The sequence below is a fragment of the Vibrio cionasavignyae genome (assembly GCF_050337155.1).
Lineage (GTDB): Bacteria > Pseudomonadota > Gammaproteobacteria > Enterobacterales > Vibrionaceae > Vibrio > Vibrio nomapromontoriensis.
The window spans coordinates 1-54,785 of record NZ_JAKJSR010000035.1; the positions used below are offsets into that span (position 1 = coordinate 1).

At 44.8% G+C, this 54,785-nt stretch carries 54 protein-coding genes, 1 tRNA gene and 2 rRNA genes; 23 read left to right on the top strand and 34 right to left on the bottom strand.

Going from position 1 to position 54,785, the window contains the following annotated elements; translation table 11 throughout:
- On the top strand, nucleotides 1-201 hold a 201-nt coding region (locus tag L4D74_RS23325; RefSeq protein ID WP_428754810.1), incomplete at its 5' end, for a hypothetical protein.
- Here L4D74_RS23325 and birA read toward each other — a convergent pair.
- Together birA and murB are read right to left on the bottom strand one after the other, a co-directional pair.
- Complete coding sequence (gene birA, locus L4D74_RS23330; protein ID WP_428754811.1) at nucleotides 164-1,123, bottom strand: bifunctional biotin--[acetyl-CoA-carboxylase] ligase/biotin operon repressor BirA; 960 nt, start codon at nucleotides 1,121-1,123, stop codon at nucleotides 164-166. The two genes, L4D74_RS23325 and birA, sit on opposite strands and share 38 nt — an antisense overlap.
- Nucleotides 1,123-2,154, bottom strand: coding sequence for a UDP-N-acetylmuramate dehydrogenase (gene murB, locus L4D74_RS23335; RefSeq protein WP_428754812.1), 1,032 nt, complete (start codon nucleotides 2,152-2,154; stop codon nucleotides 1,123-1,125). The genes birA and murB overlap by 1 nt, the downstream gene beginning before the upstream one ends.
- Before the next feature lie 59 nt (nucleotides 2,155-2,213).
- Between murB and L4D74_RS23340 the strand changes: the two genes are divergently transcribed.
- Both L4D74_RS23340 and pssA read left to right on the top strand, forming a co-directional pair.
- Complete coding sequence (locus tag L4D74_RS23340; RefSeq protein WP_428754813.1) at nucleotides 2,214-2,645, top strand: GNAT family N-acetyltransferase; 432 nt, start codon at nucleotides 2,214-2,216, stop codon at nucleotides 2,643-2,645.
- Nucleotides 2,646-2,736: 91 nt separating this feature from the next.
- Nucleotides 2,737-4,077, top strand: coding sequence for a CDP-diacylglycerol--serine O-phosphatidyltransferase (gene pssA, locus L4D74_RS23345; RefSeq protein WP_428754814.1), 1,341 nt, complete (start codon nucleotides 2,737-2,739; stop codon nucleotides 4,075-4,077).
- Between the two features lie 96 nt (nucleotides 4,078-4,173).
- Here the strand turns inward: pssA and typA are convergent, their stop codons facing one another.
- Nucleotides 4,174-6,006, bottom strand: coding sequence for a translational GTPase TypA (gene typA / locus L4D74_RS23350; protein ID WP_265676984.1), 1,833 nt, complete (start codon nucleotides 6,004-6,006; stop codon nucleotides 4,174-4,176).
- Nucleotides 6,007-6,502: 496 nt separating this feature from the next.
- Here typA and glnA point away from each other — a divergent pair, with 496 nt between their 5' ends.
- From glnA to L4D74_RS23375, 5 genes are all read left to right on the top strand, one after another.
- Entirely contained in the window at nucleotides 6,503-7,912 is a 1,410-nt protein-coding gene (gene glnA / locus L4D74_RS23355) for a glutamate--ammonia ligase (RefSeq protein ID WP_428754815.1), read from the top strand.
- 148 nt (nucleotides 7,913-8,060) lie between these two features.
- Nucleotides 8,061-8,597, top strand: coding sequence for a DUF4124 domain-containing protein (locus L4D74_RS23360; RefSeq protein ID WP_428754816.1), 537 nt, complete (start codon nucleotides 8,061-8,063; stop codon nucleotides 8,595-8,597).
- A 134-nt stretch (nucleotides 8,598-8,731) separates the two neighbouring features.
- The gene (gene glnL / locus L4D74_RS23365; protein WP_428754817.1) at nucleotides 8,732-9,781 is read left to right on the top strand and encodes a nitrogen regulation protein NR(II); all 1,050 of its coding nucleotides are present in this window, start codon (nucleotides 8,732-8,734) and stop codon (nucleotides 9,779-9,781) included.
- Nucleotides 9,782-9,816: 35 nt separating this feature from the next.
- Nucleotides 9,817-11,220 (top strand): nitrogen regulation protein NR(I), encoded by a 1,404-nt coding sequence (glnG, locus tag L4D74_RS23370; RefSeq protein WP_428754818.1) that lies wholly within the window; start codon nucleotides 9,817-9,819, stop codon nucleotides 11,218-11,220.
- A 169-nt stretch (nucleotides 11,221-11,389) separates the two neighbouring features.
- A complete protein-coding gene (locus L4D74_RS23375; RefSeq protein WP_428754819.1) occupies nucleotides 11,390-13,924 on the top strand; it encodes a bifunctional diguanylate cyclase/phosphodiesterase in 2,535 nt (844 codons plus the stop codon).
- Between the two features lie 52 nt (nucleotides 13,925-13,976).
- Here the strand turns inward: L4D74_RS23375 and hemN are convergent, their stop codons facing one another.
- From hemN to lexA, 5 genes are all read right to left on the bottom strand, one after another.
- Nucleotides 13,977-15,368, bottom strand: a complete 1,392-nt coding sequence (hemN, locus tag L4D74_RS23380; RefSeq protein ID WP_428754820.1) for an oxygen-independent coproporphyrinogen III oxidase — start codon at nucleotides 15,366-15,368, stop codon at nucleotides 13,977-13,979.
- 168 nt (nucleotides 15,369-15,536) lie between these two features.
- A complete protein-coding gene (locus tag L4D74_RS23385; RefSeq protein ID WP_428754821.1) occupies nucleotides 15,537-16,031 on the bottom strand; it encodes a DUF2489 domain-containing protein in 495 nt (164 codons plus the stop codon).
- 15 nt (nucleotides 16,032-16,046) lie between these two features.
- On the bottom strand, nucleotides 16,047-16,607 hold the full coding sequence (yihI, locus tag L4D74_RS23390; RefSeq protein ID WP_428754822.1) for a Der GTPase-activating protein YihI: 561 nt from the start codon (nucleotides 16,605-16,607) through the stop codon (nucleotides 16,047-16,049).
- On the bottom strand, nucleotides 16,607-17,245 hold the full coding sequence (locus tag L4D74_RS23395; RefSeq protein WP_428754823.1) for a class I SAM-dependent methyltransferase: 639 nt from the start codon (nucleotides 17,243-17,245) through the stop codon (nucleotides 16,607-16,609). The genes yihI and L4D74_RS23395 overlap by 1 nt, the downstream gene beginning before the upstream one ends.
- A gap of 147 nt (nucleotides 17,246-17,392) precedes the next feature.
- Nucleotides 17,393-18,016 (bottom strand): transcriptional repressor LexA, encoded by a 624-nt coding sequence (gene lexA / locus L4D74_RS23400; RefSeq protein WP_428754824.1) that lies wholly within the window; start codon nucleotides 18,014-18,016, stop codon nucleotides 17,393-17,395.
- A 283-nt stretch (nucleotides 18,017-18,299) separates the two neighbouring features.
- Between lexA and plsB the strand changes: the two genes are divergently transcribed.
- Nucleotides 18,300-20,765, top strand: a complete 2,466-nt coding sequence (gene plsB / locus L4D74_RS23405) for a glycerol-3-phosphate 1-O-acyltransferase PlsB (RefSeq protein ID WP_428754825.1) — start codon at nucleotides 18,300-18,302, stop codon at nucleotides 20,763-20,765.
- A 145-nt stretch (nucleotides 20,766-20,910) separates the two neighbouring features.
- Here the strand turns inward: plsB and ubiA are convergent, their stop codons facing one another.
- Both ubiA and L4D74_RS23415 read right to left on the bottom strand, forming a co-directional pair.
- Nucleotides 20,911-21,765, bottom strand: coding sequence for a 4-hydroxybenzoate octaprenyltransferase (ubiA, locus tag L4D74_RS23410; RefSeq protein WP_428754826.1), 855 nt, complete (start codon nucleotides 21,763-21,765; stop codon nucleotides 20,911-20,913).
- Nucleotides 21,765-22,304, bottom strand: coding sequence for a chorismate lyase (locus L4D74_RS23415; RefSeq protein ID WP_428754827.1), 540 nt, complete (start codon nucleotides 22,302-22,304; stop codon nucleotides 21,765-21,767). The genes ubiA and L4D74_RS23415 overlap by 1 nt, the downstream gene beginning before the upstream one ends.
- 160 nt (nucleotides 22,305-22,464) lie before the next feature.
- On the opposite strand from L4D74_RS23415, the gene L4D74_RS23420 reads away from it, so the two are divergent.
- The gene (locus L4D74_RS23420) at nucleotides 22,465-22,872 is read left to right on the top strand and encodes a flagellar basal body-associated protein FliL (protein ID WP_428754828.1); all 408 of its coding nucleotides are present in this window, start codon (nucleotides 22,465-22,467) and stop codon (nucleotides 22,870-22,872) included.
- Between the two features lie 77 nt (nucleotides 22,873-22,949).
- On the opposite strand, the gene glpG is transcribed toward L4D74_RS23420, so the two are convergent.
- From glpG to ftsY, 6 genes are all read right to left on the bottom strand, one after another.
- On the bottom strand, nucleotides 22,950-23,783 hold the full coding sequence (gene glpG / locus L4D74_RS23425; RefSeq protein WP_428754829.1) for a rhomboid family intramembrane serine protease GlpG: 834 nt from the start codon (nucleotides 23,781-23,783) through the stop codon (nucleotides 22,950-22,952).
- Nucleotides 23,780-24,106: a thiosulfate sulfurtransferase GlpE gene (glpE, locus tag L4D74_RS23430; RefSeq protein ID WP_428754830.1), complete on the bottom strand. Its 327-nt coding sequence runs from the start codon at nucleotides 24,104-24,106 to the stop codon at nucleotides 23,780-23,782. The genes glpG and glpE overlap by 4 nt, the downstream gene beginning before the upstream one ends.
- A gap of 441 nt (nucleotides 24,107-24,547) precedes the next feature.
- Entirely contained in the window at nucleotides 24,548-25,405 is an 858-nt protein-coding gene (rpoH, locus tag L4D74_RS23435) for an RNA polymerase sigma factor RpoH (protein ID WP_250619600.1), read from the bottom strand.
- A 264-nt stretch (nucleotides 25,406-25,669) separates the two neighbouring features.
- Nucleotides 25,670-26,629: a permease-like cell division protein FtsX gene (gene ftsX, locus L4D74_RS23440; RefSeq protein WP_428754831.1), complete on the bottom strand. Its 960-nt coding sequence runs from the start codon at nucleotides 26,627-26,629 to the stop codon at nucleotides 25,670-25,672.
- Nucleotides 26,619-27,290: a cell division ATP-binding protein FtsE gene (gene ftsE / locus L4D74_RS23445; RefSeq protein WP_428754832.1), complete on the bottom strand. Its 672-nt coding sequence runs from the start codon at nucleotides 27,288-27,290 to the stop codon at nucleotides 26,619-26,621. The genes ftsX and ftsE overlap by 11 nt, the downstream gene beginning before the upstream one ends.
- A gap of 109 nt (nucleotides 27,291-27,399) precedes the next feature.
- Complete coding sequence (gene ftsY, locus L4D74_RS23450; protein WP_428754833.1) at nucleotides 27,400-28,674, bottom strand: signal recognition particle-docking protein FtsY; 1,275 nt, start codon at nucleotides 28,672-28,674, stop codon at nucleotides 27,400-27,402.
- Between the two features lie 211 nt (nucleotides 28,675-28,885).
- On the opposite strand from ftsY, the gene rsmD reads away from it, so the two are divergent.
- Together rsmD and L4D74_RS23460 are read left to right on the top strand one after the other, a co-directional pair.
- A complete protein-coding gene (rsmD, locus tag L4D74_RS23455; RefSeq protein ID WP_428754834.1) occupies nucleotides 28,886-29,485 on the top strand; it encodes a 16S rRNA (guanine(966)-N(2))-methyltransferase RsmD in 600 nt (199 codons plus the stop codon).
- Nucleotides 29,482-29,760, top strand: coding sequence for a DUF1145 domain-containing protein (locus tag L4D74_RS23460; protein ID WP_428754835.1), 279 nt, complete (start codon nucleotides 29,482-29,484; stop codon nucleotides 29,758-29,760). Before rsmD ends, L4D74_RS23460 begins: the two co-directional genes overlap by 4 nt.
- A 97-nt stretch (nucleotides 29,761-29,857) precedes the next feature.
- Here L4D74_RS23460 and L4D74_RS23465 read toward each other — a convergent pair whose 3' ends face one another.
- The 4 genes from L4D74_RS23465 to L4D74_RS23480 all read right to left on the bottom strand — a co-directional run bounded on the left by L4D74_RS23465 (nucleotide 29,858) and on the right by L4D74_RS23480 (nucleotide 32,725).
- On the bottom strand, nucleotides 29,858-30,442 hold the full coding sequence (locus tag L4D74_RS23465; RefSeq protein WP_428754836.1) for a YhgN family NAAT transporter: 585 nt from the start codon (nucleotides 30,440-30,442) through the stop codon (nucleotides 29,858-29,860).
- 59 nt (nucleotides 30,443-30,501) lie between these two features.
- Nucleotides 30,502-30,738 carry a YecH family metal-binding protein gene (locus L4D74_RS23470; protein ID WP_428754837.1) on the bottom strand — a complete coding sequence of 79 codons (237 nt, stop codon included), beginning with the start codon at nucleotides 30,736-30,738 and terminating at the stop codon, nucleotides 30,502-30,504.
- Nucleotides 30,739-30,826: 88 nt separating this feature from the next.
- A complete protein-coding gene (locus L4D74_RS23475; protein ID WP_428754838.1) occupies nucleotides 30,827-31,456 on the bottom strand; it encodes a lysoplasmalogenase in 630 nt (209 codons plus the stop codon).
- Between the two features lie 897 nt (nucleotides 31,457-32,353).
- Complete coding sequence (locus tag L4D74_RS23480; RefSeq protein ID WP_250619609.1) at nucleotides 32,354-32,725, bottom strand: DUF4145 domain-containing protein; 372 nt, start codon at nucleotides 32,723-32,725, stop codon at nucleotides 32,354-32,356.
- 260 nt (nucleotides 32,726-32,985) lie between these two features.
- Here L4D74_RS23480 and L4D74_RS23485 point away from each other — a divergent pair, with 260 nt between their 5' ends.
- Both L4D74_RS23485 and L4D74_RS23490 read left to right on the top strand, forming a co-directional pair.
- Nucleotides 32,986-33,306, top strand: coding sequence for a DUF2500 domain-containing protein (locus L4D74_RS23485; RefSeq protein WP_428754839.1), 321 nt, complete (start codon nucleotides 32,986-32,988; stop codon nucleotides 33,304-33,306).
- Nucleotides 33,307-33,375: 69 nt separating this feature from the next.
- Nucleotides 33,376-34,401, top strand: coding sequence for an amidohydrolase family protein (locus L4D74_RS23490; RefSeq protein ID WP_428754840.1), 1,026 nt, complete (start codon nucleotides 33,376-33,378; stop codon nucleotides 34,399-34,401).
- A 31-nt stretch (nucleotides 34,402-34,432) separates the two neighbouring features.
- On the opposite strand, the gene L4D74_RS23495 is transcribed toward L4D74_RS23490, so the two are convergent.
- Together L4D74_RS23495 and rhtB are read right to left on the bottom strand one after the other, a co-directional pair.
- The gene (locus L4D74_RS23495; RefSeq protein WP_428754859.1) at nucleotides 34,433-35,659 is read right to left on the bottom strand and encodes an EAL and HDOD domain-containing protein; all 1,227 of its coding nucleotides are present in this window, start codon (nucleotides 35,657-35,659) and stop codon (nucleotides 34,433-34,435) included.
- Nucleotides 35,660-35,677: 18 nt separating this feature from the next.
- Nucleotides 35,678-36,295, bottom strand: coding sequence for a homoserine/homoserine lactone efflux protein (gene rhtB / locus L4D74_RS23500; protein WP_428754841.1), 618 nt, complete (start codon nucleotides 36,293-36,295; stop codon nucleotides 35,678-35,680).
- 113 nt (nucleotides 36,296-36,408) lie between these two features.
- On the opposite strand from rhtB, the gene L4D74_RS23505 reads away from it, so the two are divergent.
- Nucleotides 36,409-37,398, top strand: coding sequence for an alpha/beta fold hydrolase (locus L4D74_RS23505; protein ID WP_428754842.1), 990 nt, complete (start codon nucleotides 36,409-36,411; stop codon nucleotides 37,396-37,398).
- A 163-nt stretch (nucleotides 37,399-37,561) separates the two neighbouring features.
- Nucleotides 37,562-38,392 carry a Cof-type HAD-IIB family hydrolase gene (locus L4D74_RS23510; RefSeq protein WP_428754843.1) on the top strand — a complete coding sequence of 277 codons (831 nt, stop codon included), beginning with the start codon at nucleotides 37,562-37,564 and terminating at the stop codon, nucleotides 38,390-38,392.
- A 178-nt stretch (nucleotides 38,393-38,570) separates the two neighbouring features.
- Here the strand turns inward: L4D74_RS23510 and L4D74_RS23515 are convergent, their stop codons facing one another.
- A complete protein-coding gene (locus tag L4D74_RS23515; protein WP_428754844.1) occupies nucleotides 38,571-39,029 on the bottom strand; it encodes an EVE domain-containing protein in 459 nt (152 codons plus the stop codon).
- A 41-nt stretch (nucleotides 39,030-39,070) separates the two neighbouring features.
- On the opposite strand from L4D74_RS23515, the gene L4D74_RS23520 reads away from it, so the two are divergent.
- Together L4D74_RS23520 and L4D74_RS23525 are read left to right on the top strand one after the other, a co-directional pair.
- Nucleotides 39,071-40,099 (top strand): COG3650 family protein, encoded by a 1,029-nt coding sequence (locus L4D74_RS23520; RefSeq protein WP_428754845.1) that lies wholly within the window; start codon nucleotides 39,071-39,073, stop codon nucleotides 40,097-40,099.
- Between the two features lie 2 nt (nucleotides 40,100-40,101).
- Nucleotides 40,102-40,731, top strand: coding sequence for a tRNA-uridine aminocarboxypropyltransferase (locus L4D74_RS23525; RefSeq protein ID WP_428754846.1), 630 nt, complete (start codon nucleotides 40,102-40,104; stop codon nucleotides 40,729-40,731).
- 124 nt (nucleotides 40,732-40,855) lie between these two features.
- Here L4D74_RS23525 and yigB read toward each other — a convergent pair whose 3' ends face one another.
- The 6 genes from yigB to lptM form a co-directional block, all read right to left on the bottom strand.
- A complete protein-coding gene (gene yigB / locus L4D74_RS23530) occupies nucleotides 40,856-41,572 on the bottom strand; it encodes a 5-amino-6-(5-phospho-D-ribitylamino)uracil phosphatase YigB (protein ID WP_428754860.1) in 717 nt (238 codons plus the stop codon).
- 10 nt (nucleotides 41,573-41,582) lie between these two features.
- Nucleotides 41,583-42,500: a tyrosine recombinase XerC gene (gene xerC, locus L4D74_RS23535; RefSeq protein ID WP_428754847.1), complete on the bottom strand. Its 918-nt coding sequence runs from the start codon at nucleotides 42,498-42,500 to the stop codon at nucleotides 41,583-41,585.
- A complete protein-coding gene (locus L4D74_RS23540; protein WP_428754848.1) occupies nucleotides 42,478-43,179 on the bottom strand; it encodes a DUF484 family protein in 702 nt (233 codons plus the stop codon). The genes xerC and L4D74_RS23540 overlap by 23 nt, the downstream gene beginning before the upstream one ends.
- A 122-nt stretch (nucleotides 43,180-43,301) precedes the next feature.
- A complete protein-coding gene (gene dapF, locus L4D74_RS23545; protein WP_428754849.1) occupies nucleotides 43,302-44,132 on the bottom strand; it encodes a diaminopimelate epimerase in 831 nt (276 codons plus the stop codon).
- Between the two features lie 10 nt (nucleotides 44,133-44,142).
- Entirely contained in the window at nucleotides 44,143-45,396 is a 1,254-nt protein-coding gene (gene lysA, locus L4D74_RS23550) for a diaminopimelate decarboxylase (protein ID WP_428754850.1), read from the bottom strand.
- Between the two features lie 30 nt (nucleotides 45,397-45,426).
- Nucleotides 45,427-45,546: an LPS translocon maturation chaperone LptM gene (lptM, locus tag L4D74_RS23555; RefSeq protein ID WP_428754851.1), complete on the bottom strand. Its 120-nt coding sequence runs from the start codon at nucleotides 45,544-45,546 to the stop codon at nucleotides 45,427-45,429.
- 74 nt (nucleotides 45,547-45,620) lie between these two features.
- Between lptM and cyaY the strand changes: the two genes are divergently transcribed.
- Entirely contained in the window at nucleotides 45,621-45,935 is a 315-nt protein-coding gene (cyaY, locus tag L4D74_RS23560; protein WP_428754852.1) for an iron donor protein CyaY, read from the top strand.
- Here cyaY and L4D74_RS23565 read toward each other — a convergent pair.
- A complete protein-coding gene (locus L4D74_RS23565; RefSeq protein ID WP_428754853.1) occupies nucleotides 45,932-48,463 on the bottom strand; it encodes a class I adenylate cyclase in 2,532 nt (843 codons plus the stop codon). The two genes, cyaY and L4D74_RS23565, sit on opposite strands and share 4 nt — an antisense overlap.
- A 343-nt stretch (nucleotides 48,464-48,806) precedes the next feature.
- On the opposite strand from L4D74_RS23565, the gene hemC reads away from it, so the two are divergent.
- From hemC to L4D74_RS23585, 4 genes are read left to right on the top strand one after another with little or no spacing between them, the layout of a single operon-like run.
- The gene (gene hemC / locus L4D74_RS23570) at nucleotides 48,807-49,745 is read left to right on the top strand and encodes a hydroxymethylbilane synthase (RefSeq protein ID WP_428754854.1); all 939 of its coding nucleotides are present in this window, start codon (nucleotides 48,807-48,809) and stop codon (nucleotides 49,743-49,745) included.
- 6 nt (nucleotides 49,746-49,751) lie between these two features.
- Complete coding sequence (locus L4D74_RS23575) at nucleotides 49,752-50,510, top strand: uroporphyrinogen-III synthase (RefSeq protein WP_428754855.1); 759 nt, start codon at nucleotides 49,752-49,754, stop codon at nucleotides 50,508-50,510.
- Entirely contained in the window at nucleotides 50,494-51,681 is a 1,188-nt protein-coding gene (locus L4D74_RS23580) for a uroporphyrinogen-III C-methyltransferase (RefSeq protein WP_428754856.1), read from the top strand. Before L4D74_RS23575 ends, L4D74_RS23580 begins: the two co-directional genes overlap by 17 nt.
- Nucleotides 51,681-52,859: a heme biosynthesis protein HemY gene (locus L4D74_RS23585; protein WP_428754857.1), complete on the top strand. Its 1,179-nt coding sequence runs from the start codon at nucleotides 51,681-51,683 to the stop codon at nucleotides 52,857-52,859. Before L4D74_RS23580 ends, L4D74_RS23585 begins: the two co-directional genes overlap by 1 nt.
- A 76-nt stretch (nucleotides 52,860-52,935) precedes the next feature.
- Here L4D74_RS23585 and L4D74_RS23590 read toward each other — a convergent pair whose 3' ends face one another.
- The 4 genes from L4D74_RS23590 to L4D74_RS23605 all read right to left on the bottom strand — a co-directional run.
- On the bottom strand, nucleotides 52,936-53,931 hold the full coding sequence (locus L4D74_RS23590; protein WP_428754858.1) for a phosphotransferase: 996 nt from the start codon (nucleotides 53,929-53,931) through the stop codon (nucleotides 52,936-52,938).
- 177 nt (nucleotides 53,932-54,108) lie between these two features.
- Nucleotides 54,109-54,199, bottom strand: a tRNA-Ser gene (locus tag L4D74_RS23595).
- A gap of 58 nt (nucleotides 54,200-54,257) precedes the next feature.
- Nucleotides 54,258-54,373 (bottom strand): 5S ribosomal RNA (rrf, locus tag L4D74_RS23600).
- A gap of 131 nt (nucleotides 54,374-54,504) precedes the next feature.
- Nucleotides 54,505-54,785, bottom strand: a 23S ribosomal RNA gene (locus L4D74_RS23605); the annotation flags it as partial.

A 54,785-nucleotide genomic window follows, 5' to 3' on the forward strand; every position in this document is an offset into this window, starting at 1 on the left:
GTTCTATGGTTCTATGGTTCTATGGTTCTATGGTTCTATGGTTCTATGGTTCTATGGTTCTATGGTTCTATGGTTCTATGGTTCTATGGTTCTATGGTTCTAGCATTATTGGCAGGGCTGAATCAACGTCAAGCCCTGCTCGACAAACGAACCACAAAGAAGCTTACTCTGCTTGTCTTAGTGAGATTTCACCACCAATAAAAGGTTCGATACCATTAGCGGTTTCCAATAACACCGCACCGGTAGGGTCGATTCCTCGTACCTTACCTTTAATTTCTCTGCTCCCCATGATGAGTTTAACCTCTCTGCCCATGAAGTTGTCATGCCGATTCCAACGCTCGACAAAGCCTTGCATTCCTTTCAACTCATAGTCTTCTAATGCTTGCTGCCATGCTTTAACAAACGCGACTACGAGGTCGTTGCGACTAAACGGCGTTGACACGACATCGCTAAGTGACGTCCAAGGCTGGCCGATCCCTTCTGTTTGATGACTCATTCTTAGGTTCATGCCCATGCCAATAACTAGATTCGCCGCCCCCCCAGCCTGACCTGACATTTCAACTAAGATTCCAGCCAGTTTGCGATCGTTATGGTAGAGATCATTTGGCCATTTTAGCTTAACACCCTCGATCCCTAGGCTTTCTAGCGCTTCGACAATGGCGACACCAACGACAAGACTCAGCCCCATCGCCGCAGCTATGCCCGCTTCGAGTCGCCAATACATCGATAAATAAAGATTGGCCCCAAAAGGAGACACCCACTCTCGCCCACGACGACCACGCCCTTTCGCTTGATACTCAGAGATACAAACTTGCCCGGACGACAACGCTTGCTGTTTATCCAGCAAATACTGGTTGGTTGAGTCAATTATTGGGATAAGCTCAAAGGGGCTGGTTAAGGTCTGTCTTAATCGCGCTTCGTTCAATAACTCCATCGGTTGAGCCAGTTGGTAGCCCTTGCCTTGTAGGCGAAAAATATCCACGCCCCACTGCTGAATACCCTGAATATGTTTGCTAATTGCCGCTCGAGAAACACCAAGTGACTCACCAAGGGTTTCACCTGAGTGGAACCCTCCTTCAGACAATTGTTGTAGAATCGCAAGCTTTACCTGATGCTCTTTCATCACAAATCCTTGAGAGTGATTTCATGTGTTCGACCCATAAAGCGAACTTCATGCTCTAACTCAACCGAAAATTTATCGATCACTCGCTGTCGAACCATGGCTGCTAACGACGTGACGTCTTGAGCAGTTGCGCACTTAGCATTCACCAACACTAGAGCCTGATTTGGATGGACCATTGCCCCTCCTACGCTACAGCCTTTTAAGCCACACTGATCAATCAACCACCCTGCTGCCAACTTCATCTGCCCCTCAAAAGGATAAGCCACAAGATCTGGGTGCTGCTGTTTAATATGTTGATACTTTTCAACGCAAACAACAGGGTTTTTGAAGAAGCTACCAGCGTTGCCGACTTTTGATGGATCCGGTAATTTGTCTTGGCGAACTTGCACCACAATATCAAACACCTCACGCGGGGTGCAGGTCTTAGGGTCAAGGCGCTGCAACGGCCCATATGACAAGTTTGGTTGCCAACGCTTTTCCAACTTTAGACCAACCGCCACAACGATCGCTTTATTGTGCAACGCCTTTTTGAAAATGGAATCTCGGTAACCAAATTCACAGTCACTTTTCTGTAAACGCTTCACTTTAAAACTGTCTAAGCAAAGATAATCGACATACTCACAAACATCTTTAAATTCAAGTCCATAAGCACCAATATTTTGGATTGGCGCACTGCCTGCACATCCAGGAATTAACGCTAAGTTCTCTAATCCGGCATAACCTTGCTCCACACACCAAGCCACCAGCTTTGGCCAATCTTCACCACCGGCGATATGCAAACGATGATGGTGCTCGCTACTGGAGTGGCTAATACCCATGAGCTGATTGACCAATACCACCCCATCAAAATGCTCAGTAAATAGGACATTACTCCCTTTGCCCAACATGAGTTTAGGAAGGTGTGCCCATGCGGGTGCTTGATAGGCTTGCACTAAATCGTCGACAGAGGTCACGGTGACCAATTGCTGACAAGTCTGCGAAATAGCAAAGGTGTGAAACGGGCTTAACTGAGCGTTATGTTCTGTTTGCATGGGCATTCATTGATGGATTACACTTCCTCTATTCTATCCCTTCAGAGCAAGCATTGGCTATGGATACGTTAAATTTTGGTCTTTTGGCCCCCATAAAGCTACCGCTGGCAAAGAAAATCTATAAGTCGCACTATCCAGCAGCGAAACCTAAATCCGATGAGCGTATTATCACCGCTCAAGTCGGCAGTCAGTTGTGCGCACTTGTGCGATTTCGTCGCATTGAGAACTGTCGTTTAATGACGGGAATGCTAGTAATACCTGACTATCGTCAGCGAGGTGTGGGACATAAATTAATGCAGCATCTGGTGCAACAGGAGCTCGCGGAACAAGATTTTTGCTTTGCGTTGGAACATCTTGAAACGTTTTATTGCCAGCACGGGTTTCAGACAATTGATAAAGATGCGCTCCCTAACTCACTAAAACAGCTGTTTTTACGCTATATTCAAGGCGGAAAGTCACTGGTTGCCATGCAATACGTTGATCCGAATTAAACTTATCAACGGTTTACTATCCATTCGCTATAAGAATTTGGTAAAATTCTAGGTTAGCAATTTTGCATTTAAGAAAGGTAAAGTCTCCCACATGATGGCTCTTAGGAACTCGTTTGAACAGCTTCCCTCTTTGGCTCAAGATCCAAACCAATTTGATGTCTTGTATTCAGCCAATGACTATCGTGAATATCTTATTCAAGCGATACGTGAGGCACAATCAAGAATCTACCTAGTCGCACTTTATCTTGAAGATGATGATGCTGGACGCGAAATAATGTCCGAGCTGTATCAAGCAAAGCAGAACAATCCTGAATTGGATATTGCGGTCTGTGTTGACTGGCATCGAGCGCAACGTGGACTCATTGGCGCGGCTCAATCGGATGGTAATGCCACTATGTATCGCGAGTTTCGTCAAAAGAACACGCATGGCATTCCTATTTACGGCATTCCGGTTCGCGGTCGTGAAGTCTTCGGTGTACTACACCTCAAAGGTTTCGTTATTGATGATAAAGTTATTTATAGCGGTGCTAGCCTCAATAATATCTATTTAAATTACCAAGATCGCTATCGTTTTGACCGTTACCATGTTTTAGGTAATGCTAAACTTGCTAACGCTATGGTCGAGTTTGTAAAAAATGAAATGATCAGTAACCCAGCGGTTAATGACCTTTCTTTATCAGCAAAGCCTACCGTAAAAGACATTAAAGCTGAGATCCGTCAGTTACGAGCGTCACTATCACAGGCGCAATACCACTTCGATAATGAAACGGCTGATGAACATCAAGTATCTGTGACACCACTTGTGGGCATTGGTAAGCGACGTAATAAGCTAAATCATCGAATCACGCAGTTACTCGCGTTGGCGAAAGATGAAATTTTCATTTGTACACCTTACTTTAATTTTCCAAAACCCGTCGCGAAAGAGATTAAGCGAGCGCTTAAGCGCGGTGTGAAAGTGACCATTGTCGTGGGTGATAAGACAGCAAATGATTTTTATATCTCACCAGAAGAAGACTTTAAAACCATCGGCGGACTGCCTTACCTGTATGAAATGAACCTGCGCCGTTTTGCCAAGGCGAATGAAGCGCACATCGCCAGTCGAAATCTGAGCATCAATTTATGGAAACACGATGACAACAGTTTCCACCTTAAAGGCCTATGGGTAGACAAGCGCTATATGCTCATTACAGGAAATAACCTTAACCCTCGCGCTTGGAAGTTGGATCTTGAGAACGCTATCTTAATACAAGACCATTATTCCCACTTAACGGAGAAGTTCGACAAAGAAGTCGCGAATATTCTTCAACATACTCAGCTGATTTGTACCTACAAGCAACTGGAAAAAATTGAAAATTATCCAGAGCCAGTGCAAAAGCTGATTAAGAAAATTACTCGTGTCAGCGCAGATAAGGTGTTGAAACAAATACTATAAGAGCTGGGTGACAGCAATGTCACCTAACTCTATTATGACCAGACATTAAAAAGCCCTGCTAATGCAGGGCTTTTTTTATCGCGATATCGAGGCTAATTACTTAGCTGGACGAGCCGCACGTTTACGTTCGTTTTCAGTAAGAAGCTTCTTACGAATACGAATGCTAACTGGCGTTACTTCTACTAGTTCATCTTCATCGATAAACTCTAGAGCTTGCTCTAGTGTGTGCTTGATCGGTGGCGAAAGAACCTGTGCTTCATCCGTACCAGAAGCACGAACGTTAGTTAGTTGCTTACCTTTCAGACAGTTTACTGTTAGGTCGTTTGAACGGTTGTGAATACCGATGATCTGACCTTCGTATACTTCATCTGCGTGCTCAGCAAACAAACGGCCACGCTCTTGTAGGTTAAACAATGCATAAGTCAGTGCTTTACCTGTTGCGTTAGAGATAAGTACGCCGTTGTTACGTTGACCGATTACGCCACCTTTGTGTGGACCGTAGTGATCAAATGAGTGATAAAGAAGACCTGAGCCTGATGTCAGTGTTAGGAATTCAGTTTGGAAACCGATAAGACCACGAGAAGGCATCATAAAGTCCATACGTACACGGCCTTTACCATCTGGAGCCATATCTGTCAGCTCACCTTTACGTAGACCGATATTTTCCATGATACCGCCTTGGTGCTCTTCTAGAACATCAATCGTTACCGTTTCAAATGGTTCTGTTAGGTTGCCGTCTTCATCTTTCTTGATGATAACTTCTGGACGAGATACTGCTAGCTCGAAGCCTTCACGACGCATGTTTTCGATCAGGATAGAAAGGTGAAGTTCACCACGACCTGAAACACGGAAACGATCTGGGTTATCTGTTTCTTCAACGCGTAGTGCAACGTTGTGTACCAATTCTTTCTCTAGACGCTCAAGAATGTTACGTGACGTTACGAACTTACCTTCTTTACCCGCGAACGGAGAAGTGTTTACTTGGAATGTCATTGTTACTGTTGGTTCATCAACAGACAGTGGCGTCATCGCTTCAACATTGTTCACATCACAGATAGTGTCTGAGATTTTTAGCTCGCCTAGACCTGTGATAGCAATAATATCACCCGCATTTGCTTGATCAACTTCATGGCGATCAAGACCTAGGTAACCAAGAACTGTACCGACTTTACCGTTACGTTTCTTGCCTTCAGCATTGATGATAGACACTTGTTGGTTTGGCTTAACGCTACCACGAGTTACACGACATACGCCGATAACACCAACATATGAGCTGTAGTCTAGTTGAGACACTTGCATTTGAAGTGGGCCATCTAGGTCAACAGCTGGTGCATCTACTGTGTCAACAACCGCTTGGAACAATGGTTCCATGTTTTCGCCAGTTACGCCTTCTTCCATCGTCGCCCAGCCATTAAGTGCTGATGCGTATACTGTAGTGAAGTCTAGTTGCTCATCTGTCGCGCCTAGGTTGTCGAACAAATCAAAGATTTGGTCCATAACCCAATCAGGGCGTGCGCCAGGGCGGTCAATTTTGTTGATAACAACAATTGGCTTAAGGCCGTGAGCGAAAGCTTTTTGCGTCACGAAACGCGTTTGAGGCATTGGGCCGTCAACAGCGTCAACGATCAGCAATACAGAGTCAACCATAGACATAATACGCTCAACTTCACCACCGAAGTCCGCGTGTCCAGGAGTATCAACGATATTAATACGGTAATCGTTCCAGTTGATCGCTGTATTTTTAGCAAGAATGGTAATACCACGTTCTTTTTCGATATCGTTCGAATCCATCACGCGTTCTTCTGCTTCACCACGAGATTCCAGAGTACCGGATTGCTGTAGCAATTTATCAACTAGGGTAGTTTTACCGTGGTCAACGTGCGCGATGATCGCGATGTTTCTTAACTTATCAATCTGTGGAGTAGACATGGGTTTTTCTTTCACTCATTAGAGGCTGCCGCTTGATTGCTGCTAGCTGGATTTCAAAAACGCTCAATAATATACCAGATAATAGGCTAGACCCAAAAAATATGTGATCAACTTCGTTGAAATTTTTCTAATTCAGCATTTTTCTTGGCGAAATTGTGCCCCACTTCCTCAGCATTGTCAGCGCTAAGCGCTTGATTAGGGTTGACATCGATTCAAAAGCCATGCTGAATGTATGGGCGATTGATTCAACTTGGTGCAAGAAAATAAATTTGCACCAATATAGTGCGCACAATGATCATTTTGGTGCACAGAGAAGGCCAAACTGACACACAAAAGAATCAAACCAATGAAAAATAAAGGATTTATTTTTTGGCACGGTTTTAGCTTTATAGAAATCAGCATCGATTAACGCACTTCATTAAGCAGACGTTAATCAATGCCGATTACCCAAATCGAAGCTATTAAACCGTATTAATAACACTGGAGGTTATCCAAGATGTCCGTAGAAAATGTTCTATCGCTGATCCAAGAAAACGAAGTGAAATTCGTTGACCTACGCTTTACTGATACTAAAGGTAAAGAGCAACACATCTCTATTCCTGCACACCAAATCGACGCTGACTTCTTTGAAGAAGGTAAAATGTTCGATGGTTCATCTGTTGCTGGTTGGAAGGGTATCAACGAATCAGACATGGTCATGATGCCTGACGCAGCAAGCGCAGTTCTTGACCCATTCACAGAAGATTCAACGTTGAACATCCGTTGTGACATCCTTGAGCCTGCAACAATGCAAGGCTACGACCGTGACCCACGCTCTATCGCAAAACGTTCTGAAGAATACCTACGCGCAACAGGTATTGCAGATACTGTTCTTGTTGGTCCTGAGCCAGAATTCTTCCTTTTCGATGACGTGAAATTCAACACTGACATGTCAGGTTCTTTCTTCAAGATTGATGACATCGAAGCAGCTTGGAACACAGGTTCTGATTTCGAAGGTGGTAACAAAGGTCACCGTCCAGGCGTGAAAGGTGGTTACTTCCCAGTTGCTCCTGTTGATTCGTCTCAAGATATCCGTTCAGCAATGTGTCTAGTCATGGAAGAGATGGGCCTTGTTGTTGAAGCTCACCACCATGAAGTAGCAACAGCGGGTCAAAACGAAATCGCAACTCGCTTCAACACGCTAACAGCGAAAGCTGATGAAACTCAAATCTATAAGTACGTTGTTCATAACGTTGCTCATGCATTTGGTAAAACAGCAACCTTCATGCCTAAACCACTTGTTGGCGATAACGGCTCTGGTATGCACGTTCACCAATCTCTTGCTAAAGACGGTGTTAACTTATTTGCTGGTGACAAGTACGGCGGCCTATCTGAGATGGCTATCTACTACATCGGCGGCATCATCAAGCACGCTCGTGCTATCAACGCATTTGCTAACCCATCAACGAACTCGTACAAGCGTCTTGTACCAGGCTTCGAAGCACCAGTTATGCTTGCTTACTCTGCACGTAACCGTTCTGCTTCTATCCGTATCCCTGTGGTACCAAGCCCGAAAGCACGTCGTATCGAGCTTCGCTTTGGTGACCCAGCAGCAAACCCATACCTATGCTACTCAGCAATGCTGATGGCTGGCCTTGACGGTATCAAGAACAAGATCCACCCAGGCGAAGCGATGGATAAAGATCTATACGACCTACCAGCAGAAGAAGCAGCAGAAATCCCAACGGTTGCTGAATCTCTAGAGATTGCACTGAAAGCGCTAGATGCAGACCGTGAATTCTTGACAGCTGGCGGCGTGTTCTCTGATGACTTCATCGATTCTTACATCGACCTGAAATCAAAAGATGTTGAGCTAATCAACATGACAACGCACCCATTAGAGTTCGAACTTTACTACTCTGTATAATTCGAATTCAGACTGTACGTTGCAGTCTTGCAATCAATAATAAAGCTCGCCTCGCAGGCGAGCTTTTTTTTATCCAGCCAAAGACTAAGTAACGCTACCCTATGAAATGAATCCCACTATCCCCGCAAACCATGTAGGAAATCATCATATGAAGAGCCTTTGGGTCGTATTACTGATCAGTTTTTTCTCGCACGCGAGCAGCAGTATTGATGTGTTTGTCTGGACAGATAAACAAGGCGTCCTGCACTTTAGCGATACCGCTGATCACCCAAATGCCCAACGGGTCAACATGCCCGATATGACGCCACCGCCTCCTGAAGTCACTCACGTCGAGGGCGTAAAAGACCGAGAATACCGCCCTATTGCTGGAGACAGTAATAAAAACGCTAAACCTCAGCCTCTCAGTGTCCGTATCACTTCTCCTGCACATGACTCAACCATTCGCAGCAATCCGGGCTTTATTGAAGTCACCGGTGATATTAGCCGCTCACTGGCTATCGGCGATAAACTGCAACTATTGCTCGACGGCAAGCCTTACGGCGCGCCAAAAACTAACCCTTACTGGTCATTAAAATATGTCGACCGCGGCACACATACGCTAATGATTCAGGTTCAACAAAGCGGCAAGGTTATTGCATCATCAGATACTATCACTGTGCATTTACATCGCACGACGGTGCAATAGCAATACCGACGGCGTTCTCGCTTTTACTCGCTGACAAATTGCGCCATACTTGAATGAACGATTGCACCATTTTGGTGCTTAGTGGAATTCAAACATGTGCAATGCACAAATAACGAGCAGAGTAAGGGAAGCGAGTGCCAAATAACGAACTGACTAGTGCCATATTAAATAATGTCGTAACGGCGACACTCATGTTGGATGAGTCCCTAACGGTTCGCTACGCTAATCCCGCCGCGGAGCAACTTTTTGCTCAAAGCTCTAAACGCTTGGTGGATTCACACCTGTCGCAGTTTATTCAACACGCTTCTCTAGATTTAGCTCTTCTCACCCAGCCGCTACAAAGCGGGCAAAGTATTACCGACAGTGATGTCACCTTTGTGGTCGATGGGAAACCTTTGCTTCTGGAAGTGACCGTGAGTCCAATGTCTTGGAATAAAGAGCTAATGCTATTGATTGAAATGCGCAAGATTGGTCAACAAAAGCGTCTCACTCAAGAGCTCAATCAGCACGCTCAGCAACAAGCCGCCAAATTATTGGTGCGAGGTTTGGCGCATGAGATAAAAAATCCTCTCGGTGGGTTACGCGGAGCCGCGCAACTTTTATCTAAAATGTTGCCTGACCCGAACCTCAATGAATACACCAGCATTATTATTGAGCAAGCCGATAGACTCAGAGCCTTAGTGGATCGCCTGCTAGGACCACAAAAGCCTGGAACAAAAAAAGAAGAAAACTTACACCTGATTTTAGAGAAAGTGCGCCAACTGGTCGAATTAGAAGCCGGATCTCAGCTCTGCATTGAACGGGATTATGATCCAAGCCTACCAACGATTCTCATGGATACTGATCAAATTGAACAGGCACTATTAAACATTACCAGTAATGCCGCACAGATCCTCGCGCAACAAGACAATGCAAAAATCACATTACGCACCCGCACGGTTCATCAGGCCAATATCCACGGCCAAAGACACAAGCTGGCAGCCCGTATTGAAATCATCGATAACGGACCCGGTATTCCTGCCGATTTACAAGATACCTTATTTTATCCCATGGTCAGCGGACGCGAAGGCGGTACCGGACTCGGGCTCTCAATTTCACAAAACTTGATCGACCAACACAATGGAAAAATAGACGTAGAAAGTTGGCCCGGTCGTACCATTTTTACCATTTATTTGCCTATCTAGCATGATGATTAGGCTTGCTGTAAGGACGTTTGGCTATGAGTAAAGGATATGTATGGGTCGTCGATGACGACAGCTCAATACGATGGGTGATCGACAAAACCCTATCGTCAGCAAATATAAAATGCGAAACCTTCGCAGACGCAGAAAGTGTGCTGATGGCGCTGGAAAGAGAAGTACCCGACGTTTTGGTGTCTGACATTCGCATGCCAGGGATGGATGGCATCGAACTGTTAAATCAGGTACAAAAAAGAGCGCCTGATCTGCCAGTCATTATCATGACTGCACACTCTGACTTAGACGCCGCCGTTAATGCTTACCAAAAAGGCGCATTCGAGTATTTACCAAAGCCATTTGATATTGATGAAACACTGACGCTTGTCGAGCGAGCAATCGCTCACAGTCAGGAACAAAAAAGCTCGCTTAGCGCTGACGAGATCGTGGCAACAGAAGCCCCTGAAATCATCGGTGAAGCACCGGCAATGCAAGAAGTGTTTCGCGCTATTGGTCGACTATCGCGCTCCTCCATCTCTGTGCTTATTAATGGTGAATCAGGCACGGGTAAAGAATTGGTCGCTCACGCCCTACATCGTCACAGCCCACGCGCAAGCAAGCCTTTCATCGCCCTCAACATGGCAGCGATACCTAAAGATCTCATTGAGTCCGAATTATTTGGCCATGAGAAAGGGGCGTTTACTGGCGCAAACAGCGTACGCCAAGGGCGTTTTGAGCAAGCGAATGGTGGCACCCTATTTTTAGATGAAATCGGTGATATGCCGCTTGATATCCAAACTCGCTTACTGCGAGTTCTCGCCGATGGACAGTTCTATCGAGTGGGTGGTCACTCAGCGGTTAAAGTTGATGTCCGTATTGTCGCCGCCACCCACCAGCATCTTGAAAAGCTTGTCACTAACGGCGAATTTCGTGAAGACTTATACCATCGCCTTAACGTCATACGAATACACATTCCCGCACTGCGTGAGCGCAAGCAAGACATAGAAAAACTCACTTACCACTTTTTATCACTCGCCGCGGAAGAACTGGCAGTAGAGTGCAAATCATTAAGTACCGACACAGTCGATATTCTCAATAAACTCGAATGGCCGGGTAATGTCAGGCAGCTTGAGAATACTTGCCGCTGGCTAACGGTGATGGCAAGTGGCAGTGAAATCTTGCCAAGTGATCTCCCCCCCGAGTTACTTGATGAACCAAGAAAGTTTACCTCTACCGAAGGTGGTGACTGGCAACAGCTGCTTTCGCATTGGGCGAAAGGGGCTTTAGAGTCTGGTGAGTCTGAAATTCTCAATAAGTCACTGCCGCAGTTTGAACGAATCCTACTTGAAGCAGCGCTTAATCATACCAATGGCCATAAACAAGATGCTGCCAAGGTACTAGGTTGGGGTAGGAATACACTGACGCGAAAACTTAAAGAGCTCTACTAACCTGCCTATACTCAAACACACCCGGTACGATATTTAGGTAATTTGTGACAAAGTTACCTAAATATTCGCTGCGATATGCCGATATATTAATAATAACCTTCTCAATAAAAGCCCCAGTTAAACGCTTTAATCGGGCGATCTTATGACCATATAGAATGATGCACCGTTTATGACTTTTGCTAACATGTCTCTAAAACAAGCCTTAATATTGCCCTTTATTGTGGTTTTTTTAGGATCGATTAGCGCAATACTGTGGCTACAGAGTGAGCGTTATAACGACATTGCGAATGAAGTCAGTCGTAAACAACTGTCCAGTTTAACCAACAATGTCGTCAGTAGCTTAGATATCTATTTAGACCGTCCAATGGACGCGGTTAGCGCTATCGCTCACGCCATTGAATATCATGATTTATATAACCCTAACGATACAACGGCAATGGAAGACTATCTATTATCAACCTTCCAATTGTTATATCAGGATGTCCCTCAGGTTGACCTGATCGGCTTTGGAGGTGAACAGGGTGAATTTGTTGGCATTAGAGCCTCTCAACAACACCATGAGGGTGAGCACTTTACCCTCATGGCCAAGGATGCCGTTACGGAAAACAAACTGAATATTTATTCAGGATCTTCGCGCCAGCATACTATCCAAGACAGCATCGAGCCTTATGACCCAAGAACGCGTCCTTGGTACATGCCAATGAAAAACCGTCGCACTCCTGAATGGTCTCAAGTTTATACTAATGCTGATGAGCAAAAGGAAATCACTATCTCCGCTTTATCTCCCGTCTACTACGCTTATGAAAACCAGCGTGAGTTTGTTGGAGTTGCCGCCGTTGATATCCAAATCAGCACCTTTAATCACTTTTTAGAAAGTATTAGGCGTACACATAAAGCCAACGTCTTTGTCATTGATGCCAACCGAGACCTCATTGCTCACTCTAAAAATCAAACCATTTTAAACAGCCAAGGTCATCGCGTTTCCGCAGACAACAGCCTTCACCCAACTTTACAATTTCTGAGTAATACCACACTCAATACTGACCTTGTCACGCCGAAACTGCTTTCTTTTGAGCACAATAACAGCACTCAATTTGTCATGGTCAGCCATTATCAAACCGAGACTAACCTAAGCTGGTATGTCGTAGTCACTATCTCAGCGTCTGATTTAATGGGTGATATTCCGCTCTTGAGCCAGAAAACCTTAGCGGTTGGCCTGTTACTCGGCGCTTTTGGTCTCGTTATTGGTGTCTTTACGCTAAACCAACTCACGATACCGATTACCGAAACTGCGCGAGCTTCTCAACAGATTGCAAATGGTCGCTGGGATTATCCACTCCCCAAGTCCACACGAATCAGAGAGGTCGACCAACTCATCAATAACTTCTCCTCGATGCGAACACATTTGGAGAGCTCATTTCGAGCATTACGCGAGCAACTTACCCGAGACCCACTAACAAAGCTGTATAGCCGTTCTGGGTTTATCGAAGTGTGTGACAAACAACTGAATGAACGCTCAGGCGCCATGCTGCTCATCAACATTAACCAGTTCAGAGACATTAACGACAGCTTAGGGCACCAAGAGGCGGATATATTACTCACGATCGTTGCCGAAAGACTAAGAGCATGGGTTATCGTAGAAAATGGTGTGCTGGCTCGCACTGTTGGTGATGAATTTGCCATTTATCTCCCTTACCTTAATGAGCGTGAGTTACTTGATTACCTTTATAGGATCAGGCAGATATTTACTGCGCCCTTTATTATTTCCGGGGAGTCGCTATCGCTTCATATGTCGGTAGGCGCAACACTCACGGATCACAATAGTGATGCCGATTTAAACTTACGCAATGCAAGTATTGCCTTAAGCCAAGCAAAAGAAGATAACCACCGAACCTGCGTCTACACACCCGATATGGCCGAAAGCTCTAAAAATAAAGCTCGTCTGTTAGCGGCGTTGCATTATGCCGTTGAGCACCAGCGATTCAACGTCTACTTTCAACCGATTGTCGACTTACAAACTGGAAAAACCATCGGCGCGGAAGCGTTATTGAGATTAAAAGACGAACATGGCGAGCCCATTTCACCGCTAGACTTCATTCCGTTAGCCGAATCTTCAGGTCTCATTGAGGCAATAGGCCAACAAATGGTGACCCAGAGCATGCGAACGATTTCACGGGCGATACGGACTCATCAGCTCGCGGCTGATTTCCAGTTGCACCTGAATGTCTCTGTGTGTGAACTGCGATCACACCACTACGTTGACTTCCTCCAAGCGGCACTGACAAAAACGGCGCTTCCGGCAAGGCAAATCGTTGTGGAGTTGACTGAATCGAGAATTGCCGACAACGATCCAATTATCATCGAGAACATGACACGTTTAAAATCCCTTGGTATCAGTATTGCGATCGATGATTTTGGCACGGGATACTCATCCCTTGCCTACTTACATAAACTACCGTTTGATAGCCTCAAAATTGACAAAGCCTTTATTGAACAGCTGACCAAAGATAATGCAGACGAGAGCGTGGTTTCCGCCATCACTAAGCTATCGAGGAGTTTTGGATTCAGTATTGTTGCAGAAGGGGTAGAAACTCCGCTCCAAGCCGACTTGGCCAAGCGATTGGGTTGTCACTATGCGCAAGGTTATCTATTTAGTACCCCGAAACCACTTGAAGAGTGGCCGCAATTAAAAGCCAGCGCATAGAAAGGTCGACCTTGCGCTGATTCTCACACAAGGTCGTCAAATAAGTGGGGCGTTAAATCACACGTGAAAACTGTTGTTGACGAGCGCGTTGGCGTAGGTATTTGTCGAAGCACATACAAATATTACGAATCAACAAGCGACCTCTCAGCGTCACTTCTATCGACGACTCACCGACCGTAACCAGTTCATCATCAATAAACGTCTGTAGCAATGTCATATCTTCAGCAAAGTACTGGGTAAATTTGACCCCGAAACCTTGCTCAATCGAGGCGACATCCAACTTAAAGTTACAGATAAGCTGCTTAATGACTTCACGGCGAATTAAGTCATCGTTATCCAACACTACGCCTTTCCAGAGTGCATGACGAAGTTCATTGACTTGCGCATAGTATTTTTTCAGCTCTTTTTGATTTTGCGCGTAGCTGTTACCAATCATTGAAATAGCCGACACACCAAAACCAACAAGATCGCATTCACCTTGCGTGGTATAGCCTTGGAAGTTGCGGTGCAATTCTCCATTGCGTTGCGCGACAGCAAGTTCATCTTCTGGCAACGCGAAATGATCCATACCGATAAACTGATAACCGGCATCGGTCAAGGTACCAATCGTATCTTGTAAAATCGCCATTTTCTCTTCGGCTATTGGTAAGTCTTCATCTTTAATTTTTCGCTGAGCGGCAAATAAATTAGGCATATGTGCATAGTTAAAGACCGATAGACGTCCTGGACGAAGTGACAGTACTTGCTCCAAGGTGTCAGCAAAAGAACTTTTGGTTTGCTTAGGTAAACCATAAATTAAATCGAGGTTGGTTGAGCGGAAGCCTAGCTCTTTTGCCCGCTTAACCATAGCGAAAATAAACGCCTCGTCTTGCTCTCGGTTAACTAAGACTTGTACTTCTTTATTAAAATCTTGCACGCCGATACTGAGTCGGTTAAACCCTTCTTGACGAAGGTGATCCAACATATCCAGTTCTATTTCACGTGGGTCGACTTCAATACTAATTTCAGCGCCGTCTTCAAACACAAACTCGCTTCGCAGAATAGTCATTAGTCGACTGATCTGGCTTTTTGTTAAAAATGTTGGAGTGCCACCACCGAAGTGCAATTGTGTCACTTTTCGGCCTTGTAATAACGTAGCACGCTGACGAATTTCATGTTCAATGACATCCAAATACTCGTCCGCTTTATGGGCGTGTCGAGTAATCACTTTATTACAGCCACAGTAATAGCAAAGCTTATGGCAAAATGGGATGTGCACATACAAAGAGAGCGGACGTTCTGGGTACTGGGTACACGCCATGTCGTAGTCAGAAATAGTGTACGCTTCGTGAAACTCTACCGCTGTAGGGTATGAGGTGTAGCGTGGCCCAGAATAATTGTATTTATCGAGAATCGCTTGATCCCATACAATCTGCTGCTTCGTTTCTGAGTGACTTTGAGACATGGTAATACTTCCAATAAACAGTGTTGCTTTAAGCTCCTCTTTGAGGAGTCAGATGAGCGCTATTTTGCCATAGGATTGTGACGGATAACGCTCGGACAGTGACTTTTACACAAGCAGTACGCAAAAATGCTAGCGCGATCACTTGTTCGTCAAAAAGAGGATAGACCTCTAACTGACAAGCTTAATGTTGATTTGATCATTAAGGGGGCGAACACTGCTCTGCAGTGCTTTTAGCTCTTCAATAATAACATCATTGAGTCGAGCTTCGGCTTTCTGCCGAGCAAGGTTATCGCGCATGCGCTCTTGCTTTTCCATCGTCTGTCTGGCTTCGCCGCGTGGCATAGCTTTCACGATATGAAATAACTCTGACGTAGCAGGATAGAGCGCGTCAAAATCAACCCGCTTATCACCCTGCACATAATCCATAATGTTATAAAGCCTAATCGCGGCTTCTGAAAGCTCACATTGACCTTGAATGGTCGCAAGACAAATCGTCTCGACACTTTCAAAAATATTCGCATTACGCTTTTTAATGGCCAGTTCTTGGTGTTGCTTTAGCAACTCCTTTTGCTTTTTGAGTTGCAGTAGCAAATAGCCCGCATAGCCAGCTAAACCAGTGACAATAAGCACACCAACAATTGCTAACAGAGTAACGGTATTCATCTACGCTTCCCTTCCTTAATCCTTGAACTGATCCATGTTGATGCCTTCAAATTGTGACAATAATTCATCATCACTTGCCGGCGTTTTTTTCTTCGCTACCGGTGCATCCACTGGTGCATCAAAATCATCTTCGTCTTCTTCAGGCAGAACAAGACCGAGTCGATTCATTAAGACTTCCATACGGTCTAGTTTTTCATCAACGTATTTTTGTAGTCCTGCGCCAAGATTTTCACCACTTTCAATGCGATCCAACAACACGTTCAGTTGCGCATCATTTTCCAGTAGCTCTAACTCTTTCTCAGCCGATAGCTTACGCTCTTGCTTCGATGGTTTTTTCGCATCCGCAACAATTAAAGGAATCTTCTTTTTGCTTCCTAAGCGAGGATCTCGTTTAACCGAAGTTCCAGAACGTTGGCTTTCGCCTCCATCTGAATGACGGCTACCCGCTTTCTGACCTTTACGCTTTTTCAGGCGCTTTTGTAGACGACCATCCACATCTGCTTGCGTGCGATTACGTGTGACTGCAACGGGCTCAGGCGCCGCTCCAGGCTTTCTCGATTTCTTCTTACGACTCATTACGTAAGCTTCCTCAATAAAATTACATCATTACCAATAAATTCGATTTCCAGTCCGTCTCTCTTGGCTAAAAACAAGAAAGTGGCGCGACTAAAAAATACGACATGTGTCTGATCACTTTTGTAGTGCCACGTTGAAAACGCATCTACATCAATAACCATCTTTGTCATTAACCCCAGGTATCCACCTGGCTTAATGAGCGCTAACCATTGTTGCCAAATCTCATTTGGCTGATACAAGTGCTCAATCACTTCGGTCGCTGTAACAAAGTCATACTTTGATTCTAGCGCTTTTGACTCTGGATAGTAATACAGGTCATACAGTGACATGGGAAACCCTTTCTCTTCAAACATCACAGAAAGTGTTGGACCCGGTCCACAACCGAAATCTAAACCCATTGAACCTTGTGGTAATCGTTCTGATAACGGTGACTCTAGGCGAGACAGAAAACGTCGATAACCTGCATCGCTCGGATCATTATTATGCAGATCATAAACGGCTTTTTCCGCTCGAGCATCAAGTCGCTGCTCAGCAGGTACAAAGACCAGCTGACAACGAGGACACTGCAAGTAATCTCGTTTTTTATCGCTGTGATAATGTGATGCATTTTCAGCAGCACAAAGTGGGCAAGTTTGCACTCATTATCTCCTGAACGATTCAAGGGTGCGAAACATACCAGAAAGTGAGCGTAGAGGGGAGAGTGATCGAGTGTTTTTTCTACAATTTTGTTGAAAAAAGCCCCGAGAAGTGAGTAAAAGGGGACTCAGTCCCCCTCATCGCTTCGATTACATCCAATCGGTGTTACGAATAATTCCAACAGCAATACCTTCAATTGCAAGGTGCTGGGCGGTTAAATCCACTTCAATTGGCGAGAATGCTTCATTCTCCGCATGCAGCAATACTGTTGAGCCTTTGCGTTCTAGACGTTTTACCGTTACGTCATCATCAACGCGAGCAACGACCACTTGCCCATCTCGAACATCCTGCGTTTTATGAACAGCTAACAAATCGCCGTCCATAATGCCGATGTCTTTCATACTTTCGCCATTAACGCGCAATAAAAAATCCGCCGCTGGCTTAAACATGCTTGGGTCAACTTGATAATGAGCTTCTACGTGCTCTTGCGCCAAAATAGGCTCACCAGCCGCTACTTGACCAATTAAAGGTAACCCTTCATCTTCATTAGCCGCAGCCTGCTCAAGAAGAATACGAATACCGCGCGACGCGCCAGGAATAATCTCAATGGCTTTTTTACGCGCTAGGGCTTTCAGGTGCTCTTCTGCTGCATTCGCTGAACGAAAGCCCAGCTCTTTCGCGATTTCGGCACGAGTGGGCGGCATACCTACATCGTCTATTTTCTTTTTTATTAGATCAAATACTTGCTGTTGTCGTGCTGTTAGCGGCTTCATGCATCACCTGTCTGTTTATACAGTTAACTGTGAGTATATCCAGTACGTTGGTAATTGCAAAGATAATCGGTTGTTTTTTAGCAAATAGTCGCTGAATTCCTCGACAGCCGCATCAAGCATAAGGATTCTATGTTTCGCTTTATTTTCATTAAAAGGTAAGACCAGTTTCTGTTATCCTTGCACGGCTCCAAAATTGATGTCTAGGATTAAGGTATGCATACGCGCTGTTGCGACGCTCCACCTCGGCATCGTTTTTTCCGAACAAATTGAGGCTGTGAACCCTATGTCTTCAGGACACTCACTTTTCCGTTCTTTTCTAAAGTTGCCAATGTCAGTATTGGTAAAAGGAACGGCGATTCCATCTAACCCTATCGAAGATCTTCACATTGATATCACTAAACCTGTGGTCTATGCGTTGCCGTTTAATTCGAATGTCGATCTTCTCACCTTGCAAAAGCAAGCGATCGCACTAGGGTTACCCGATCCACTCGAGCCAATCGTGCTCAATGGTGAAGAACGAAATCGTTTTGTATTCATTGCCTCAAGACCCACTTTATTTACTCGTGACGATGACGTACCGAGTGACTCAATTGCGCTATTTTCTGACTTGCTAAAAGAGCATGAAAAAGACGCAAAACTTGATGTGCAGATTATCCCTACCACGGTTCTTTGGGGTCGTAAACCGGGTAAAGAGTCCGATACTAAGCCTTACTTACAGGCAATGAACGGCCCACAAAAAGCGAAGGCGTTATTCATGTCTGGTCGTGATTGCATGGTGAGATTTAGCCCTGTGGTCTCATTACGTTATATGGCAGATGTTCACGGCACGGATGAGTCGATCGCTCATAAGCTCGCTCGCGTTGCGAGAATTCACTTTTCTCGACAAAAGCTGGCGGCATCTGGACCTAACTTGCCTAATCGACAAGTGCTATTTCAACGCCTATTGAATTCCCAGGTTATTGAACAAGCGATTCAAGATCATGCTCAAAGCAATGATATTCCTATCGAAAAAGTTCGTAAGGAAGCGCAGCAGATCATGGACGAAATTGCCGCTGACTTTTCCTATCGACTGGTCAAAATTGGCGATGTGGTCATGACTTGGCTTTGGAGCAAGTTGTACCAAGGTATCAACGTCAGCAATGCCGCTAAAGTACGACGCTTAGCGCAAGATGGGCATGAAATTGTTTATGTTCCCTGCCATCGTAGCCACATGGACTACTTATTGCTGTCTTACATCTTGTATCGTGAAGGTATGGTGCCACCGCACATTGCCGCTGGCGTTAATTTAAACTTTTTCCCCGCAGGTCCTATTTTTAGACGTGGCGGTGGCTTCTTCATTCGACGTAGCTTTAAAGGCAACAAACTGTACTCAACCATTTTTAGAGAGTATCTGGCTGAGCTGTTTGCCAAAGGCTATTCGGTGGAGTTTTTCAGTGAAGGCGGTCGCTCACGTACTGGCCGATTATTACAAGCGAAGACTGGCATGCTCGCGATGACCATCCAAGCGATGCTAAGAGGTCTCAATCGCCCTGTGACGCTGGTTCCCGTTTATATTGGTTATGAGCACGTCATGGAGGTAAGCACCTATGCCAAGGAGCTTAGGGGTAAGCGTAAAGAAAAAGAGAACGCTGGACAAATCCTAAAAACCATCCGCAAGTTGCGTAACTTCGGCCAAGGCTACGTCAACTTTGGTGAGCCGATCCCGCTCAATCAGTATCTCAATGACCATGCGCCAAATTGGTCGCAAGATATTGACCCTATGGGTGTTAACAAACCGCAATGGCTGAACCCAGTTGTGAATAACCTAGCAACCAAAATGATGACACACATTAACGATGCTGCTGCGACAAACGCATTAACGTTATGTGCCACCGCGTTGCTTGCTTCGCGTCAACGTGCATTGACTCGTGATAGTCTCATCAATCAGATCGATTGTTACTTAGCGCTACTTAAAAACATTCCCTACTCTGATACCTCTACTGTACCAACGGGTTCCGCCGAGTCTTTGGTTGCCCATGCGGAATCTTTAGATAAGTTTGTCGTGGAGTCCGATACGCTGGGTGACATTATCTCTCTCGATCGTCATCAATCGATTCTGATGACCTACTATCGCAACAATATTATTCACTTATTCGCCTTGCCTTCATTGATTGCACAGATGCTAGTAAGTGAGCACTCCATGCCGCTTGAAACGATTAAGTGCAACGTAGCGAAGCTCTACCCATTCTTACAAAAAGAGCTATTTTTGAGTGTTGACCCTAAAGAACTGGCTGAGTTAACCGATCGCATTGTCGATGAATTAGTCCGTCAGAGATTGCTGTTTATTGAAGACGGTGTGGTGTCCATGAATCAGTCCAATACCCAAATGTTAATGCTATTGGGCCGTACGATTTCAGAAACCCTACAGCGCTATACCATTGCACTCAATTTATTGGCGACTTACCCAGAACTCGATAAGCAAGAATTGGAACAGAAAACCCAAGATATCGCCCAGCGTTTGGGTCGCTTGCACGGTATCAATGCCCCTGAGTTTTTTGATAAAGGTGTATTTGCCTCGCTGTTCAGTACCTTAAAAGAGCAGCAATACATTGATGTAGAAGGCAACTGTGACACAGCTAAAACCGACACATTGGCTCGCTTGCTTTATACCCTGCTTTACCCGGAAGTAAAACTCACCATTCAAGAAAGCGTCCACCAATCAGATGAGCCAGCTGTTGAATCTCACGATGACAGCCCGGCCGTATCGTAATTCTTCACGGACTCGCTCTCTATTCACAGCAATAAGCCGTGAAAACGAAAAAAGCGCCTAATTAGGCGCTTTTTTTCACATTTTTGGCAAGAGCAATGCCTCACTCTTTGCTTTTGGACAACTTTGCTTTAACACATACTTCGCTTTACCACATAGAAACCAGCAACCCAATCGTAATCGCCATGCCTACATAGTTATTGTTCAAAAATGCTTGAAAACAAAGGCTACGTTCTCTATGTCGAATCAGCCATTGTTGGTACACAAACAATGCACCAACCACAAGCAGGCTCCAGTAGTAGCTAGTGCTCAATTGATACCAGTACCCTAATCCCATTAGCATCGCCAATACAGTCATTTGCAGCACACCGACTGCCAGTTTATCTCTGCGACCAAACAGTATGGCTGTCGATTTAATACCGACATTTAAGTCATCATCACGATCCACCATGGCATACAAGGTGTCATAAGCGATGGTCCACAACGCATTCAAAGCAAAAACAAACCATAATACCATCGGCAGTTCATTGGCTTCAGCTGCCCACGCCATTGGGATAGCCCAACTAAACGCTAACCCTAAAAAGAGCTGCGGCAAGTGGGTAAAACGCTTCATAAACGGGTAAATAAACGCCAGGACTAAACCGATTAACGATAATTTAATCGTTAATCGGTTCATGGTTAGAACCAATAAAAATGAAGCAATAGATAACACAAGAAACAAACCGATGGCTTCTTTTGACGACACAAGCCCAGACGGCAACGGCCGGTGTTGAGTTCGCTTCACTAACCCATCGACATTTCTATCAGCGAAATCATTAATGACACAACCAGCACTGCGCATCATCACGACACCGAGACAAAATACGACAAGCACATGAATACTTGGTATACCTTCCGCAGCCAAAATCAAGGCCCATAGTGTTGGCCACAGCAGCAGTAACGTGCCAATGGGTTTGTCCATTCGTGTTAATTGCCAGTACGCCTTGGCTTTCGTTGAGGTCATCAAACGTTCTCCCTCTTATATACAGGCGAATGTGGCAAAAAGAGTTCTGCGACTAAAATGGGGTGACCGGCGACCCACAATCGAGAGCGGCGAGCAAATAAAACGCCCTCAGAAGTGGCAATTTGAGCGATTTCTAACGCGTCTCGCTTAGTATCGGCATTTGAAAATACCGTCACTCCCAATGGCGTATCCCCTTGTTGGGATATATCATAATCCCCTTGTCCCATGGCCGATAATGACATGAGCGTACGACCAATGACCCATGGTTGTTCATCCCCTAACAAAACTACTTCACGCAACCAACAGTCTTCATGTGCTAACCGTTCGATTTCTTCTTCGGTTATTCTATCGGCGCAACTTTTGGTATTGCTGATCACTTCAACAGACAAATGGTCACATTCAGCATTAAGGCGATGTGATAATGAGCCCTGTTCGGTCAGCCATCGCAGTACATTCGTACTCATCGACTGGAATTGATCTGGAGATTGCCAGCGAGCTTGGCTTAAGGCTTTTAAATAATCGGAAACTGAATCATTCATTTTACTATTCAATAACACGCGCTTAGCGCGTACAATCATAATTATATTGAGTGGCCGTATTGTATCACTCTATGAGTGAATTAACTCAGGCTGTATTGCGCCATTGTAACAAAGTTAATCGCTTGTAATATCGGCTTAATGGGATTTCCAAGAGGGAAATATGCGTAAACGTTACCTAACCCAGTTTTTCCTAATGCTAGGCTTGACTGTTTCAATGTCCAGCTTTGCTTCTGAAGAGCCTGTGCCATCACTGGCGTACTTCACATTGGAGCCCGAGCTGACGACCAACTTTTTTACCAAAGGCAATCGCTTAGGTTACGTTCAAGTGCGCATTGATGTCATGGTGGCAGACTCTGGTGACCTGGGCATTATTGAGCACCACCAGCCGCTCATTAGAGATGCGGTTATTGAACATCTTGGCCGACAAAATGCCGACGTTATCAAATCACTTTCCGGGCGAGAAGAAATACGTCACGCATTAGTCGACAAATTGAACAACCTGCTTCTGGCTGAAACAGGAAAAGCCGTCATTGCGGATCTGCTTTTTACTAAATACCTTTATCAGTAAACGCTATCGATTCTAATACCGATAGATTCCAATACCAATAAGCTCCAAGCCAATACGTTCCTCACAAATGGTCAATCTCAGCGGCGCTTATAACGAGCGCTATCGATCATACCGAGCGCCGCACCACTAATTAATCCGGCAAGATGCGCAGTGTTGGCTATCGCCATAAACGGCTGAACAAAGCCTAAGACTAACCAAACCAACATAAAGCCAATGAGCGGTCTAGGCATTTCTAAACCAATATCTGGTCGCTTCCAAGTGATCACCCATAGATAACCCACAAGCGCATAAACCACGCCAGACAAGCCGCCAAAGTTAGCACCATCGACCCAGTATTGTCCGGTACCAGAAACCGCCGCGGAGACTAAGAAGATTTCAAGTAACTTCCGACTGCCCAGTTTCTGTTCTATATCTCCACCGAACTGCCACCACCACAATAAGTTGAAAATGATATGCATAGCAGAGAAATGCAATAGACCATGAGTAAACCAACGCCATATTTGCCATTGCTGACCGTCTTCGGCGGGAAAATGCAGCGCAGAAAAGATTGCTTGAGCGAGACCAACCTGCTGCAGCACAAAAATAACCGAGCATATCAGCATAATCCCTAACGTCACGACCCCGGCTTTTGCTTTGAGCATAGAGAGAAAGCTTGGCGTGGAATAGTGAAAAGGGTTACGACGAGTTTCTGCCATATCCCAAGAAGAGGCTTGATACTTACTATTACCTGGATCGGCGAGAAACAATTTGAGTTCAGCTTCTGTCTCGAGTTTATCTTCATCTTTCATCAGCCACAGGGCAAACTGACCACTCCCCTCAGGCATCATTTGAATATCGATTTGCCTCGTAGCCATGTAGTCAATAAAGGCTTGCCCCATTCTGGGGCTTTGAAGAGTCATCAATCGAATCATAGCAAGCTCTCAACAGGGAAACCCGCTCGATGCCATGCCTCAAAGCCACCATCAACGTTATACACTTCATCAAAACCTTGATTAAGTAAATACTGACCAGCACCTTGACTGCTAATGCCGTGGTAACACATTACGAATACAGGCGCATCAAAGTCAACTTCCCGCATAAATTCGACAAGCGAATCATTAGTCAGATGAAACGCTCCCGGTGCATGAGCTGCCGAAAATGTTTGAGGATCTCGTATATCGACCAAGCGCGCTTCTGGATTTTCTTTTAGTAACTGTTGGGCACGCTGTACATCGATATGTTGAAGCTGGTCCATAACGCTAGTTCCTCATCTTTTTGGCATTTCATCACACAAATTATGACGATTTTCATTAGTGATTTCTCTGTGTCCATATTATCACTATTCAGTGCTAATAAAGTACTGACAATCAATAAGGTTATCCACCAACGTTTAATAAACCACCAGCTGTGTGTAAATCTGTGGATTGCGTGAATAAAGTGTTTTTTGATCTTTTGATCCACTATATATAGTAATGATCTTGATCTTGCTGTGAGTAAAGCAAAAGGTATCCCCAAGGCATAAAGCCGTTGAAAGTACCATTACTCGCCGCTTTCTGACAGCTGGCAAATAATTTCCTCACAGAGTTATCCACAAGAGAAGATAACGTTTGCGATCGATTTTTCGATCCCTTTTTCGATCCCAATAAAAAAGGCCGCGATCATAAGATCGCGGCCTTCGAAAATAGTAAGGACTCGGTTAGAACTCGCCAACCGCCGCCTTTAATTTCTTCATGGCATTCTTTTCGAGCTGTCGAATACGCTCCGCAGAGACACCATAATTGTCTGCAAGATCTTGTAGCGTCGACTTGTTATCATTTAACCAACGAGAGCGGACAATATGTTGGCTACGTTCATCGAGCGTTGATAGTGCATGACCTAAACGAGTATTGGTGTGATTTTCCCAATTCTCAGCTTCAACATTGTCAGCTAGATCAGAACTACGGTCTTCGAGGTACAGCGACGGAGCGGTATAAGAAACGCCAGTATCATCATCATCGGTTGGCATTTCAAACGTCGGATCTTGCGCTGCAAGTCGAGATTCCATTTCACGAACCTCTGAGGGCTCTACCCCGAGCTCTTTTGCAACCGTTTCAACTTCACCGTTATTGAACCAACCTAAACGCTTCTTAGATTTGCGTAGATTAAAGAAAAGCTTACGCTGAGCTTTAGTCGTCGCGACTTTTACAATGCGCCAGTTTCTCAGCACATATTCGTGAATTTCAGCTTTAATCCAGTGCACAGCAAAAGAAACAAGACGAACACCGACTTCAGGATTGAATCGCTTCACCGCTTTCATTAGGCCAATGTTGCCTTCCTGAACCAAGTCTGCCATTGGCAATCCATAGCCAGAATATCCACGAGCAACATGAACAACGAATCGAAGATGAGAAAGGATAAGCCCTTTCGCAGCATCAATTTCACCTTTATAGTGTAATCGCTCAGCTAGCCCACGTTCCTCATCAGGTGTCAACATAGGGTAACTGTTCACTGATCGGATATAGCCATCAAGGCTATCCTGTGTAACTAAAGCCATTGAATACGCTTGGTTAGTCATTCACTTCCTCATTCACTTTGAGTGGGATACAACACCTTCTTAACCCAACAATACTGAACCTAATCCAATAGAGATTCAAGAAGGGGGTTGTAATTATGCATAATCAGTTGCACTAAACAAGAGCAAAAGACGATTAATTTTCACTCATTAATAGGTATTACTGACATATTTGCGACGTTCATCTTGCTATGTGGTTGAATACTCCACCGATTGCTCGTCGCTCTATGAATTCCGCTATGCCACTTTCATTAAGACCTGCTTACATTAAACCGGTTCAATTTCTTTTAAATGACGCTTTGCTGAAATTCGCGCCGCGCAAATACCGAGAAATACGCCAATCATGAGGATTAATAAGGTTTCATCCCAATTCAGCCCTATCAACCTAAAATCACTATCGTAAAGCGTGGCTAAATCCGTCACGGCTCGATTAAGGACGATCGTAATCAACGCGGTTAATAGCCATGCAATCACAGCGCCAAGGAAACCAAACCACATACCGGAGTATAAATAAGGTCTCAAGATATAACTGTCTGTCGCTCCGATTAACTTCATGGTCTGAATGGCTTCTTTATTGGCCAATACGTTGAAACGTAGCGTGTTACCCACGATAAGAAAGACCGACGCTAGCATTAGAACCGACAAGGTAATCACTAGTGTTGAAGATAATGTTTTGATCGCGTCAAAGCGGCTTAACCAATCTTCATCTCGTCGAATATCCGTCACATCCGATTGTGTTCGTAACTTTGATACCAGACTACGATCGGTTTCAACACTGGTATTGGCAGGTTCAATAACTAAAACGCCTGGCAGTGCATAACCATCGAGTAAACTGATAGCCTGATCGAGTCCAGAATGCTCACTTAGCTCAGCAAGGCCTTGTTGAGGGGTAATGTACTCAACGGCTTTAACTTCTTCCCAACCTTCTATTGCATCCTTTAAAACCAGAACCCGAGCATCGGGTACGCCCGTAGTTATGTACGCTGTCACCTGCGAGTGACTCGTCACATCGCCAGCGGCAACCGCGACGTTTTTACCTAGCAAATACAAACAAGCTGGCATCGTGAGTGCCATAGAAATAACAGCCAACGTTAACAAGTTGCCAAGAGGACGCAGCCAAAGCTCTTGTAACGAAGACTTCGCTTGTTTCCAATGCACAGAAAAAAAGCCATCTGATGCCAAACGTTGCTTCTTGGGACGCTGTTTATTTTTACGTTTAAACACCATCACTCACCTCACTTAAGAAACCTTGGTTAAGTTCGAGATAGCGATACTGCGGGCGAGAGCGCACAAGATGAATGTCATGCGTTGCCAGTAAAATAGACACACCAGCTCGGTTAAACTCTTCAAATAACTGCAATACTTTGTTTGACAACTCTGGGTCTAAGTTACCTGTAGGTTCATCAGCCAGCAGCATCGTAGGCCGATTGACCACCGCTCTTGCGATGCCCACTCGCTGTTGTTCCCCACCAGATAACTGGCTTGGCAAGCATCTCGCTTTATCTAATAAGCCTGTTTTATCTAACGCAGCAGAAACACGACGTTTAATTTCGTTTTCAGCGATCGCTTCTATACGCATGGGTAGTGCCACATTATCAAACACGGTTCGATCCATGAGTAAGCGATGATCTTGGAAAACGATGCCGATATTACGACGTAAGAACGGAATATCTTTCGGAGGAATACGACTAATATCATGATCATTAAACAAAATACGACCATCCGTCGGGCGCTCCAATGCGCAAATTAACTTCAGTAGCGTACTTTTCCCGGCACCAGAATGACCACCTAGAAATGCCATTTCACCTCGTTTCAGGTGAAAGTCGACCTTTTGAAGGGCTTGTCGTCCACCTCGATAGGCCTTGCTCACTTGCTCAAATTTGATCACCGAATCATTCCTCTGATCTGGATATTCTATGTTGAAAAGGGATGCTATGCATGCATCCCTATTATCCGTTGCCTTTGTCGCTGATAGCGTTCACCTTGCAGGTATTCGCTTATTCATCTCGGCTAAACAACGCGTCAATAAAGTCTTGAGTCTCAAACGGGCGAAGGTCATCAATACCTTCCCCGACCCCAATGTAACGAATAGGGATTTGGAACTGATCAGCAATAGCAAAAATCACGCCGCCCTTCGCAGTACCATCTAGCTTGGTCAATGTAATACCCGTTAATGGCGCAACGTCACTAAATAGCTTGGCTTGGCTTATGGCGTTTTGTCCGGTACCAGCATCGAGCGTTAACATAATTTCATGCGGCGCTGAATCGTCAATTTTTTTCATCACGCGAACAATTTTACGCAGCTCTTCCATTAGGTTCGATTTATTCTGTAATCGACCTGCGGTATCAGCAATGACAACATCCACCCCGCGCGCTTTCGCCGCTTCAATCGCATCATAAATCACCGAAGCACTGTCTGCACCGGTATGCTGAGCGATGACGGGAACGTTATTACGCTCACCCCATACTTGCAGTTGTTCTACCGCAGCGGCACGGAAGGTATCTCCCGCCGCTAGCATGACCTTCTTGCCTTGCCCTTGGAATTGTTTTGCCAACTTACCAATGGTCGTGGTTTTCCCCACGCCATTCACGCCAACCATCAAGATGACATACGGTGTTTTAGTCGTATCGATTTCCAGTGGCTTTTCAACATGGCTAAGAATTTCGGCCATCTCTTCTTTTAGTAAACCATACAGGGCTTCACCATCTTTTAAGTCACGACGCGATGCCTTCTCTGTTAAATTACCGATGATCTTGGACGTGGTGTCCATGCCAACATCGGCAATCAGTAGTTGTTCTTCTAACTCTTCAAACAAGTCGTCATCAATTTGCTTATCTTTAAATAAACCAAAGAAGCCGGCACCAATATTCGCTTTAGTACGGCTTAAACTACGCTTAAGACGAGCAAAGAAGCTCTCTGTTGGTTTTTCTTGTTCATGAATACGTTCTTGAACGCTTTCTTCTTCACTTTCTTGAACACTCGCCTGAGCCGTTATCTGAACACTTTCGTCAACATGCTCTGCTTCTGCTTCTGCTTCTGCTTCTGCTTCTGCTTCTGCTTCTGCTTCTGCTTCTGCTTCTGCTTCTGCTTCTGCAGGCTGTTTCAGCGATTCATCGTCGACAACATCTTTTTCCACTGGCTCTTGAGGCATCTGCTCAAGAAGCGGTTCATTTTCCAGTTGCTCATCTTGCTGTTGCGGTTTCTGCTGGGGAGACTCTTCGTCACCAAAACCAAGCCAAGAAAGTAATCCGCGTTTTTTCTTTTCTGTCATCTGAAACTATCCTGAATGCTGTCTTTCAAATGTTTTAAATCGGGTCAAAGCCAAAGTCGGTCAACGCATCGCTAAATGCGAAAAATCTCTCTAAAATAAATATAACAAAGCAGTGAAAAATTTCGTCAGAGATTGGTACACTTCGTCACTATTAACTTAAGCTCTTCGTAGGGCTACGTATAGTATCACTTTATTGTCGGTCAAAAAATCTATGGTTAAACGTCGCAAGCAAACTCCATCACAAAAATCTGCCCCAATGGGGAGTGTGCGTATTATCAGCGGACTATGGCGTGGTAGAAAACTTCCCGTCCATGATGCCGAGGGTCTGCGCCCAACCACCGACCGAGTGAAAGAAACCGTTTTTAACTGGCTGGCGCAAGATGTCCCACACTCGCACGTGTTGGATCTCTTTGCTGGTTCTGGAAGCCTTGGCTTTGAATCCGCATCAAGGCAAGCCAGCCAAGTTCAAATGATTGAGTTAAATAATAAGGCTTATCAGCAATTAGTGAGCAACACTGCGCTACTCAAAGCTGATAGTATTCGTCTCCACAACACCAGTGCCCTGACTTTTCTTACCCAAGCTGGCAGCCCACACGATTTGGTTTTTATCGACCCTCCTTTTCGTCAGGGCTTACTACCAGAAACTGTCGCATTACTGGAACAGAATGGCTGGTTGAGTGAAAATGCGTTAGTTTATATTGAGACTGAAAAAGAATTGACTCTAGATGCCATTCCTGGAAATTGGGATTTACTCAAAGAAAAAACGGCAGGGCAAGTCTGTTATCGACTTTTTAAAAGGAACCACGAATGAACATACTCATTAAACTGGCCAAGATAGCCTTTGCTTTTATCTGGTTAATTTTAATCCTCAATATTTTTGGCGCCTTTGACGGCTTCGTTGATCGCCAAGGTGCGATCGGACTTTACATCATGACCGCCTTTTTGTTCATCATGCATGGTGTGCAAATGGCGATATTTTTGGGCGCATTCGGCGAGCATCTCAAGCTCAGTACGTGGGAAAAATACTCCATTTTGGCCTTCGGTATCTTTGCCTTACTCGATATACGCCGTAAACATATGATGTAAAAAAAGCCGCTGAAGCGGCTTTTTCTTATTATTGATAGAGCATTCATAGACAGCAGGCCTATTTTACCCGTCCCCACGGTTCGGATTGACCCACCGACTATCCAATATAGCCTTTGACACCGTTTAAGAACATCTGCGTTGAAATCATTACCAGCAATAACCCCATCAGGCGCTCTACCGCTTTTAGACCACGCTCTCCCAAAAGCTTGTGGAAAAAATTGTAGAACATCAAAATGAAAAATGTCGCCCCCCAAGCAAGTAGTACCGCCATCGATAACTCACTTAAGTTATCGGGGTGTTGTGTCGAGAGTAGTAGAATAGAAGCAATAACCGAAGGTCCTGCCAGCATGGGAACGGCCATCGGAACAATAAACGGCTCTTCGCCTGCTGCTAAGCCTGTCACACTCCCTGCTTGTGGGAAAATCATCTTGATCGCAATGATAAACAGAATGATACCGCCAGAAATACTCAATGTTTCTGGTTCAACATGTAAAAAGCTCATAATGCTTTTTCCTGCAAAGAGGAACAGCATTAAAATCGCGAGAGCGATACACAATTCCCGTATCAGCACCTTACGTCGACGTTTAGGGTCTAAATGCTTCAATATAGAAAGTATGATGGGAAGATTGCCAAGCGGGTCCATGATAAGAAATAGCATGGTCGCTGCGGATAGTATGTCCATGAGTAAAGCCTGCTCGCGAGAGAATTTCGCGTGAGTATAGCAGGCTTATGCTTTCTCGTTTAGTGAGAACAAACGCGCTCAATATTGAGCTGCCACACACCTTGTTGTTCGATCACTTTCTGCTTTTCAATGAAGAAACTAAGCAAAGCTTCCAAATCAAAACCCTCGCGACTGCACGTGCGAAACTCTGCATCCTTACCAAACTGTTGCTCTACCAAGCTCACTAACTCATCACGAGACATTGGCTTTTCACGCAGAAGGTTAAGTACTTTGTGTGCATGAATTGCTGTGGTCATTCTAGTATCCCCATTTTAATCGTAGTGCGGAGTATTACCCGACAACCCATGGTTTGAAATGATCTATCGCAAACCACTGTCATAAAACTCACAAGCTTGGCGCAATGGCCGACGCCACAATAAGTGCATGTGATAAATAGTAGCTTCCAGAAATACCATATCGTGCTCGAATATTTTTAAAGTGATACTTGCCCAGCGCCCACATCATGGCTGATACGCTAAGACATAAAGTACCAATAAATGCCTGCAAAGAAGACCAGTCAGAGTGATTCAACCACGCTTCGCCTGCGGCGCAGACAACATTGACTAATGATAAGCCCATGATAGCAACAGGAAGCAGAAAGGAGTCCAAACGAGGTAACAAAAGAAAAAAAGTCACGATGGCAACGCATAGTAGTAGCGCGGGTAACCAAAGAACAAAATGGCTTTGAACCTCTCCCCATAGCCCTATGCTATACACCAACTGCGCAATAACGTAACCCACAAAACTTGCTCGACCGAAGCGATCCAACAACAACCCGACATCACTGATCAAAAATAGCGCTAAGCCTAATGACAACCATAATTGATAGTCACTGATGCCCTCAGAGCCCAACAATATCGCTAACAACAAGCCATGCGTCATCACACTGAACGTAATAGTTCGCTTTGTGTCGCCCTTTTCAACAGCATAAATAAACAGCAAAGACGATAAACCTACCGCAAGCCAACTCCACATAATCACACCTGTTTCTTATTATCGAAACCAGTGTAAGAAGCTCGACTTTCATGTCCAGTCATTAGGCCGAAAAGTTGGACTTGTCTTAAATTAAATAAGTTCCAAATTGACAGCCGTCGTTTTTTCCAAAGGAGTGTGAGTAAGCGGTTTTTACCGCAAATAAATAGCAAACGTTTGCCTTGCGCGTTTAAAATAAAGTGCCATATGGGAAATTTAGCCCCGACTACTTTGGGCCGTTAAGCGGCACCTTCAGGTAAAGACACAAACCTAATGGTAATTATAACTACATGTTTTAATTTGACTTTAATGGCAATTATTTAGATTAAGTCAAAGCTACAGCCGTGAGAGCAAACACCTCCATAAAGCTATACTTTTCTCTTCTTAATTTCTATCTCTATAGATTACAAACTCTCAAACTGTGAGAATATGCCAAAAACTCAATAAACAAAAGCTATAAAACAGCAATCCAAACGCTACATAGACCAAAACCCCAAAACAACAAGGACAATATTCAAACAATAAAAACCACCAATTAAATCAATACAAAACAACAACTTAAAACACAAATTAAAGCCAAAGACAATAAAGAACAAATTAACACCAAGATAAAAACACTGTTTCTTTTGTAAAAATAGCCACAATTAAGATAGTAAACTGTCAAAAACAAAAGCTAGCTAAAGTAATAGTTGCAAAAGCACTAAAAACAATGCTATTCTAATTTACATACTGAAGAATTAATAAAGGAGCAGTGTTATGATTTCATCTTCTCAAAAGCAAGGATTAGTGATGATCGCCGTCGTAGTAGGTCTAATGACACTGCCGATGCTTTACTAATTACCATTGCATTAGATACAAAAAGGGCCGCTATCAAGCGGCCCTTTTTGTATCTAATAGAATTTATTTCGACAAAATGTGTAGTACTTTTTCCCAATGAACGTAATAGAAGCCCATGGCCAGTAAGGTAATCAGTGCCATCAGCCACACTGCTGTCCGCCAAATAAATCGACTGCTCCTTGGTGTCAATTCTTGCTCACATTCAGCGCATGCACGCATAAAGCCTTGTTTATCATCAAGCTTATAGTCTTCTTCATGAACAATTTTATTACGAATAGTCGCGATATACCGCAGCTTTCCAACCACATCATGAGGTAACCGTTCTTCACAGCTAGTGATCAGTTGGTGTAACCCTTTTCCATCCGCTCGATATTGTTGTCTCAATAACTTTTCAATGCGCCGCGTTTTGATTACCACGCTTTCAATATCTGACATATGTTTCCCTCCACAACCAGCCTAATATGTGGAACTGAACGATCGCTGGTCAGTACCCTGTGTACTCATTCTTTTATTGTTATCTATTTGTATCAGAATTTCGACAACGGTTCGGTAAATTCAAGTAAAGATTTAAGCCTAAGTCGCAGAGATTTTGTGTGATATGACCCCAAATTTCATACTGTAAGTTAAATTTGTCCTTATTTTCCGCGTATTTTATGCGATCTTTATTCCATCAGATTTTGAGTTTGGAGATAAACATGCCCCTTTCTTTAGTTATTGCCGTGGCGGTGCTAATTGTTATCACCGTGTTTCTATTCCTACAAACTCAGCGTCAGCATACTCATGGTATCAACGCCCCTGAACAAAAAACACTTATCACCATCTTAGATAAGCAAGTCGTGGTCGCCTCGGATCCCACAGAAGAAGATGAATACTGGATTTATGTTCAAAAAGGCAGGTTTGGACCTAAGCGTGAATTTCAGATCGGCGTTCACTACTATCACCACCTCTCACCAGGGGATAAAGGTGTACTTACCTATCAAGGCACTAAATTTTTGCATTTCTCACTGACTCGCTAATGTTAAAAAATTTACCCTATAAACAAGTCATGCTAGCTTAGAGTTCCCACCCCACAAGGACGTAAACTCATGCAGCTAAAGAATCGCTGTCAACCATGGTGGCTATTGGCCCTATTCGCCTACGCATCTGCGGGTTGTAGTGCGACTTATCAAGGTAAGGTCAACGATGCTGAAGTTCATCTTGTCGACTATTTCCAACGCTCTGCAGGCGCGCCTGCTCTCATTGAGAACATGGATGCGCTCGATATTGACCACGCCTATGTGATGGGGTTACCAGTTATCAAAAAGTGGGATCTCTCTCAGCCCAAAGCACCGCGCTTTGTGTATGGTGATGACGCCCCCGTTTACTACTACTCTCACACTGACGAACTCATCGCACGGGAAATAGAATCATTACCGAAAACTCAACAGAATCGCCTTCATCCATTTTTAAGCGGCTTTAATACCACAGACCTCAATGCTGTCGAGTACCTAGAGCGTGAACTGGCCTTTCGGCCTAACTTTTGGCAAGGTATTGGTGAAGTCATCACTCGTCACGATCACCTCACGGCACTCACCTCGGGTGAGAAACCAAGGGCGAACCACCCAGCATTAAACAAAGTTTATCAATTAGCCGCCAAACATGACCTTCCCGTGTTGCTGCACGCCAACATCACATCGCAGCGAGAAAACGAGCCACTCTATCTCAATGAACTTAAAGAAGCGTTGCAGCAACACCCTGATACTCGTTTTTTATGGGCTCATGCTGGAACCACCAGCACACTCACACGCCATTTAGATATGAACTTTCTCTATCAGACCGTCACTTCGTTACTTAGTGAGCACGATAACCTCTATATTTTGGCGTCATGGTCATTAATTGATGTCGTCATGCCACAGGGGAAATTAGATAGACGTTGGGTATCCCTCATAGAGGCGTACCCAGAACGGTTTATGGTCGGCAGTGATGTTGTCGGCACATTTGGTTATCAAGAAACGGCGCTCAAGACATGGGGGCCTGTGCTATCAGCACTGCCAAATCATATCGCGCAAAAAGTAGCCTATAGCAATATGTTATCGGTATTGCCAAAGACCAATAGAAAAGGTAGTCATTAAGTTCTCACCTCCACAGGCTATGGTGTGCTAGCTAGTGCACCGCCTGCACATTTTGGCTCCAACGCTGCGCGTCAGCTAAAGCAGAATACACAGCTTGCTGGGTTAAGCCCAGCTGTTGTCTGTGTTTCTCCATACCGTTCCAATCTGCCGCTTCAAAGCACTCTTCCAATGCGAGCAACTGACCATAAGGCCCTTGTCTTTGCAACAAAGCCCCTTTAATTTCACAGCATAACGGTAGCTGCTGAATCAGCTTTTCCAAAGAAAGGTCCATCAAGGCATCGAGAATGGAAAACAACCCTATCATAAAGGCTTGATCCCGATACTGAGAAAACGGTGCATGCTTCGTCATTAAACGACAAAATTGCGCACGCTGAAGAGACAACCCGTATAACGCTTTCGGCTTCGTATGGGAAATGAATGACGCAACCGTCAAGGAAACAAACAACTTTAGCTTGTCTTGACCAAGGTAAATCAACGCTTGGCGAAAAGAGGCGATTTCTGTTTCTAATCTGGGGTTCATGGTATTCACGAACTGCAGTAGTTTATAAGACAGCACAACATCTTTCGCCACAATACGTTCTACCTTGTCAAAATCAACCTCAGGTAGGCAGACTTGCTGAAACAACTCCATCGCGACCAATTGTTCAGCGCTAATATAGACCTGCTTTTGCATGATAGGCTTGCTAAAGAAAAAACCCTGGAAAAACTTAAACCCGGCCTGCTTAGTAAGTTTGAACTCCTGTTCAGTTTCTACTCGTTCCGCAAGATAGTGACGAGTACTGCCCTTACCTCTCTGCCGCCTGACAAAGGCACACGCTTTCTCCACGCCCATCGCCATAATATCGAGCTTAACTATTTGCACAAAGGGTAAAAAGGGCTCCCAAGCCGGGGTGTAAACGAAATCATCAAGCGCAATCGTATAGCCCGCACGATACAGCTCACGAATCGCCTCATACAACTCTTGATCTGGCGTACAAGTTTCCAGTATTTCCACCACTACCTTGTCTTTAGGTAACATCAATGGCAAACGTCGGGTTAAACTTTGATGGGGGAAATTGATAAAACATCGGGACGAGGCTATTTCAGGGTTCATACCAAGAGAAAGGTAGTTTTCGGTAATCAGTCGATAAGTTGCTCTGTTCGCTTCAATATGCCCAGGGAATGCATTACGCTCCCCATCTCGAAACAACAATTCATAACCCAACGTATGGCGCCGAGCATTAAAAATCGGCTGACGAGCGACATACGTGGGGTTCATATTCACAATGCGTAGCCTTTACGACTTCGCGGCGGCAAGTAATGCGCCACAGCCAATAAACATCGAGCCAAACAACTTATTAATTTTAGCCATAATGCGTCCAGAACGAATATAGCGTCCCATCTGAGAAGCCAGCGACGTGTAGCCAAGCATCACGGTGGCATCAATCACAACCGTTGTCGCTCCCAAAATCATAAGTTGCGTGACTTGATTACCAGCAGGGTCAATGAACTGAGGAAATAACGCGACTAAGAACACCACCGATTTGGGGTTGGTTAAGTTAATAAACACCGCGCTACGTAGCAGCGCGCCCGCACTACTCGCATCATGTGATGCATCAGCGGCTAGGCTCGACGTATCACGCCACTTCTGGATCCCCAACCAAATCAAATACACCACGCCTACCCATTTAATAATGGTAAATGCTATTGCTGACTTGGCAATGAGCGCTCCGATACCCGCACCGACCAATATAATATGAACAGCCAAACCAATCTGTAGGCCTAAAATAGCCGTAAGAGATTTCCGAGTACCATAATTAATGCCATTACTGACTGAATTCACCATACCTGAGCCTGGCGCGAGACTGAACACAATCGCCGTGACAACATAAGCAAGCCAAACATGATAATCCATTGCATTTCCTTACGACTGATTTACTCTTATCAGCAAAAGAGTATTTATTCTGTTTTCGACGAAATCTAACTGGTCGTCAATAGAGGCATCAACACTATCTTGTAGGTTAATTCATGACCGATACCAATTTAATTAACGTTCCTTATACTCAAGAGCAAGATTTTGAGCAAGTTATTCACTCACAAATTGCCGCGTTTTGGGCGAGCCGACACGAAGGCCAAAAGAAAGCCAAAGATGGGACCACTCTCTACTGGTGTAAACTAACCCGCCCTGAGCATAAAAAAGCTCTGGTTGTCGTTAATGGCAGAATTGAGTCCGCGTGGAAGTATCAAGAACTCTTTTACGATTTTTTCCAGCTTGGCTATGACATCTACTCCTTTGATCACCGTGGACAAGGGCTATCGACGCACTTAGCACCGAATCCAGAAATGGGTCATATCGGCGAGTTCTCCGACTACCTTGATGATATGCAGCTCATACTCGAACAATTCGACCTCAACGACTACGAAGAGCGCCACTTACTCGCACACTCCATGGGAGGGGCCATTGCCACTCGATATATTCAAACGAGAGCGAATCATAATTTTGATAAAATCGCCCTAAGCGCGCCCATGTATGGCGTAAATGTACCTCCCTACTTAAAACCATTTGCTATCACTGCTGCTCAGATTATGACGGCAATACACCCTGTACCAACGTACGCACCAGGCTATCAGGGCTATGTCGCCAAGCCGTTCGATATTAACCCTTTGTCACAAAGTAGAGTGCGTTACCACTGGTTTAGAGAACTGTATGAACTCAAACCAGAGCTAAAAATTGGTGGCCCAAGTACCCGCTGGGTTTGGCAAGGTCTCATGGCGGCAAAACAGTGCATTCAACAAACAAGGCAAATACAAATCCCCCTACTGTTATTGCAAGCAGGAGGCGATATTATTGTTAGCAATCAAGCACAACAACGCTTTATGGCGCGATTACAAAAAACCAATAGCCAAGCGGAAATGCTCACTGTGAATCATGCCAAGCATGAAGTTTTATTTGAGAAAGATGAGTACCGCAATCAAGCGATAAATGCCCTTTTACAATTCTTCAATTGCCAACCATAAGTCAGCAAATAACCGTATTTACTGCCCATAATATTTCCTCACTGCCTAGCAAATGAGGAAATATTTACACTTCCTCTTTACCCTCTTTTTATTAGATGATTTACCCTACAATACCCATGAGGCTCACTTCTTAGCCTATGACCATAACCTATTAGAGAGACCTATGACGCTTAATCACGATTCGATCAGTATTGTTGCTTCTGACCTAGATGGAACACTACTTGCTCCCAACCACTTGCTCAGCAGCAACACCAAGCAAACACTTAAAGAATTACACAACAAAGGCTACACATTCATTTTCGCAACAGGTCGCCACCATGTAGATGTCGCGGGTATTCGTGAATCAGTCGGCATTCCGGCATATATGATCACCTCTAACGGGGCACGTGTGCATGATCAGCAAGATAACCTGCTCTATAGCCAAGATATTCCTGAGTCGCTGGTTCAACGCATTGTCGACGAATTTAAAGTAGACAATGAGCTGTTTATTCATATGTATCAAGATGAGAAGTGGCTACTAAGCCAAGAAGATGAGTACTTCGCGAAATTCCACAGTGAAACTGGGTTTAACTACCAGTTGTTTGATGCTAACCGTGCACCGACACAAGGTATCGCAAAAATTTTCGTGACTCACCCCAATAATGATCACGAGCACCTAGTACAGTTTGAAGACACATTACGCGCTAAGTTGGGCGACACTCTCAACATTGCTTTCTCTACACCATGGTGTTTAGAAGTGATGGCAAAGGAAGTGTCCAAGGGTGAAGCACTAAAAGCGGTCGCTGAAACTCTGGGGTTAGGGCTTGAACACTGCATCGCCTTTGGTGATGGTATGAATGATGCTGAAATGCTGACCATGGCAGGTAAAGGCCTTGTGATGGAAAATGCTCACGAGAAAGTAAAGAAAGCCCTGCCAAATAACCAAGTTATTGGCACGAATGCCGACGACGCAGTCGCTGAGTACCTGAAACAGCACCTTCTCGCACGCGCTTAGCAATACTACTCCTGTGCTCCCCCTATAGGTTTGGTCACCTGTTTAGAGCATAGGAGTATTTTCCTCTCGCTATTTTTTAGCTAATGGATGTCTTATCCAGACCACGCCAACCCGACTTCCAAGTAATAACCGAGTAAACTGTCGTTCGTGCCGCGTTTTGTAATGCACTATTTTTCCGTTAACGAGAGACTCGGCGCTGAATCGCCTGCCACTGATCCGGCAACACCGGCATCACTGATAATCGGCTTCCTCGCTTCACCAATGGCATATCACTCAATTCCGGCATCGCTTTTAGGGTGCTCAATGGAAGTACGCGATTGAACTTTTCGACAAATTCAATATCTACCATTAACCAACGCGGATTATCTCGAGTCGACTTCGGGTCATAGTAATCACTCTGTGGATCAAACTGAAAGTGGTCAACGTAAGCCGCCTTAGTAATGATTGCAACGCCAGCGACACCAATCGTTTTACAGGATGAATGATAGATCAGGACATGGTCACCAACTTTCATCTCATCTCGTATCATGTTGCGAGCCTGATAATTGCGTACGCCTTCCCAGCAGGAAGAGCCTTGGACACGTAATGTATCAATAGAAAATTCATCTGGCTCCGTTTTAAACAACCAATATGCCATAATAGTCCTTACTTAAATCTACTGACGAAGGAAAGTATCCAATGAAAATGTCACGACTGTCATTCGCCGTTCCACTGGTATTAATACTGCAAGCGTGCTCATCTTTCAACACAACGTCAAATGAGTCGTCCACCACGCCACTTAAAGCGGAGCTTTCTCGTCCAGAAACCATTACCCCACAAAGCTACGTCCTAAGAGGACAAGCGATCGTTGGTCATGAATCTCGAACCATTCAACCCTGTGGCAGTACCCAACAGTATTGGCTTGAACTGCCGAAAGAGGCACGAGAAGCGGCAGAGAAGTTGTCTCGCACGCCCTATCAAGCCCTTTATGCGGAAGTGATTGGTCACTTAGAAGCGCCGAGTCACCGCGGGTTTGATTCTGATTACACGGGTCGATTTGTTGTTAAACAAGTCAACCTGATCACGGCAGAGAACCCCAACCGCTGTGACCAACCGTTGCGGCCCACTCAAGTGTTAGGTAACGAACCATTTTGGAATTTAAAATTCAATACATCAAAAATGGCTCAATTTAGCCAAATGGGTAATGACCCTCAAACACTGGAACTTGAATCCAAGCAGATCACCCAAAACACTCGTCGTTATGAGTTTGATGATGCCAATCTCACGATGACCAGTAAACTGTGTAACGACACCATGAGTGACAGTGTGTATGGATGGAGCGCCGCCTTAGTGATGGATGATCAACCTCGTCAGGGATGCGCGACCGTATCCAACCGCGATCGCACACTAAGCTGGGTCAACACCTATACTGCACAATCAACAGAGAACACTGGCTTTACCGTCTCAATGACTCTTAATGCCGATCACACTGCCATTACTCGCTACGATTACGCCGACCAATCTCCTGCTACAGAAGAGCGCGGATTTTGGCAGCAACTCAATGACCAACAAGTACAAGTAGTGATGACCCGCCACCAGCAGCAGTACTTAGTGTCTCAGCGCATCTTTACCCAAGAAGAAGGCTCACTGGTCGCAACGGAAGAAAAGGTAGGGAATATCCTCTATCCAATAAGTAATGGTGGCCTAAGACTCTATAAGAACCAATGAAGATGAATCAATCCCCATGCCTAGCCACAACGTGTGTACGTTGTGGCTTTCAACATAACTGTTACTGCGACGCGATCCCTACGATCACCAGTGATCTTACCATCACGCTATTGACTCACCCTAATGAGACTAAGCGCGCCACCAACACTGGACAAATCGTCAAACAATTATTGCCCAATACCCATATTGAGATATGGCAACGAAAAGGGCCAATCCCGTCATATATCGCCCCTAAAGAAGATCCTTCCGTGTGCGAAAATGAAGGAAATACCACTCCTGTCTTGGTATTTCCTTCAGAAAGTAGTGTTCCTTTGGCTCAATGGCAATCACAGCATCCACGTGGGAGCCACTTCATTTTGTTAGATGCCACTTGGCAAGAAGCGAAGAAGATGTTGAACAGAAGTGATTGGTTACAAGCGCTCCCTCAAGTCAGCATTACCGCGCCTGAGTCTTCGCAATACCAACTAAGACGAAACCAACAAAGTGGTAACCTGTGTACCTTTGAGGTCGTCGCTCAGATGATCAACGAATTGGAAAGCGACAAAACAGCGCGAACAATGCTCGCTTTTTTTAAAGACTACCTAGCAAGGTATCAAGCCGAACGCTGTGGTCATCGCTTAGAGAAACCATAAATAAACCGACTTCGATATAAAAAGAAAAACTGGGAAAGAAAATGAGGGGGTATTCGTTGCCTAATCAGAACCTTAAGCAGTTCATAATTTTAAGCAACGAATAAGAATACTGCGCGCCTTGGATCTACACCAAAGACAGCAACGATGTTAGCTGATTAATTTCGATATCCGGTAAGATTTTCAGTCGAGGCGTTGCTCTCGCACTTCTTGATTGGTCATTGAACCAGCACGCACTGAAACCATGTCGCTTTGCTCCCAATACATCCGTAATGGCATGATCACCAACATGCAATATATGCTGGCGTTCGACATTAAGGTGTGCGGCAGCTTTAGCAAACATATCTTCATACGGTTTTGCCCGCCCATCGGGACCGGCTTTGAGCACCAGTGAAAAGTATCGCGTTAACCCGATGGCCTGCACATTAACGTTACCATTAGTGATAGCCACCAAAGGCATGGCTTGACTCAAACGTTGCAAAACTTGATGTGTTTCATGTGGAACATCGAAATCGCTGCGCCAAAGAAGTACTCGCTGAATTAATTCATCAGCCGCGCTCTGAGCATTTTGCCTATCGTAACCCAAATGCATTAATCCCTGTAAAACCTGTTGCTGACGCCACTGCGTCACATCATGCTTTAACTCAGGGCTTTGCTTAAGCAACTGAAACTTAAAGGCTTGCCACTGTGTTTTATCCCAACGCTGACTAATGGGGTGCTGAGAATACAGCCACTGCGATGCTTGCTCCTCAACCTTACGGATCACGGGGTGATTGTCATATAAGGTATCATCAAGGTCGAATGTCATCGCCTTAATCGTCGGCACACTACGGTAAAAATGCATCATTCAGTCCTTAGTTTTTCTTTTTCGCACGGGGGTGGGCCTGATCATAAGCTTGCGCCAAATGCTGAAAGTCTAAGTGGGTATATATCTGCGTCGTCGAGATATTTTCATGACCTAATAATTCTTGTACGGCACGTAAGTTATTACTCGACTCTAGCATGTGGGTTGCAAAAGAGTGGCGCAACTTATGTGGACTAACATGGCTAGCAAGAGACTGTTTCTGTCCCCATTCCGCCATTCTTTTTTGTACACTTCGATGGGAGATCCTCGTCCCTAATTTTGAGACAAATAACGCGGGTTCCCCAGACTTAGCAATACTGCCGCGTAGCTTGAGCCATTTCTTTGCCCACTCAACGGCTTGACCAGAGAAAGGGACCTTGCGCTCTTTATCACCTTTACCAATCACTCGAATTTCACCACTGAACATATTCAAGTGTTTAACGTCAATGCCGACGAGTTCAGCTAAACGTAACCCGGCACCATACATCATCTCCATAATCGCTCGGTCACGAACGGCTAAAGGATCCTCTTCGTTCACTTCGAGCAATTGAGCCATTTCATCAACATCGAGATTTTTCGGTAATGGCCGCTGCTTTCTTGGCGCACTCACTCCCTTAGCAGGATTAGCGTTCAGCTCCCCACGAAGAATCAAAAAATCAAAAAAGCTCCGCAGTGATGACAGACGAGTAGCAATGCTGCTCGCTTTCATACCTTCACGCATGCCCTTACCCGCTAATTGCCGAACCCAACCGGCATCGACCTGAGTCCAATCACTCACCCCCATTTCATAAAGGTGGACACCCATGGTCTCTAATTGCTGACGATAATTTCGTTGAGTATGAAGGCTAAGCCCTTTCTCACTGCGCAAATATTCGTAAAAGCGCTCTAACGGTTTTTGCAAACAGTTAGGCAGTACTTGGTCTGACATTGTCTTCCTCAAGTTGACGCCACTCTAAACTCTCACACAAATACGACAACACCAAGGCAAGATGCCTTAGGAATAACGTATCCATATCAGGTTGGAAGTGGCCGCCATCTTCACTAGAAAAGATTAAAAAGCCTTGAGCAAATTGGCGTTTAAGGGGTAATACTACGTACGAACCAAGCTCAGGAACGCTAGCATCACCGAAAAGTAACTCTCTATCTGCCTTTCTTAACCGACCAAGGTAAGCATCTTTACCGTTCAGGTGATTGGTCGTAAAACGCTGCCAACTTTCCATTGATAACGAGTCACCACCTTTTTCAGTATTGAGTAGCTTGACGTAACCCTTGAGGTTTAAGTCAAGCGCGGTTTGCGTAATGGCTCTCAGTACACTCTGCAAGTCACGGCATTTCAACAGACTTTCTTGCAGCGACATAAATTCATAAAACGTCTTATCATTGCGTGCTGCGAGCGACATTAGGGTGGTAATTTCTTCCTCTAATGCCTCAATCCGCTCACGGTGTCGCTGCAGTTGAATTCCAACCAATGAGACGGCGCCTTGCTGTTGGTGTGGAAGCGCTAGCTTTTCCACTAAGGTTTCTCTACCTTTAAAAAAATCCGGATGATCGAATAGATACTGTGCGACCACTTCTGCCGTTAGGTGATCAGCTTCAAACTCAGACAAAATGCTTCCCTTTGATTCTTTGTCTCTACTTGTCATTCATTAATGAAGACACGAAAAAATGGCGGACCCGAAAACGGGGTCCGCCATTAGTATAATGGGTTATTGCTTAACTGGAAATTTGCTTAACAGGAAATCTGCCCATCAAAAACATGGGTTGCGCTACCTGTCATAAATAATGGGTGCCCCTCACCTTGCCACGCAATGCTCAAGTCGCCTCCAGGGAGTCGAACCGTAACTTTTTCGTCCAGTAATCCTTGTACAATACCAACCGCAACCGCGCCACAAGCACCACTTCCGCAAGCTTGGGTTTCCCCAGCACCACGTTCGTAGACTCGTAGCTTAACCTCATTGCGGTTCACAACTTGCATAAATCCAGCATTCACTTTCTCTGGAAAACGTTCATGTGATTCAAGTAATGGCCCCAACTTCTCTACATTGGCGGTATCGGTATCATCGACCACCGTCACAACATGTGGGTTGCCCATACTCACCGCACCACAAAACAGAGTCTGCTCCTCGGCACGCATAATGTACGTTTTCTCTTTCTGCTTCGCTTTGAATGGGATTTTACTTGGCTCAAACTCTGGCTGACCCATGTTAACGGTAACCAAGTCATTCTCTTCTAACTTGAGTACCATTTTCCCTTTCTTAGTGCTAACGCTGATCCTGTACTTATTGGTTAGCCCTTTCATCTGTACAAAACGAGCAAAGCAACGCGCTCCATTGCCGCATTGTTCCACTTCGCTGCCATCGGCATTAAAAATGCGGTAATGAAAATCCGTTTCCGGATCATAGGGCGCTTCAACAATTAATAGTTGATCAAAACCCACTCCCGTATGCCTATTCGCTAGGCGGCGAATGAGATCTGGCGAGAAAAACACATTCTGAGTAATGCAGTCTACGACCATAAAGTCATTACCCAATCCGTGCATTTTAGAAAAATGGAAATGCATAGTTGTTTCTTTACTCCGGTAAGATACTCTCAAGTTCCCACAGACTCGCCAGTGTTTCACGCTGACGCACGAGATGAGACTGGTTGCCGTCTACCATTACCTCAGCGACTCGAGGTCGTGTATTATAATTCGATGACATCACAAAACCGTAAGCACCAGCAGAGCGTACCGCTAACAAATCATTTTGCTCCAATACCAATGCGCGATCTTTACCGATAAAGTCACCGGTTTCACAAATTGGACCGACCAAATCATAGCTCACCGCCTCACCCTGACGAGGGATAACCGGAATGATGTCTTGCCAAGCTTGATAAAGAGCAGGACGCATTAAATCATTCATTGCCGCGTCTACAATGGCAAAATTCTTATGTTCGGTATGCTTTAAAAACTCAACTTTAGTCAATAACACCCCTGCATTGGCGGCGATAGCACGACCGGGCTCAAAGATGAGCTCTAATTCAGGGTGATTTTCTAGTCTCGCTAACAATGCTTTTGCATAATCCGATGGTTGCGGCGGCAGCTCATCACGATAGACAACACCCAGTCCACCACCAACATCGAGATGGCGAATATTAACGCCAGCGTCGCGCAGTTGGTCGATAAGTGCCAATAGCCTATCAGTAGCATCAATAAAAGGCTCTATGTCCGTCAACTGAGAGCCTATGTGGCAATCAATACCCTGCACCGACAAATGCGGTAAGCTCTGGGCAAATTTATACACATCTGGAGCACGGTCAAAAGCGATACCAAACTTATTATCACGTAATCCCGTGGAAATATAAGGATGAGTATGAGCATCAACATCAGGATTAATTCGAAGAGAGATAGGCGCTATAACATCAAGTTCACTTGCTACCTGATTTAGACGCTCCAATTCTGGCTCTGATTCTACGTTAAAGCACTTAATACCTAGCTCTAAAGCTCGACGCATTTCTTGAGCTGTTTTACCCACTCCAGAAAAAACCACTTTAGCTGGATCTCCTCCAGCGGCAACAACACGTTCTAGCTCTCCGCCAGAAACGATGTCAAATCCAGAGCCAAGTCGCGCCAATGTATTCAGTACGCCTAAATTAGAGTTAGCTTTTACCGCGTAGCAAACCAAATGCGGGTGTTCACCAACCGATTTATCAAACGCATTCCAATGGCGCTCAAGTGTCGCTCGAGAGTAAACGTACAAAGGTGTGCCATATTGCTCAGCAAGTTGTGTTAGTGACGTATTTTCAGCCCATAGCTGGCCATCGTCCTGATAGTTGAAGTAATCCAAATCGAGTATTCCTTTAAAATATGGCGATGACTATTGTGTCTGCTCTGTTGCCGGGGCTTCATCAGCAGGCATATACAGTGGGCCCGTTTGCCCACAGCCAGCTAACATTACTGCCACGAGCATAAATATTGCCGTGATCGTCTTTTTCATTTTGCATATCGTGATTATTAATTCAATGCCCCCTATAATCGCACCACGAAATAGAAAAGCAATAGGATAACAAAATGAACGACACGGAATTTCATCAACTCGTCGATGCTCAAATGCAAATCATTGAGGAAGCTATCGATGATTCAGGCGCAGACATTGATTATGAGGTCTCTGGCAACGTAATGACTCTGGAATTTGAAAACCGCAGTCAGATCATCATCAATCGCCAAGAGCCAATGCATGAAATCTGGCTCGCGTCTAAATCGGGTGGCTTTCACTTTAAATGGGTAGAGAGCAGCTGGATCTGCTCTCGCTCAGGCGAAGAACTCATGAAGATGGTTAAATCTGAATGCGAAAAGCACGCAGATGAAGATATAGAATGGGCTTAGAGGTTTACAGCCTTTGATGTTCTTGAATTGGGTGAAGCGTCATTTCTATAAGGGATGACATACGCTTCCCCTTCTTCTGGATGAATAATCTGGTAATACTGCGGCAAGTTGAAGTTAATGAGCTTATTCGCCATTCCGTCATTTTGATTGACGTTAGAGGTATAAAAGCTATTCACACTGGCGATCATCTCATCTTTGCTACCACGCATTTGATGATATACCTCAACCTGATTCGTTTCATCCAAAACAAAAATATTGAAGCCATTATCAGTATTTTCAAAGAAGAACTGAATTAACCCCTCACTCGCAAAGCCATCTACCGCTTGAGGCAATTGGAATTCGTCTTCTCGGTCGAGCATTAGCAACGGTGAGCCTTGTAGCTTATTCGTTGAAATACTACGGTAAAAGTCGACAGAGTTTTCAAGTTTTTGAACCGAGACACCGCGACGTTCAAAAAACAACCCATACATTTGGTTTGCCAATTTAATGGCTTTAAAGCGACGACGCTTCTCTTGGTCAACGGGCTTTAAGCGCATTTCAATACACTCAGCTAACAGCTGATAAATAGTATTTCGCAATACACCACGTAAGTTCTTACTATAACAAAAGACATCCACAGACTCTGGAGGTAGCGCATCTTGGTGCATTTTGCCCAAAATCGTTTTTAGCGCATCCAACATCGCCGTATCGCCCTTAAAGTGTAGCGTTCGAACTTCATGCCATGAATTTCGGTACACGAGATCTACCGATCCCACTAGGCTTTGTCCCTCTTCACCAAAACTAAAAATATCGACACTTTTTAAGTCAACTTTCGATGATTTCCCCGATAACGTACTTGTTGGATCGCTTTCAAAATTGATGAACATCGCTAGCTGACTAACTTCACATGGACTCGCCAGAGCTTGCATACTTGGACGACGCTTTCTAAGCGAGAAGGTGTTTCGCAGATCACTCACCATTTGATAAAATTTATCAATATCGATGTGCGCATCACGAACCACTGAATTCAGGTGTGTTGATTCCGTAATAAGGCCATTAAAGAAGGCCCATGATACCAATTTACTCAAATATTCATTGTGCTGAAGTGCAGGTTGCCCTAATAAGCGATGAGCAATTAAAGGCTGTTTATACAAATACCATCCCGATTGATAATTCTTTCCTTCTTTCACTTCAATGAAGCTGAGATCTGGCTCGTGCAAATCAGGTGAAATCTGAGGATTCAATAAGGTGACTTTACCAGGAAGCACTTCAAACGCGGCATACAGCTTACGAGCCAATATACTGATATCTTGAGGGCTAATTGCAGAGGTAATGTCGTTGCGACGAGCAAACTGGATTAAGTTTCGGTAGCTCAGCATCAACGCATCAAGCAAAGCGTTATGCACGACCATGACTTGCTCTACTTTCCAATTACGTCGGTTATCAAGCTCTTCTAATACCGATTGCGGCCATTGCCACTCAGCCGTCATTAAACCCAGCGCTTCACGACGCCAAGGAACAGAACCTACACCCGGTTCTCTAGACAGTTTTTCATGGGTTTTGAGGTAGAAACAACGCCGAACAAGATCAAGACGAGTATGGTCACCAATTCGAACTAAGTAACGCGTGACTTTTTCCAGCATTAAATAATACGCATCCATCCCATATAAGTCTGGCTCATGGGCAAAAAATCGACGTTTAGTATCAATACTCAATAGCTGAGTATGCGGGTATTCCCATGAATATGCTTCAAGAAGAATCGCTTTTAAAACGGATTTATATGGAGAGTCGATACTCTTATAAAGCTGCCATAGGCTGGAACCAAAGTACTCTTCCGCAGGAATTCGATTCAATCTACCAAAATCAATCCACTCATCGCAGTTGATGTAGCCGCCGTCACAAAGCTGTGTGACATACTCATCGTAGCACTCTTCCATTTCTGGTGGGACGATTTGCCACAACAAACGTTGTCCGCCCAATCGAACAGCAGAACGGTAAAATTCATCGAGTAAGAGAAGATGCTGAGACGAACCACAATTATCTCCGGTCATCTCTTCTGAAACATTACTACGAAAACGCTCTTCATCCATCAAAAAGAAGTTCGCTTCAACGCCTAGACCTTGCGCCCAATCCGTGATCAATAAGCACTTATTACTGAGTTTTTCTCGTGCATCCGTCGGCATGTCAGGGGAAATACACACCCAAATATCAAGGTCGCTTGATGTACTTTGACCAATAGACGATGTACTACCCATGGTATAAAGACCAAGGATGTCCGTCTGCTCTGGTGGGGGAAGAGGCTGACCCAGCGCTAGCTGAATATCATCAATGAATTGCTGCTGAAGAGAATTAGATTCAAAGCCATAAAGCCCACTAGGAGTAGAACCTTCGAAATAGCCAGGAATAATTGGATGATTAAAATGGAATAAGGCCGGGATAAGCTGGAATACACGCTGCCCTTGCAGATCCATAAGCGCCAGCGCGCGCTCAATACGCTGCTGATTAAGGTTATCTAGCCTTTGGATAAGAGTATCAGTGTAAGCCTGCAAAGGTTATTCCTAGGTTGGACCCAACTGCTGATTCGCGTGGATCTTAAACAATTACCGCCTCAAAACGTGATCAATGTAACACTTTTATCATGACTGGTAAAGCAATACTCAGCTAGATAGCACCAGCATTAAGCCCTGATTACAACGAGTGATGACACTGGGCCGACCACCAACAATTCTAACAGTAGTCGCTGCGTCAAATGCGATTAATCTCACACTATTAGTAATCTTTGTGATGTTAGACACAAGACCCTAATTTGCGAGCAGGGAAATCACTAATCATTTAATAGAGACAGTGATAGGATTAATCCCATTACCAAGATGAAATGCTAACGAGAACAACATGACTCAAGCGACACCTATTCGAATTGCTACCCGAAAAAGCCCCCTAGCCTTATGGCAAGCCCACTATGTAAAAGATGCCCTCATCGCCGCTCACCCAGGTCTTGAAGTCGAGCTCGTCACCATGGTCACGAAAGGCGATATTATTCTTGATACTCCATTGGCAAAAGTCGGCGGCAAAGGCTTATTCGTGAAAGAGCTTGAAGTAGCAATGCTTGAGGGCCGTGCAGACCTCGCCGTGCACTCCATGAAAGACGTTCCAGTCGACTTTCCTGAAGGACTTGGTCTAGTCACCATTTGTGAACGAGAAGACCCTCGCGACGCGTTTGTATCCAATACATATCAAGATCTGGATTCACTGCCAAAAGGCGCAGTTGTCGGTACTTGCAGTCTTCGTCGTCAGTGCCAAATTAAAGAACGTCGTCCTGATATCGAAATCAAAGAGCTACGTGGTAATGTCGGTACTCGTTTAGGCAAACTCGACAATGGCGACTATGACGCGATTGTCCTCGCAGCTGCAGGCCTAAAGCGCCTCAAGCTTGAATCAAGAATTCGTAGCTTCATTGAACCAGAGGTATCATTACCGGCTGTGGGTCAAGGAGCGGTTGGTATTGAATGTCGTCTCGACGATCAAAGGTTAATCGAACTCCTGCAACCTCTAAACCACAAAGAAACCGCAGATCGCGTTCTTTGTGAGCGAGCAATGAATCTGACGTTAGAGGGGGGATGCCAAGTTCCTATCGGCAGCTACTCACTACTTGATGGTGATGACATCTGGCTGCGAGCTTTAGTCGGTGAACCTGACGGTTCTTTAATTGTGCGTGGAGAGATTCATGGTAAACGCTCAGATGCAGAAGCACTTGGTATCCAGCTTGCAAATCAGCTGTTAGACCAAGGAGCTAAAGACATTCTAGAAAAACTCTACCAAGACCACGAGTAATCACGGATGAAAGTGCTAGTAACACGCCCTGGCGCACAAGGGGTTGAACTATGCGAACTCATTAAAAACATGGGGGGCACCGCCCTCCATCACCCTCTTATTGACATCATACCTTGTAAACCTAATGGCAATTTTAGCCGTCAGCTCCAAGATGCAGACATTATTATCGCCGTCAGCCAACATGCTGTCATCAATGCCCATCACATCCTATTAGAATCCGGTGCTACGTGGCCAGTAAACCGAATTTATCTTGGGGTTGGTCAAAAAACCGCACATGAATTAAGCAATACTTGTAAACAAAACGTACACTACCCGACAACAAGTGATAGCGAACACCTGCTGAATCTGCCTGAATTAAAGGATGTTTCAGGAAAAACCATCGTCATTCTTCGAGGGAATGGCGGACGTGAGCTGATTCATCAACAACTGACTCAAAGAGGCGCCAACGTACTCTACCTTGAAGTCTATCAACGCCAATTTATTCCTATCTCTTCCAATAACGTGGATGAATGGCAATCACTGTCACTTGAAAATATCATCGTAACAAGTGGTGAACAACTCGATTATTTGATCGCGCAAACACCAGAGCCAGCATACGCTTGGCTGACCCAATTAACGCTATTAGTTCCTAGTGAACGAATCGCCAAGTTTGCAACGATGCACGAATTTCGCAACGTAATAACGACAAAAGGTGCATCAAACCCAACAATACTTGCTGCTCTCCAGCGCTTAGATACAGGACTTAAGCATGACGAACAAGAATAAAGACGAGCAATCTCCGTCAAACGATCAACAAGACGTCAAGGCACTAGCCCCTGAGAATTCAACAATAGAATCTCAAGTCGAACCCGCCATCGCAACACCACCGACGCCACCCTCATCGAAAGAGCCTGAGTTTGAAGAAAAACAAGGTAAGCGAGGAGTAAAACTGGGAACTGCCGCTATCGTACTTGCTGTCATTTTTGGTGGTGGGCTCAGTTATCAAATTCAACAACAAACAAGTAATTATGAAAAACGTATCGCCGAGCTAGAGTCACAACTTAAAGCGACTCAAACTAATGTTTCAAGCGATATGGAACAAGTCAAAACACAGACGCTTGAGCAAGCTAAGACAGTCACTCATAAAGCCGAAGTGATCTTAGCCCAACAGCAGAAAAGTATTCAAAGCCTGCAGTTAGCCGTTGCGGACGTAAAAGGACGCCGTCCTAATGATTGGCTACTCGCTGAAGCCGACTATTTGGTTAAGCTCGCTGGACGTAAACTGTTTTTAGAGCACGATGTGGTGAGCGCAACTCGTCTTATGGAGTCTGCCGATCAACGTATTGCTGCGCTTAATGACCCAAGTCTAGTCGCCTTAAGACAATCAATGGCCAACGATATTACCAAACTTAGAATGGTTCCTCTCATCGATCGTGATGGGCTAGTACTCCGACTGACTTCTTTACAGCAACAGGTTGATAGCCTTCCTCTTGCCAATGCAATACTGCCTGAAGCTCCAGACGTACAGAAACAGCAAGTTTCAGGCGATATTTACGACTGGCAAGATAACTTGATGACCTCACTAAAAGACTTCTCTGAGAACTTCATCACCTTCCGTTCTCGTGACGGCAACGTCATTCCTTTGCTCTCTCCATCTCAACACTTTTATCTTAGAGAGAATATTAAATCTAAAATTGAAACGGCGATTCGCGCCATTTATCAAGAGCAAGGTGAGATCTATAAACTATCATTACAAGCGGCTGAGCAGTGGTCGACATCTTTCTTTGACCAAGACAATAATGCCGTAAAAGAATTTGATGCCACCCTTAGCAAACTAAGCACCCAAAACATTCAAGTCGACTACCCAGTTAAGCTAGAAACCCAAGCTCAACTTTCTGACGTCATCACAGATCGCCTACGTCGTGAGGTCACCACAATCATTACGGAGGAGAAATAATGATTCGAATTCTATTTCTTTTCGCCGTTTTAGGCGCGGGGCTATTTGCTGGTACGCAGTTTTCCGGTCAACAGGGCTATGTCTTAATATCGATAGCGAATCAGACCATTGAGATGAGCGTTACCACACTGGTCATTTTTGTCATTGCAACGCTAGCTGCTCTTTTTCTACTGGAATACATCGTAAAGAAAATTTTCTACACCAGTGTTTCTACCTTCAATTACTTCAGTGTAAGAAAAATGCGCCGATCTCGCCGCTACACTAACGAGGGCATTATTAAGCTGCTTGAAGGGAACTGGAAAGTAGCAGAAAAAAAAGTGACTCGCTGGGCAAATCATCATGATATGCCGCTTTTGTGCTACCTCGTCGCCTCAGAGGCAGCGCTTGGTCAAGGTGACAAGGCTAAGCGAGACCATTACTTAGCCTTAGCAGCCAAGCAACAAGACTCTCAGCTTGCTGTTGACCTTACCAAAGCAAAACAGGCCGTTCGTGAAGAGGAATACGAGCTAGCATTGCCAGTATTGGAATCTTTAAAACAGCAGTATCCGCACAATACCATCGTACTAAGCTTGCTTAAAACGACGTACCGCGCCTTAGAAGAATGGCAAGCTCTGCTTGATTTATTGCCTAAACTTAAAAAAGCGAAAATGATCGACGAGTCTGAACTCGGTGCACTAGAAGAGCGCTCTCAGTGTGGTCTTCTAGAAGATGTTGCTTCCCAGCAAGGAAGTGAAGGGTTGATTGCTCATTGGGATAAGCTACCAAGAAAGACACGTCAAAGTGCGCATCTTGTAGGCTGCTTTACCAAGCAACTCATCGCGAGAAAATCAGATACCGAAGCTTTTACTGTCATCAAAGAAGCGTTAAAGAAACAGTCTCATGATGAACTTTATACCCTGCTACCAGAGCTTAATCTACCAGACTCTCACCCGGTCATTATGTTGCTAGAGGACACTCTGAAAAAGAACCCTAATAGTGCCAATGCACATAGTGCGCTTGCTCAGTTCTATTTCCGTGAAGAAAAATGGGCCGATTCTCAACGCCACTTAGAACAAGCGCTTTCACTTCGCCCGGATGTCTCTGATTATGCGTATCTAGCAGACACACTAGAAAAACAAAACATGACAAAAGCGGCTGGAGAAGTTTCTCGTAAAGCGTTAACGCTAATTGAAAAATAAAACTAGTTACCAATACAATGCCTCCTAAAGGGAGGCATTTTTGATCTCCAAGCTAAATCACAAGCCATAACCTAAATCACAAGCCATGCCGCTCTAACGCTCGATTTGTCAATGTGATGGTAAAATCGTTCACTTTCCAATGAGTCGGACACCAGCCTAGTAAAAAGCGTTGAAAGTCAGCCCACGCTACGTCAAAAAGTTCATTCCAAGCATCGCATACCAGGGCAGCATCAACTTCTGGCCTATGATGTTTCAAAGCCGCTTTTAAGGCATGAAAATAGCAAGATAAGTAAGGCGTAAGTGACAGGTTTTCATCTTCAAAATCAACCACGCTTGTTAGAAATAGAACGAGGTCTTTAACGCCGACGCCAGCACCCACATACTGAAAATCCACAGCAGACACCAACTCTCCAGAGTCATCAAAACAGAAATTGGCGAGCTTGGCATCACCGTGAATTAAGGTTTGATAAGGACAGGTTTGCATGAGTTTATCTAAAATAGTCGCTGCGCGCTGATAGCGTTTATCCGCCATTGCAGCAAGTTCATCCGGTCTAGTCTCTAAATGCCAATAAGAACCTTGCTCCCACAACCCCTGCGGACTTTCCCCTAACCAAAATGCATGAAACTCTGCAAGCCAGTGTAATACCGTGAAAATCTCTAGCTGAGTCGGTTTAGTGACAACTCGGTCTCTTCCAATCTGATGAAGATCTTGTAAAAGCAAAAAATAATGCCTCTCAGCCTCTGAGCTCCCTAAGCATTTAGGAATCCAGCCAGTCGGCATTCTTTCACCGTAATGGGTATACCAATGAAATTCTACTTGGTAGGACTGTCGTTTACGTTGATGTGATCGTAACGTATTCCACCCTCTAGGATGCGTAAGCGGTGCAAGCTCTGGTAGTTGAATATGCTTAACAATAATGCGGTTGGAATGGTGACCATTCTTGGTCCCTACTCGTAATAACCCACCATAACCGCCCCATAACTGTTGGATTGGTTGTACTGAATCAATAGCGTAGCCAGGCTTCAGCAAAGAAGATATTTTTCGGTTTAACCATACAGCATCAACATCCATACATTTATCACCTAGCCTCAATTACAAGATTTACTATTAAGTGCTTATTGTAATTGCAGTAGATCCGATATCGAAGAAGTCTTTTTGTACGAAGTCTCGAGTGAAGATAGATAATGCTTGCGAGGTATATTTTAGATAGCAAAAAGCCCGCTGAAAATCAGCGGGCTTTTTTAATAGTGGCGGAGGGATAGGGATTTGAACCCTAGAAGGGCTATTAACCCTTGCCGGTTTTCAAGACCGGTGCTTTCGACCACTCAGCCATCCCTCCGCAAATTGTTATCTAAATAAAGTCTTAATTTGTATGCTTTAGTAGATATTTGTTCAAAGCCTGGCGATGTCCTACTCTCACATGGGGAAACCCCACACTACCATCGGCGCTACTGCGTTTCACTTCTGAGTTCGGCATGGGATCAGGTGGGTCCGCAACGCTATGGTCGCCAAGCAAATTCTTCTTTTACTTTCAGCTTTTACTAAAAACTGAAGGCAAAATTAATCTGGAAAGCTAATAAAAGTTCTTAATACACATTCAATCTGTTCTTGCTTTGAGTCCAATCAAAACCCTTTGGGTGTTGTATGGTTAAGCCTCACGGGCAATTAGTACAGGTTAGCTCAATGCCTCACAGCACTTACACACCCTGCCTATCAACGTTCTAGTCTTGAACAACCCTTTAGGACACTTAAAGTGCCAGGGAAGACTCATCTCAGGGCTCGCTTCCCGCTTAGATGCTTTCAGCGGTTATCGATTCCGAACTTAGCTACCGGGCAATGCCATTGGCATGACAACCCGAACACCAGAGGTTCGTCCACTCCGGTCCTCTCGTACTAGGAGCAGCCCCCTTCAATCTTCCAACGCC

What these genes read in the sequence shown, in the direction of transcription:
- birA (WP_428754811.1), bottom strand. Translation starts at nt 1,123, where the DNA reads ATGAAAGAGCATCAGGTAAAGCTTGCGATTCTACAACAATTGTCTGAA.
- murB (WP_428754812.1), bottom strand. Translation starts at nt 2,154, where the DNA reads ATGCAAACAGAACATAACGCTCAGTTAAGCCCGTTTCACACCTTTGCT.
- L4D74_RS23340 (WP_428754813.1), top strand. Translation starts at nt 2,214, where the DNA reads ATGGATACGTTAAATTTTGGTCTTTTGGCCCCCATAAAGCTACCGCTG.
- pssA (WP_428754814.1), top strand. Translation starts at nt 2,737, where the DNA reads ATGATGGCTCTTAGGAACTCGTTTGAACAGCTTCCCTCTTTGGCTCAA.
- typA (WP_265676984.1), bottom strand. Translation starts at nt 6,006, where the DNA reads ATGTCTACTCCACAGATTGATAAGTTAAGAAACATCGCGATCATCGCG.
- glnA (WP_428754815.1), top strand. Translation starts at nt 6,503, where the DNA reads ATGTCCGTAGAAAATGTTCTATCGCTGATCCAAGAAAACGAAGTGAAA.
- L4D74_RS23360 (WP_428754816.1), top strand. Translation starts at nt 8,061, where the DNA reads ATGAAGAGCCTTTGGGTCGTATTACTGATCAGTTTTTTCTCGCACGCG.
- glnG (WP_428754818.1), top strand. Translation starts at nt 9,817, where the DNA reads ATGAGTAAAGGATATGTATGGGTCGTCGATGACGACAGCTCAATACGA.
- L4D74_RS23375 (WP_428754819.1), top strand. Translation starts at nt 11,390, where the DNA reads ATGACTTTTGCTAACATGTCTCTAAAACAAGCCTTAATATTGCCCTTT.
- hemN (WP_428754820.1), bottom strand. Translation starts at nt 15,368, where the DNA reads ATGTCTCAAAGTCACTCAGAAACGAAGCAGCAGATTGTATGGGATCAA.
- L4D74_RS23385 (WP_428754821.1), bottom strand. Translation starts at nt 16,031, where the DNA reads ATGAATACCGTTACTCTGTTAGCAATTGTTGGTGTGCTTATTGTCACT.
- yihI (WP_428754822.1), bottom strand. Translation starts at nt 16,607, where the DNA reads ATGAGTCGTAAGAAGAAATCGAGAAAGCCTGGAGCGGCGCCTGAGCCC.
- lexA (WP_428754824.1), bottom strand. Translation starts at nt 18,016, where the DNA reads ATGAAGCCGCTAACAGCACGACAACAGCAAGTATTTGATCTAATAAAA.
- plsB (WP_428754825.1), top strand. Translation starts at nt 18,300, where the DNA reads ATGTCTTCAGGACACTCACTTTTCCGTTCTTTTCTAAAGTTGCCAATG.
- ubiA (WP_428754826.1), bottom strand. Translation starts at nt 21,765, where the DNA reads ATGACCTCAACGAAAGCCAAGGCGTACTGGCAATTAACACGAATGGAC.
- L4D74_RS23415 (WP_428754827.1), bottom strand. Translation starts at nt 22,304, where the DNA reads ATGAATGATTCAGTTTCCGATTATTTAAAAGCCTTAAGCCAAGCTCGC.
- L4D74_RS23420 (WP_428754828.1), top strand. Translation starts at nt 22,465, where the DNA reads ATGCGTAAACGTTACCTAACCCAGTTTTTCCTAATGCTAGGCTTGACT.
- glpG (WP_428754829.1), bottom strand. Translation starts at nt 23,783, where the DNA reads ATGATTCGATTGATGACTCTTCAAAGCCCCAGAATGGGGCAAGCCTTT.
- glpE (WP_428754830.1), bottom strand. Translation starts at nt 24,106, where the DNA reads ATGGACCAGCTTCAACATATCGATGTACAGCGTGCCCAACAGTTACTA.
- rpoH (WP_250619600.1), bottom strand. Translation starts at nt 25,405, where the DNA reads ATGACTAACCAAGCGTATTCAATGGCTTTAGTTACACAGGATAGCCTT.
- ftsX (WP_428754831.1), bottom strand. Translation starts at nt 26,629, where the DNA reads ATGGTGTTTAAACGTAAAAATAAACAGCGTCCCAAGAAGCAACGTTTG.
- ftsY (WP_428754833.1), bottom strand. Translation starts at nt 28,674, where the DNA reads ATGACAGAAAAGAAAAAACGCGGATTACTTTCTTGGCTTGGTTTTGGT.
- rsmD (WP_428754834.1), top strand. Translation starts at nt 28,886, where the DNA reads ATGGTTAAACGTCGCAAGCAAACTCCATCACAAAAATCTGCCCCAATG.
- L4D74_RS23460 (WP_428754835.1), top strand. Translation starts at nt 29,482, where the DNA reads ATGAACATACTCATTAAACTGGCCAAGATAGCCTTTGCTTTTATCTGG.
- L4D74_RS23465 (WP_428754836.1), bottom strand. Translation starts at nt 30,442, where the DNA reads ATGGACATACTATCCGCAGCGACCATGCTATTTCTTATCATGGACCCG.
- L4D74_RS23470 (WP_428754837.1), bottom strand. Translation starts at nt 30,738, where the DNA reads ATGACCACAGCAATTCATGCACACAAAGTACTTAACCTTCTGCGTGAA.
- L4D74_RS23475 (WP_428754838.1), bottom strand. Translation starts at nt 31,456, where the DNA reads ATGTGGAGTTGGCTTGCGGTAGGTTTATCGTCTTTGCTGTTTATTTAT.
- L4D74_RS23480 (WP_250619609.1), bottom strand. Translation starts at nt 32,725, where the DNA reads ATGTCAGATATTGAAAGCGTGGTAATCAAAACGCGGCGCATTGAAAAG.
- L4D74_RS23485 (WP_428754839.1), top strand. Translation starts at nt 32,986, where the DNA reads ATGCCCCTTTCTTTAGTTATTGCCGTGGCGGTGCTAATTGTTATCACC.
- L4D74_RS23490 (WP_428754840.1), top strand. Translation starts at nt 33,376, where the DNA reads ATGCAGCTAAAGAATCGCTGTCAACCATGGTGGCTATTGGCCCTATTC.
- L4D74_RS23495 (WP_428754859.1), bottom strand. Translation starts at nt 35,659, where the DNA reads ATGAACCCCACGTATGTCGCTCGTCAGCCGATTTTTAATGCTCGGCGC.
- rhtB (WP_428754841.1), bottom strand. Translation starts at nt 36,295, where the DNA reads ATGGATTATCATGTTTGGCTTGCTTATGTTGTCACGGCGATTGTGTTC.
- L4D74_RS23505 (WP_428754842.1), top strand. Translation starts at nt 36,409, where the DNA reads ATGACCGATACCAATTTAATTAACGTTCCTTATACTCAAGAGCAAGAT.
- L4D74_RS23510 (WP_428754843.1), top strand. Translation starts at nt 37,562, where the DNA reads ATGACGCTTAATCACGATTCGATCAGTATTGTTGCTTCTGACCTAGAT.
- L4D74_RS23515 (WP_428754844.1), bottom strand. Translation starts at nt 39,029, where the DNA reads ATGGCATATTGGTTGTTTAAAACGGAGCCAGATGAATTTTCTATTGAT.
- L4D74_RS23520 (WP_428754845.1), top strand. Translation starts at nt 39,071, where the DNA reads ATGAAAATGTCACGACTGTCATTCGCCGTTCCACTGGTATTAATACTG.
- L4D74_RS23525 (WP_428754846.1), top strand. Translation starts at nt 40,102, where the DNA reads ATGAATCAATCCCCATGCCTAGCCACAACGTGTGTACGTTGTGGCTTT.
- yigB (WP_428754860.1), bottom strand. Translation starts at nt 41,572, where the DNA reads ATGCATTTTTACCGTAGTGTGCCGACGATTAAGGCGATGACATTCGAC.
- xerC (WP_428754847.1), bottom strand. Translation starts at nt 42,500, where the DNA reads ATGTCAGACCAAGTACTGCCTAACTGTTTGCAAAAACCGTTAGAGCGC.
- dapF (WP_428754849.1), bottom strand. Translation starts at nt 44,132, where the DNA reads ATGCATTTCCATTTTTCTAAAATGCACGGATTGGGTAATGACTTTATG.
- lptM (WP_428754851.1), bottom strand. Translation starts at nt 45,546, where the DNA reads ATGAAAAAGACGATCACGGCAATATTTATGCTCGTGGCAGTAATGTTA.
- cyaY (WP_428754852.1), top strand. Translation starts at nt 45,621, where the DNA reads ATGAACGACACGGAATTTCATCAACTCGTCGATGCTCAAATGCAAATC.
- hemC (WP_428754854.1), top strand. Translation starts at nt 48,807, where the DNA reads ATGACTCAAGCGACACCTATTCGAATTGCTACCCGAAAAAGCCCCCTA.
- L4D74_RS23575 (WP_428754855.1), top strand. Translation starts at nt 49,752, where the DNA reads ATGAAAGTGCTAGTAACACGCCCTGGCGCACAAGGGGTTGAACTATGC.
- L4D74_RS23580 (WP_428754856.1), top strand. Translation starts at nt 50,494, where the DNA reads ATGACGAACAAGAATAAAGACGAGCAATCTCCGTCAAACGATCAACAA.
- L4D74_RS23585 (WP_428754857.1), top strand. Translation starts at nt 51,681, where the DNA reads ATGATTCGAATTCTATTTCTTTTCGCCGTTTTAGGCGCGGGGCTATTT.
- L4D74_RS23590 (WP_428754858.1), bottom strand. Translation starts at nt 53,931, where the DNA reads ATGGATGTTGATGCTGTATGGTTAAACCGAAAAATATCTTCTTTGCTG.